Genomic DNA, 57,671 nt, shown 5'->3' with positions numbered 1-57,671 from the left:
CTCGAACCCGCCACCGTCGTCGCGGGGACGGCCGGCTTCACCCTGACGGTCACCACCGGCTTCGGCTCGGGGGCCTACGGGCTCCAGGTCGTGCAGGCTCCGAAATCGCAGGACTTCCCGACGCCGAGGAACTCATGAGCGACGCCGTACCCCTTCTCGTGCCCCTGACGGTCGAGGCCCTCGTGGTCAACGACGACGTACGCCTGGATCGCGATCCCACGTCCTGCAAGGCGTTCATGCGTACACAGATGCAGTACGGTGCCCTCCAGGAGTGCGTGAGCGGCCAGCCGGTCATCGGCGACAACGACCTCTACTTCACCCGGACCGGCCTCACGGAGTCCGGCGTGCCGACGACGGACTTCTACGACGGCGTCTACCTCAAATGGCGCATGCCGGACGCGCTCACCCGGGGCGCGCACGACCCGGTCACCGGCGTCACCACCTATCCGCCCGTACCCAACCGCTGGCTGGTCGTCCGCATGAACGGCGCGGAGACGAACCGCCAGGCGACGGCGTGGATCATCGAGAGCGACTTCGTCTGGAAGACGCCGCCGCCCTCGGGGACGGTCGCCGGCCTGGCCTCGTTCTACGTCGGCGAGCAGCAGAACCTGCCCGAGGCCATCCGCATCGGCCGCAACGTCGAGCTGGGCACCTGGACGGAGAGCGGTGACAGCCTGCACCTGACGGCGGTCGCGCCGGGCAATCCCGCCTTCGCCTTCTACCAGCCCCACAACAACAACGTCTTCTCCTTCGTGGACGTGCTGGCCGACGGGCCGGACGACACGCTGAGCTACCAGGTGCTCGGCTGGTTCTCCGACGCGGGGGACGACCCGCTGGCGGGCGTGGACGCGCAGGACTTCGCCGCGCGGCTCGACGCGCTGGGCTGGACGTTGCAGCCCGGCACGGACCCCACCCTGACCACCCGGACGACCTTCCTGACCGGATCGGTCTGCGGCGTCACCTGGCAGACCGGGCAACTCCCGCCAGGAGGAACGCCCGGCGGGACCACGCCGATCGCCGTCAGCGTGGGCAACACGTCGGTGGAGGCGCTGACCGCCCTGGTGGCCACGCAGGCCCAGGCGCTGGCCGACACCTCGGTCGACGCCGACCTGCTGGAGGCGTTCCAGCTCGGGCTGCTCGACGTGCTCGACGAACCGGACGGCGCCGCGATCCTCGCCGAAAGGCTCCAGGCCGGCTTCTTCCAGCGGTTCAACGGCGGCTACGACTGGACGATCGTCGACGCGCCCGGCAGCACCGAGACCCTCTCACCGGGGGAGAGGGCCCGGGAGTCGGAGTGGCTGGCGAACCTGCGCGCCGACCAGAAAGCGCTCGACGACGCGCTGCGTGAGCTGGCCGCGCTCCAGACCCTGCTCCACACGGCCTGGTGGAAGTACGTCAGCCAGCCCTGGCTCTACACCGGGAAGACCAGCGTCCCGGGACTCCAGGACCAGACGGCTCTGGAATCGCTGATCGACCCCGCCGTGCAGGGGAGCGTCGGACAGCGGACGGCGGCCCAGCTGCGGACGGTGCAGGCGCTGGCCGCCCTCGTGCCGGACGGCGCCACCCCGGAGGCGCTCCAGCAGGCGATCGCCGCATTCTCCGCCCTGCGGGACCTGCCCGCCTCCCGGGTGCTGAAGCGGACGTCCGCCGCCCCCTTCCACCTGCCCAACAACCCGGTGGTGCTGATCAGCGGCGCCGGCGCCGCCGGCATCGTCGGCACCGGCGGCCCCGCGCTGTGCCGTTTCCCCTCGCAGCTCGTCACGGCCTTCGCCTGCGGCGGCACGACCGTCTCGGCGTCGACCCAGGGCCTGACCATCGCGCAGCCCGGCCTGTCCGGGGTGAGCGGCGCCCCCTGGACGGACGACCTGGTGGCCGGCCTCGTGAACGAGTTCTTCCTCACCGACCCGGCCAACGCGACGGCGATCAGCGCGGTCATCCCCGGCAGCACCCCGGCCGAGGTGCTGACCGCCATGGGGGACCCGGCGAGCTACACCGGCGTCTACCCCGAGGGCGGCGTGCTGCCCTGGACCCGGAACCCGTGGCACCCGCTGCTGCTGATGTGGGAGGCCACCTACTACCCGATCGCGTACGGCACCCCGGACGCGCCCAACTGGACCCTCCAGGACGGCGCCTACGTGTGGAACGGCACACCGCAGAGCGTCGAGCAGCCGAGGACGCTGTCCGGCCTCATCCAGCTCAGCTCGACCGCCTCGCTCACCATGGAGTCGCGCATCCAGGCGTTCCTGCGCGACGATCCCTCGCTCGCCCCGCAGGAGGCCGAGGAGTTCGAGGCGCTGCTCGGCTTCGTCCAGACCCAGGACAGCTGGGACCTGCTGTCGCAGTCGCTCGACGGCTTCAACGAGCAGATCCGGCTGGGGATGCCCGGGGTGTTCCTGGGGCCGGGGAGCGCCGCGCCGGCCACGGATCCGCCGCTGCCGGTCCTCATCGGTGGCGCCGACGAGTATCCGCCGTACCTGCCGCTGATCCCGTCGGACGGCGTCCCGGCGAGCCTCTTCCAGCCCTGGCGCGCCGGTCAGTTCGCCTTCGACAACCTGGTGCTGGTCGACGAATGGGGCCAGGCCCTGTGGCCGATCGGGGGGCAGCCGAAGGGTACGGAGATCGTCTACCGCCCGGACGACCTGCTGCCCGTGTACACCTCCGAGCAGGTGCTGTTCACGATCACGGACGGGCAGGCGGAGGCCCCGGCGCCCGCCGACGCTTCGGGGCCGGTCATCACCGGGTTGTCACCGGACCTGATCCAGGCCGGCATGGCGCCCTCCGCGCGGATCCCCGTCACCGTCAGCGGGTCGGGCTTCGGGACCGACAGCGTCGTCCGATGGGGCGGCACCCCGCTCACCGCCACGGTCAACGGCGACGACGAGATCGTCTGCTCGGTGCCCGCCACCTTCGTCATGGAGCCGGGCGCCTTCGACGTCACCGTCGAGTCGGGCGGCGTGACCTCGCCGCAGGCGGTCCTCACCGTCTCGGCCGGCCCTGCGATCGGCACGCTCGACCCGTCGTCGGCCGTGGCCGGGTCGGCCGCCTTCACCCTCACGGCGACAGGGGTCGGCTTCGCGCCGCAGTCCATGCTGGCCTGGAACGGCTCACCCCTGCAGACCGCCTACGTCAGCCCCACCGAACTCACCGCGCAGGTCACCGCCGACCTGATCGCGCAGCAGGGCATGGCGTACGTGACCGAGATCTTCGGCCACCAGTGCGTGAGCGACGACTCGGCCGACTACGTCCAGCTGCCGCCCGCCCTGCTCCAGCCGGCGCGCCTCGACTTCACCCTGTCACCGGCGACGGACGACAGGACGAGGTACGGCGCCGAGGCTGATCCGGTGTGCGGCTGGGTGCTGCCCAACCACCTGGACGCCTCACTGATCGCCTACGACGCGACCGGCACGGCGCTGGGCGAGATGTCCGTCGGCTACGACCCGTCGGACCAGCCGGCGGTCCACTGGGTGGCGCTGCCCGGCAGCCCCTACACCACCCTCCACCAGATCGCCCGCGCCATCCCGCACTTCGGGCCGTTCCTGCTGGCGCTGAAGCGGCAGGAGCCCGCGACGTTCACCGCCTTCCTGGGGGCCGTGGACGAGACCCTGTGGACGACGGCGCCGATGGGGGCCGTGTTCGACCACGATCTCGCCGTACTGATGGGACGGCCCATCGCGATGGTCCGCGCCCGGCTGCGGTTCGAGCTGGACGGCCCGCCCTACGCCGACCCGAGCTGGCAGTACACCTTCGACCCCGCGCCGCCCGCCGTCACCGGCTACGAGTTCCCGATCGAGCTGGGCGACCTCGCCCGCCTCGGCGACGGGCTGATCGGCTACTTCACCGGCGACGACTACACGCACTTCAACGTCGTCCAGCAGGCCGTGCGGACGTCCTCGTCGTACCTCACCCCGATCGGCGTGGACGGCAACTACGTCTACCTGCCCTTCGACAGCACGACGGCGGCGTACGTGTCGATGCTGGTCGACCCGCGGGCCGCCGTCCACGCCACCACGGGCCTGCTGCCGACGGCCCGGGTGGCCCTGCCGCCGCGATTCGTGACCGACGCCCTGGCCGCCATGGACGTGACCTTCCGCGTCAACGGGGGACTGACCGACCAGACGATCTCCGCGGCCGGGGCGACCACCGTCCTCATGCCGGTCCCCAAGGAGAGGACCGGCACCTGGTCGTGGACCGAGAACGACGCCGGCACCTGGACCAGCTACGCGACCGGCCCGAACGACACCACGGCCCGGCTGCCGACCGTCGCGCCGGTGTTGCGCCGCGGGCTCCTGCAACTGTCCGCGGCGCTGGGCGACCAGGAGCACCCACGGCCGCGTCCCGGCCGGTGAACCGACAGCGAGGAGACCTTCATGCCGCCGATCCCCAAGCCCAACGTCTGGATCAACGCCGAGGACGACCCCTCGACGCTGCTGACCTACGCCCTGCAGACGAATCCGGCGCCGCTGGTGGTCAGCGACCCCGACGACCCGCGGCACCAGGCGTCGCTGGAGTTCGTCATCTCGAACCAGACGAGCGAAACGGTGAACGTCGCCGCCATCGTCATCACGTTGTGGCTCGGCTCGGCCGGCACCGACATCACGCCCAGCGTGGACGGGGTCCAGAACATGATCTCCGACACCACGAACTGGATGGTCCTGGGCCCGTTCGTGGGAGAAGTCGCCGCGAACTACCGGCTGGTGCCGGCCGCCGGCGCGACCGTGCCGATGGCTCCGGGCGGGTCGGTCTACCTTCAGCTCTACGAGATGAAGACCGTGCCGGAGGCGGGCACGACCACGATCTCGATCCTGGAGGAGACGGGGGCGCAGCCTCCCTGGAACGACGCCTCCACCGACATCCAGGTCACGACCTTCCCGTACGGGTTCTACTTCAACGGGCTGACCGCCACGACGGAACAGGACGGCTCGCTGGTGCCGGTGTCGCAGGTCGACTACGGCGACACGGTGACCCTCGTCTGGAACTGTTCGGTCGTCGACACGGAGAAGGCGTTCACCGTCCACTACTCCAGCGCGGCGGGCCAGGGGACCGTCGAGGAGCTGCGGAACAGCGCTTGGACCTCGCGCAGGCTGTTCTGCGACACGGTCTTCACGGTCGTCGTCGACGTGGTCGGGCCGACCGGGGCGCCCCTGACGGCGGCGATGTCGACGACGGTCGCCGTACAGGATCCCGATCTCGTCGCCACGTCCCTCACGGCGGGGACCGCGACGATCACCGGTGAGACCACCCTCTCCGGTACGACGACCACCGGCACGCTCCTCGCCGGCGACGTCACGGCGAGCAGCCTCACCTCCACCGGCGCGCTCGACGTCAGCGGGCAGACGGTGCTGGCCGGGGCGGGCATGAGCGCGGCGAACGTCAGCGGGCCGCTCACCGTCAGCGGCCTGGCCACACTGACCGGCGGGCTCGACGCGGCGGGCGGGCAGGTCACCATGCTCGGCCCCGTCGTGACCCTCGCGGCCCCCACCACGACGGCCACCCACGTGAAGGCCGCCACCGACGGTTTCGCCGTCATGCAGATCACCTGGCCGAACGCCAAGCCGTCCTGGGCGCAGGGGCGGATCAACCTGTTGGGGCAGTGGTTCGTCGTGGAGGGCGGTGTCATCGTCGCCCCTCCGGGAGGCGGGAGCACCCTCACCACCCCGAACGTGATGACCGTGCCCATTCCCGCCAACACCGACTGGTGGTACGACGGCGCCGCCGTCACGTTCGGCAGCTCCGAGGGCGCGGAACAGGCCGGCGACAGCTCGATCATCCAGCTGTTCTGGTTCCCGCTCGGAAGCGGCTCGATCGGCGACTCCTACGAGATCGTCCCGGTGGACGAGACGACGGAGGTCCCCGGGCCGCCTCTCGCAGATGTCGGCGCCGTGCTCCGGCAACGCGCGGCACGTGCCCGCAACCTCGTCGACAAACTGTCCCGGGCCTTCGGCCACACCCTGGACGACGGCGTGCGGAACGAGCTGGTCACGCTGTTCTCAGAGGGTTGAGCGCGCCGGAGGCGCCACCTGCACACCGCAAGTTCGTGGCCGTCCTGCGGCAGGCCGGCCACCGACCCGGCGCGGGCGCGGTTGTGATCGCGTTGTTCGCGGTGGCGGTGCTGCGGCCACGGCAACGGCCACGATCCGGAGGGTGCCGCTGCCATCGCCGGTGCAGCGGCTCGCGGGGGCGCGGGGCGTCCGCGCTGTTGAGGGCCGCAGGGCAGGCCCGCTCATGCCGCGCGGCTCGAACGGGACGTACGGCTCGGACGGCTGCTCGCGCGGCGTCTCGCCGACGACGGCTGGACGCTGATCGACGACGCGCCTCTGCCCGTCGTCTGCGTGGCGGCTCCCGAGGCCGAGACGGGGGGCCACGAGAGCAGCGCCGTCCGGCTCGCGGGGCGTCCCGCCATCCGCCTGTGCGTGACCAGCCATCGTACGGGCCTCGCCGACATAGAGGCCGTGGCCGGCGCGCTCGCCGAAGCCCGCAAGAGGACGCCGATCGCCTGATCGAGCTGCCTGGCTCGGCCCAGGATGGCAGTGACGGCGACGGCCAGGTGGAGCGCGCCGTGGGCCGGGGCCGAGGACGGCGGCGGTGATGTCCCTCGCGGCGACGGCCCAGCCCTCGGTGGCGCGGCCCTGCACGAGGGCTGGGCCGAGACCGAAGGCCAGGCTGTGCGCCGTCGTGTCATGCGGTGGCCGTACCGGACCGGCCCCCTCCGTCCAGGAGGGTGTTGATCATTTCCTGGAGGCGGTCGCGTCCGAAGTCGCCGAGTGCGCCGGTCAGGGCTTGGGCGAGCTTGTCGAAGGGGTCGTCCGTCGGCAGCTCCTTGGCCTTGTCGGTCAGCTCCCGCACGCTCCACAGCCCGTCCTTGTGGATGTGGCCGCCGAGGGACCAGCCGTGGTTGACCGCGACGGTTCCGCCTCGTACCGACAGGACCTGGCCGGTGAACGGGCAGGCCGCACCGGCCAGGTAGGCGGCGACAGGCGCGCAGGCGGCCGGGTGCAGCGGGTCGAACCGGCCCGTCGGCGGCTCCTCGTTCATGGCGGGAACGGCGAGAGTGAGGCGGGTACGGGCCATCGAGGGCGAGATGCAGTTGACCCGCACGCCGTACCGGCCGAGTTCGAGGGCGGCAACGATGGTCAGCGCCGCGACCCCGGCGTTGCCCGCCGCGTAAGACGCTTGCGTGGGCAGGGGGTTGAGCAAGCCGGAGCCGGAGGAGGTGTTGATCACGGCGCGGTCGGCGCGGACCCCGGCCTCGTACCGGTCGCGCCAGTGGCGGGCCGCCCAGCGGGTCACTGCGAAGGTGCCCTTGAGCTTGACGGCCAGGACGTCGTCGAAGTCCTTCTCCGGCAGGTCGGTCAGGCCCATGTTCCGTTCGATGGTCGCGTTGTTGACCACGACGTGCAGGTCCCCGAACGACTCGAGGGCCGTCTCCACCATGCGGCGGGCGCCGTCCCAGTCGGCGACGCTGTCGGTGTTGGCCACGGCGGCTCCGCCGCCGGCGGTGATCTCCTCGACGACCTTCGCGGCCACGTCGCCGTCGCCGCCCGTACCGTCGATGGCGACGCCCGGGTCGTTGACGACGACCTTGGCGCCCTCGGCGGCGAAGAACAACGCCTCCTCCCGGCCGATGCCGCGCCCCGCTCCGGTGATGAGGACCACGCGTCCGTCCAGGCTTCCCATGTTGATCATCCTCCATTGAGTGCAGTCACTGTATTGGTTCAGTGTATGCACAACTGCAGTAGATGAAGTAGTATGACTGGCATGGTGGAGAAAGCGGGTCTCCGGGAGCGCAAGAAGCAACGCACCCGGCAGGCGTTGACCGAAGCGGCGATACGCCTGTTCGAGGACAGGGGCTACGACCAGGTGACCGTGGCCGAGATCGCCGACGCCGCGGAGGTGTCCCCCCGCACGTTCTTCCTCCACTTCCAGACCAAGGAGGACGTGCTCCTGGCCAATGCCGACGTGCGCGTCGACCTGGCACTGGAGGTCATCGCCGAGCACCGCGCCGGTGAGCGGCTGCCTGACGTGCTGGTGCGGGCGACGGATCAGATGATCTTCAACGCCTGGGATCACGACCTGCCCAGCGGGCTCGCGGCATTGCGGGCCCGGCTGGCGGCGTCGGAGCCGTCGCTGCAGGCCCGGCTGCTGCAGCGGTACCTCACCGCGCAGGCCGAACTGGCTCCGGCGTTGCAGCGGGCCTTCCCCGACGACCTCGACACGACCATGGCCTCCGCGCTGGTCGGCGCCATGGTGGGCGCGGTCGGCGCGGCCGCGCTGACCGCCCTGCGACGCGGCGACGGACCCGACGAAGTACGGGACGCCATGCGGCAGGCCATGGCCTTGGTGGCGCGATCCGTCACCTGAGCGATGATCACGCTTGATGCGGGCCGCACCGTCTGGGTGACCAGTGGACATCCCTGCTCGCGCAATTGCCGCACGGAGGCATTCGGACCGAGGCCGTATCCCTGACAACCGACGCGCGTGGTCCGGGTCGCCGGTCAGTGATAGGACATGTGATAGACGTACGGGACCGCCCCCTGGTCGAAGCGGACGAAGAACACGTCGACCCGGCCCGGCCCCCAGGACGCGGCGGCTGGGGCGCGCTTCTCGTCGAGGGGCCCGGTGGCGGTGTGGTCCAGCGGTTCGGCAGGACGGTCCCAGCCGTGGCCGCTGGTGTTCCAGCGCCGATCGACCAGGCGCCCTCCGGAGTTGTAGAACACGTGGAGCGACCCGAACCGGTCGGCGACCGCTGCCGGGTCGCAGGTGAGTGAGTCGCCCAGGTCCTCCTCCGCGCCCCGCACCCCGGCGTCCAGCCACTGGTGCATGAGATGGTTGGTGGGGGATCGGTAGAAGACGTCCAGCCGTCCTTCGCCCCATGATGCGGCCGTGGGCCGCCCCTGCACGGTCCCGCCCCAGTCCTCCTCGCCGGACCAGGCGCCGCCGCTCCAGCGGCGGTGCAGGAGGCGGCTGCCTCCGCTCGCGGTGGTGTAGAACACGTGCAACTGGTCCGACGCGGGCCACCCCACGGCGCAGAGCCCGTTGATCGTTCCCCAGCCCAGGTTCTCGGGCGCCGTCCACGACTGCCCGTTCCACCAGCGATGCCAGGGGCCCGTCCCCGGGTGCGCGTAAAGGAAGTCCAGATGTCCCGGGCCCAGCGAGCTGAGGGCCATCGAGCCGATGGCGGAGGAGTCACCGCTTCCGTCGCCCGGTCCCGCCGGCCCCGGCTGGGACTCGAACGCCGCCCCGGTCCAGGCCACCCTGGCGATCTTCTTGAAGTCCGCGAACGAGCTCCATGCCGCGTCGATGCGGTTCGGCCCCCATGAGACGGCGGTCATCGCCGGTATCGGGACACCGTGGCTCATGGCGATCCCGCGCCGTTCCGACCAGCCCGGCAGGTGCGGCATCGGAGCCGGCGCCGGGACGACCGTCGCCGTCGCCCGTACGTCCGTGAAGGCCCCGTGCGGGGCGATGGTCCGCAACATGTACGTGTAGTCGCCCGGGCCGCCCACGTGGTCGGTGAACCGTCCCGGGTCGGCGGCCCCGGGCGAGCTGAACAACCTCACCTCCGGCCCCAGCCGGACCACGAACAGCTCCCTCACGGCCGCCGCGTCGACGCGGTCCCACGTCAGCTCGACGGCCCCGCCGATGTTCCCGACCGCGCGGAAACGGCCGGCGGGCGGCGGTGGCGGCTCCGCCGGAGCGGTCGCCGAGGGCAGGGTACGCGCCTGGAAGCTGTTGGCCGCGATCACTCCTCCCGGGTACACGCACGCCACGATGAACGTCATCTGACGGTCGCTGGGCAGGTTCGTCCAGGTGTACCGGCCACCCCACCCGCCGACCGAGGGATCGGCCGTGAACACGGCGAGGTCGACGTCGATCGTGACCCGCAGGTCGAACGGGTTCGTCCAGATGCGGTAGCCCAGCGGCGTGTCGCCGTTGGGCACCCAGGTGCTGACGACGCTGTTGGCGTTGCTCGACCACGGGCCGAATGTCGGGGCCACCTGAACCATGACCGTGCTCCCTTCTGTCGGACGACGGACCTACGGCAGGTGGGGCATCGGGGCGGGAGCCGCCAGGTCCGGGATGAGGCTGCGGACCTTGTTGCGTGCGCTCTCGGCCGTGCCGTTGGAGCTGTTGGCGATGACGGCGATGAAGCACTCGTCGTCCCCCTCGGGGACGATCACGATCGTCACGTTCACCTGGTCGTTGCCGCCCAGGACGAAGTACTCGTCGCCGGCCGGGTCGCTCCAGACCTCGTATCCGGCCGTGCTCAGCGCGGTCATCGCCTGCGCCCGCGCTGCGGCCCGCGTGTAGCGGCGGCGCATCGTGCCCCAATGCGTGTCCATGGACTCTCCTGCCCGACAGCTGTTGATCTTCTGGAGTCGTTCCAGAACCAGCCTCCGCCGCCGGACGCCGTCCGGCATGAGTAACGCCTACTCATTCGGGCGGCGCCGAGGCCGCGGGCACCCGGCGACAGGCTCACCAGGGTGGACGGGAGCCCACCGTCCCGCGCCGTCCTCAGGCCGCTCGCAGGCCCCACTGCGCGTCGGCGGGCTCTTCGGGATACTGATCTTCATGGCTACCGATCCGGTCCCGCGTGAGGTCAGGTTCGTCAGCAACGAGGTGGAGCTGGCGGGTTCGATGGCGGTTCCCGATCGTGGCGAAGTGGCTCACGGGGTGGTGATGGTCGGCGGGTCCGGGGCGTCGGACAGGGACAACGGCACGTACTTCCCGCCCCTTCGCCGGCACCTGGTGGAGGCCGGTATCGCCGTGCTGTCCTACGACAAACGTGGCGTCGGCTCGTCCACCGGCGACTGGCGGGATGCGACCATGGACGACCTGGCCGGCGACGCCCTCGCTGCGCTGCGTTTCCTCCGCGCGCAACCTGGCATGCGGACCGGCGAGGTGGGGCTGTTCGGGCACAGCGAGGGCGGCTGGGTCGTCCTGCGCGCCGCCGCCCGGGCCGGCGCACCTTGGGTGATCACCAACAGCTGCCCGGGGATGACTCCGGCGGCCCAGGATCGGCACGCGTTGGCCAACGCCCTGCGGCGCGGCGCGGCGACCGCGCGGCCGGCCGATGGCGTGCTGGCCTGGTACGACCGGCTCGTCGACGCAGGCCGGAAGGATCTCGGCTTCGCCGAAGTGGCCCCGCTCTTCGACGAAGAGCACGCGTTCACCGGCTTCTGGGGCGACATGGACGAGCGTCTCTGGGGGTTCCAGAAACGCAAGCAGGACCACGATCCCGTCCCGGACACGCTGCGCCTGCGCTGCCCGCACCTGGCGATCTTCGGCGGCGCCGACGCACTGGTCCCCGGCGCCGACCACCGGCTCCAGACGAACGGTGGCACGAGTACGGCGCCGGGCTATCTCGACACCTTGACCAGGTGGATCAAGGGCTGAAGCAGCGGTCAGGGCCGGCGATGAGGCGACCTTGTCGCCGGCCACTTCCGGCCAGCGTGGTCGCCTCACCGCCGGCATCGACTCTTCGGCCGTGAACCCGGACGAGCGGATCCACCTGGACGCCGAACAAGCCTACGACGCCCAGGACGGCGGCTACAGCGCGATCATGCGAACCCGCCCGGACACGATCGCCGCGGCGCTGACGGACTCACCGGCAGGGCTGTTGGCCTGGATCGCCGACAAGTACCGCGACTGGAGCGACTGCGAGGGCGACCTCAAGGCCCGGTGGGAGGCCGACGACTTGCTCACCCTGAGCCACGAATCCCTGATGGCAGGCTTCCCCCGGAGCCTGGCCGAACGCGCCTTTCCCAACCTGCGACACTTCGCTCGCCCCGACCGCGGCGGACACTTCATGGCCCACGAGGAACCGGACTACCTGGCAGAACAGCTCCGAACCTTCTTCCGGCCCCTGACCTGAACCTGGGTCGGGCAACGACGCCCCATCGCGGCCGGCCCCGTGCCAGGACTGTCCCCAGCGGCTGACGAGCCTGTAGATGCCTTGGATGGCGGTAGCCCCAGCCCGGCCTCTGGCTCACTACCGCCACTCGCTGTTCCGGCTGCCCGCCTGCTCCACGAACCGGGAGAGGACCCACAGGCACAACTGCAAGAACACCATCAGCACAAGGATGAGCAGCGTCGCGGGGAACGCGACGTGCAGCCACGGCGGCGTCCCCACCTGGCTGGACAGCTTCGGCGGTACGTAAAAGCATGACCAGACGTCGTCGCTGGTCGAGATCGACGTGAAGTACGCGGTCACATCAGCGAACGCTGCGTCGAAGAATCGCCCGGCAACCCAGGACAGGTACCCTGCCAGCACGATCACTCCAGAGAGCTTCCTGCGGTAAGGGAGAGCGGCTGCTGTCCAACGCCCACAGCGCGATCCGCAGAGGTTGCCGCAGCACCCCTCGGACGGCTTTGGCAAAGGAACGGAACCCGTCCGGGCCGGTGATCACGAGCATGAGGGCCAGCGTTACGGGCCTGAGGAGGATCTCCGGCCACGAGCGTCCGGCCTCCCATTGGGCGACCGCACCGATGGCGATGATCGCCCACGCCGCGATGACCAGCGGCCAAGAGCGAGCACCACGCCGCCGCAAGTTCCCGACCTTGAGAGCCAGCACGACCGGGGAGACAGCCAGCCAGAGCGCCACCACCCACGCCCCAAGGGCTGACTGCCCCAGCCCTCGCGGGGATTCCGCCCAGGCCAGAAAGTCGGTGAGCGAGAGCGCTACCAGCAGCACCGCTCCCACCACGACGGCGGCAGCCTGAGCGGCCGGCCACATCCACCGTGGCCATCTTGGCCTGCTCGGCGATGCCTCGCTCATCGCCGGCCTACTTGGAGCTGCAGGCGCTCGGTGTCATGGACGGCCTGCCGGAAGCTCTGGCCGACGGCCGCCCGCGCCCCACACCGCCACGAGCGCCCGCAGTCCGTTCTCTGCCCCGGGCTCGTCCTCCAACGGGGCGCTCAGCTGCAGCCGCCACGCCGCCTCCTGCTCGGCCTGGCCCGCCCCGGTGCAGTAGCGGTCTTGACCACGGCCGTTCCCCCGTCGGCGCCACCGCCGCCAACGCCTCAGTCAACATCCGCGCCCCTCCCTCGGCCTCGGCCCCGCGTCCGACTATCGCCGCGAACATGAGGCGCATTACTTGCCGATAGACGAGCCGATCATGAACCCAGGGTCCTGACCGATGGCAGCCGAGCAACCACGCACGTCGCCTCACTCCTCGCCCTCAGCGCGGGCAGCATGGATCCGCGAGCGCCCCGACGCACCCTCTCGCCGATTTCCCACACGGCGCAGCAGCGTGCGATGAGCTACTGCCCCACCGCCTCGGCGGCGGCGTCATCGGCACGGAGGGCCAGTGATCAGCGCGTTCGCGCCGCTGCTCGGCAATGTCATGGCTGCCTCGTCCGATGGGGTGGCTGGGGGACGAGGACGATGCGGTCCTCGGTCTCGTCGGTCCACGCCTGCGCGACCTGGGGGAGGGGTACGGCGCGGGCCCGCACGTCGATCGCGCCGGCGGTCACCGCTGAGGCCAGTTCGGGCAGCTCGGCGAGGATGTCGCGGGCAGGGACCGAGCCGATGCCGCTGCCGACGATCTGCAGGCGGGCCGAGCGCAGTGCCGCGGACGGGATCGGCGCACTCTGGCCGGCGACCGATCCGATCTGGATCCAGGTCAATGGGACGGCGCGGTCGGCGCGGGCGGTGAGCATCGGGATCAAGGCGCCGGCCGCGGGCTCGCCCCACACGTAGTCGATGACCACGTCGACATCGGCCGCGCGGCCGATGTCGTCGAAGGTGATCGTCTCATCGGCTCCGAGGGCGGTCAGCGCTCTCAAGCGGGTGGCGTCACGGCCCGCTGCGATGACGTGGGCGGCGCCGAACAGCTTGGCGATCTGGACCGCCATTCGTCCGGCGTTGCCGGTGGCGCCGAGGACCAGGACACGCTGACCGGCCCGGAAGTCGACGCGCCGGCGCAGCGCGACCCAGGACGACATGGCCGGGTTCATCGCGGCGGCGATCCGCACGGGGTCGACGCCGTCGGGCAGGATCACGCTGCGACGCGGGTCGATGAGGGTGCGGTCGGCGAACGTGCCCAGAGCTGTGTCGTCCAGGACCACGTAGCGGAGGTTGCCCTCCTTGTCGCGTACGACGCCGTCGACGCCTGGGACGAGCGGGTACATGCCCTTGCCGGAGTAGTGCGAGCCGTTCGCCTTGGCCCTGGTCAGATGGTGCAGACCGGCCGCGAGGACCTCGACGACGAGCTCGTCGCGGCGTTCCGCGGGGTCGGAGTGGTCCTGATAGACCGGCGGAGCACCGGCTTCCGGGATGACGGCAGCATGCATGGAGACCTCCAGGAGATGGTTTGCATTTCCAACTATCTTCAGGATGGTTGGAAATGCAAACCATGTCAACCGGGCCGTGCGATCGACGCCGAATCCGTCGACCCCCTGATGCGGGATCGAGCCGAGAGGCGCCCTCGGGCGACGGCGATGCCGGACGTCCACGCCTCGGCATGGTTGGTATCTCCAACCATGCCGGACTAGCATGGCGGCATGACCGTCGCCGACGACGTCATGGACGCCCTCGTCCGGACCACCTTCGAGGTGGCCGGCGTGCTGACCCGCATCGGTGGCGAGCATGATTTGTCGCTCACCCAGCTGCGGGTGCTCGGCATCCTTCGCGACCGCCGCCTCCGCGTCACCGACCTGGCCGCCTACCTCGGTCTGGACAAGTCCACGATGTCCACCCTCATCGCCCGCGCCGAGCGCCGGGGGCTGCTGACGCGCGGCAAGAATCCCGATGACGGCCGGGTCGTCGAGGTGTACATGACCCCGGCCGGGATCGAACTCACCGAGCGCGTGAAGGACGACATCCGGCGGGCCCTGACACCGGCGACCGGTCGGCTGGATCCACAACAGCTCGGTCAGCTCGCCGGCCTGCTCGACGTCGTCTCGGCCCGCCCGTCGCGGGCACACGCCGAACCGGGCCCGACTGCCGCGCGCTGATCACCGAGCGGGGCCACGGCCAGTTCCTGCCGTCTGCGACGTTCGCCCGCCGGCAACGCGCGGGGAGCCGGGCCCAGATCCTGGCGGCAGCGGGGACGCCGCCGGGAAGACCGGCTGGCCGGTGAGCAGGGCCGCGGACTGCCGGCCGCGGTGGTGACCGTCGGGCAGCGGGGCGACAATCCCCGGTCCATCTCGGTGCTGGGCAGAATCGGGGCTGCGCGCGTCTCTGGCGACCGTCCCAGGACCCCGCCGGACCGAGCACTGCGGCGACGATGGTGTCACGTCACACTGTGGGTTCTGCTGGTGGGCATCGGAGCGCCGTACGGCGAGCACGGTAACGAGCGGAGCATGCGCGCATCGGCTGCCGCCGACGGGACCGGGCGCCCGCGCCGGCACCGTGGAGCCGGCGACCCCCAGTTGCGCGCGAGCTCCTACTTCCCTGCCTGGCGGCTGGAACGTGGCCGCCAGGCCGACCAGGCGCTGACCAGCGTGGTGGCCACCAGCCACCTGCTCGGCGTTTTCGACACGGTGAGTGGACAAGCCGGTCGGGCAACTCGGCATGCACGCGCCGCCCGGCGTCGTCGCGGTCACCTCACCCGAGGGCTTCGTCGTGGCCGTCAACGAGGCCGCGCAGGCGTCCGGGGTGTCGGTCGCCACGCCGCAAGCCTCAAAGATCCTTATGAAACACTCTCGGCCGCCGGCCGGGCTTCGGGCCGTAGGACCGGCAGCCCGGCCCGCAGCCGGGTTAGGAACTCGTCGACGTCCAGGCATCGGCCCTCCGCGTCGACGACCTCGGGCACGAACGCCTCGACGATGCTGTCCCCGACGGCGAAGTCGGCATCGTCGTCATCGTCGTAATTGTCCACCCAGCGCCCGTTCGGGGCGTACACGTCCATGGCGTGGTCGTAGTCGATCACCCATGGGGTCTCGACGATCCCGGTCCGCAAAGAGCCGTGGTTGTACCAGCCGTAGACCAGGTGGGTGAAGGCGCCGTCGTGGATGTAGATCTCCGCTTCGCCGCCCTCCAGGGTCTCGGCCTCGGTGCGACCGCCGACGTACAGGCCGGGCCGGTCCCCGTAGAGCGCGATCGGGCCGTTGACCTTCAGGTCGCCGGTGACCACGATCAACTCGACGTCGCCCTTGGCGTCGCCGCCGCGCAGTTCGTTGATGGCGTCCAGGAAATCCCCGTCGAGGTTGAGGTCGCCGTCGCAGAACAGCACCTCGTCGTAGCCGGGCGACGCTCCCGCACCCTCGAACACGGCGGACAACGCGCCGCCCAGGCGGGCATCGGCATCGGCATAGGACAGGGACGCGGGGATGGCGGATATCGGCATGGGGAAGATCGTAGGTCCGTGTACCGACAATCCGGCGCGCGCGACAGGGTTCTGAAACACGGCCTGGACCACATTGAGAGCTTCCTGCACGGTGGCTGACCCGCGCCTTCAAACCCGGCTAGGGCACCGCCTGGCCCAGCGCGGAAAGGAGCGCGCCCAGACGGCCGTCCAGCGACCCGCTGAGCTCCAGCACCGGGGTGTCCTCCCAGGCGCCCAACGGGTCGTCATAGACCAGGTCCAGCAGCGCATCATTCACCCGCGAGCGAAGCCCGCGCATCTCCGCAGCCGGCAACACCCGCTCCGTCTCCGCCGTGACCGGCGTAACGACCAGCAGGTCAAGCCCCGCAAAGGCGGCCTGCCGCAGCGATTCTACGACCACCCGCGGCGCCTCCGATCGCGCCAAGAGCCCCCGGCCAGTGCCGCGATCCAGTCGGCCGGCTTGACTGCGCTCGCCTGCTCGGCCACCGCAGGCTGAGGGCTGGCGCTGAGCGCGGTGGCAGTGACGGTGACAGTCATCAGGGCCGATGGTGCGGCGGCATGCCGGCGGCGATGCTCTCGGCCTGCTTCTTGGGGCGCCCCTTCTCCCACTGGGGGCGCATGCGCAGGATGCCGTCATCCCGGCGAGCTCCCAGCCGCCGGCTGGGTTGAGCCTCTTCCCATCGCGTACGCGAGGCTCCGGCTCGTCGCCGTCGGTGACTCACGTCTTCGCCGCCGGGAGGTCTTCGTATGGGGCGGTTGCGTCGTCATGGGGCTGATGTGGCGGGTGTGGCCCGATTGAGGACACAGTCCTCCTGACCCCATCCGCCCGCGCCGCGATCTAGGTCTCTGCCCCGCCCTCTGTCTCACCAGAGGGCAACTCATCCGCTGTGGGAAGCGGTGACTGTTCATCTTTCCTGTTCAGGAAGATGGGGATGGCTGACTGAGCAATGGCTCGGCGTTGCTCCTGGGAGCGGCAGTTCCGCAGAGCGATGCGGAAAGCCCACGCCGCGAGCATCAAGCGCAGCAGCACTGGCAGAGCTAGGACTATTGCAGCAACGGTGAAGCCAGGATTCAGGGCCCTCTGCCCTGCACGCGTGGGCTACTCATGTGGGCAGCGTACGTCTGGATCGCATCGCCGAGAAGCGGTCCAAGAACACCCGCCCGGCAGCATGATGAGAACGACCAGCACGACCCAGCTCGTGATCAGCCAGATGAGCTCGAACAGCAGCGCCCTGGCCCGTCCGTGGCCGCTCAACGGAAGGCCGGAGGGATCTCACGAGGGCGCCCCCACCCGGCCGGCGTTGATCGTGCCCCCTTGCGTGACCTCGACCACGATCGGCACCCCGTCCGGGACCCGGCCGCGAAGCGCGCCGAGCAGGCCGGAGACCGGCGGCAGGTCGCCCGGCGTCCGTACGCGGATGTGAATCTCGCGGGAGACGACGTCGGCACCGGCGATCGACGAGCCGGGCACCGCGGAGATCCACTCGGTGGCGACCGCCCGCGCCTGTGCGCTCCAGGCGCTCAGCAGGTAACTGACCACGCTGTTGACCGACAGCGGCAGCAGCACCACGACGGCCAGCAGCACCAGCGTGAGCCGAGTGTGGCCGCTGCCACCGGAGCGGGCGACGGACTCGGCTGCGTACCCGGTCGCCGTGAACACCGCGATGCCGCCCAGCACCAGCGCCAGCAGATTGGACAGAAAGAGCACGAGCGCGCCGAGCGTCAGCCAGCCCGCTCCCTGGCCGAGACAGACCCCGGCCACGGCTAGCGGCGGGACCAGGGAGATCGCGATCGCCACGCCCGGCAGCACGGCGGCGACGTCGCGGCGGGCGTGCGCGACGGCTCCGGCCAGCCCGGTGGCGAGCGCGGCCACCAGATCCATCAGCTTGGGGGATGTGCGGGCGGCGATCTGGCTGTTGGCCAGCAGCGCATACGAGGTGGGCAGCAGCAGCGAGAAGACCATCCCGGTGGCGATCACGAGGAGGGCGCCGAAGAACACGAACCCGACCGCGCCCTCCCGGCGGCGCCGTACGATCGCCAGCGCGATGCCCATGATGGGCGTGCCCAGCGGCGCGATGATCATGGCGCCGATCACGGTGGCCGTGGAATCGGTGTGGATGCCGGCCGCGGCGATGATGGCCGACAGGGCGAGCATCGTCCAGAACGCCGATCGTTTCGCGCGCACGTCCCCCGAGGACAGGTCCAGGATTTCGGCCAGTTCCTCCAACGGGCGGCGTTGCGCCGTGGGGAGGAGGCGCTCTTGGAGACGGCTCAGCACGCCGTCACCGGCCGTTTCGACTCCTGCGGGCGGCCAGCGCGCCGATCAGGATCCCGACGACGGTGCACGCCACCAGCGTGACCCACAGCGGGGCGGTCACCACGATCGTGAACAGGCGGATCGTCGCGTCCTGCTGGTTCTGCAGGATGAACGCGACCGCCAGCACCAGCAGCACGAGTGCCAGCCAGACGCGCGGCGGTACAGCCGCGAGACGGCCTTTTGGGCGTTGCTCTGTCACGAATTCCTCCAGATTTGCGGGCGCGTGTTTGTGACCAGGTCTTCGTCAGCGCAACCTTCCACGGAGCCGTGGTTGCCCCACCGGTTGACGCACCAGCGGGTGAGCAGCGCGTACAGGCTCGTGTCATCCCGTGCTGCCCGTCTGCGGGACTTTCGCCTCGGGATCCCACCACGCCTCTTCACCTTGCCGGCTCTCGCAGCTTCGCAGGGGAACCCGTGTCCGCCGGCACGGGATCGGTCTCGGTACGGGTTCGCCTCGGAGGCGCAACCAGTCGCCGGCAACGCCGCCCCACAGCCCGGGCCGCGGCCAGGGCGCTTCGGACGGTGACGGTGTCGAGGCGTCCGGCGGGCGGGCTGTCGGGGGTCCAGGCGATGGCCAGCATGCCGCCCAGCAGGCCAAGGATCATGCCGAGCAGGAAGCCGCCCAGGTTGGAGTAGACGAAGGACGCCAGGGACAGCAGCACCGCGATCAAGCCGAGGAACAGTCGCTGGCCGGGCTGCAACCACACGAGCATGCCCGCGATGATCAGGGTGAGAGCGATCAGGTAGCCGGCACCCACCGTGGCGAACATGACGGCCACGGGCAGCGCGTCGAGCGCGAGCGGGATGGACAGCAGCTCCAGCCCCGCCGCCACGATGAACAGCCCGCCCCAGAACGGCCGGGAACGACGCCACAGCTTCATGATCTTCCATCCTTCGTCTCACGTCGCGCCCCCTGCCGCGCGCAATCCAGGCCCGTCCTGCCTCAGTAGCACTCGTGCTCGCCGCGCGACACCTTCAGGTCGAGGTCGGGCAGGCTGAACGTCGCCGCCGTGACCGCCCTGGCGCCCAGCCTGACGTTACGCAGGGTGACGACTCTCGCTTGGCTGCCGAACGTGCCGGCCGGCCCCCTGCCGGCGGGAACCTCGTCCAGGGTGCCGGCATCCCGGCCCAGTTCCAGGTCCCGGATGGAGGCGGCCGTCTGTCCCGCCACCACATCGATCACCAAGTTGTCGATGTCGACCTCGTCACCGCCCCGGCCGCCGGTCAACTGGAGCGTTATCGTGCCCACGGGCGTCTTCACCAGCGCGCTCGTGCACAGGCCGGTGACCGCGGCCCGCCGAACGCCGGCCACGATGACAGGGAACAATTGGCCCTTCTTGGTCCGGTCCACGTCCGTGGCCAAGGAGAAGCCCTGGCCGCGCAGCTCGCCGGCGAACAGTTTGAAGCTGTTGCCGGAGACCGCGAACGTGGCGCCGATGACCCCCTGGGCTGTGGCACCGACCAGCAACGACGTCATCGCCGCGACAGGAGCGAAGAGTAGACCGAAGCGCTTCCAGCACACGCGGCCCTGCTCGGCCATGAGGCGCTCCCTTCGCACCGGCTTCCGGACGAGCCAGCGATCCGTTACAGACAGTCATACTCCGGTCTATTGCCGAGCATGTGCGACGCCCTCGGTATGCGTCGGCATACACGCCGGACGCCGCGGGTTATGGCGTGAGGCTGGGCAATCTTGCCGAAAGCCAGAACGGCGGTGACCGGCCACAACGGTGAGTTACTCCGGCCAGCCGTGGTTCGGGCAGGCATTCACCTACGAGGCCGCCGTGATGGAAGGCTCCACAGGCCTTATCGGCCATACCGGGCAGGCCAGGCTGCTCTGGTGAACCCGCACGATTGCCCCGCCAGGCCAGGGCACCCCGTCGTGAACGCTCACACCGGGGTGTCCCGGCTCACCCGCCGGTCGAGCGATCTCGGACCGCCGGCGAGACGCCGCCGGGACCCGGCCGCGGTGAAGTAGCCGGCAGGTCCGGCCGGCCCACCGGGGCCGTCGACGAAGCCGACGCGGGGTTGCGGTGCCGGCGAGTGCCTCGGCGAGGGGGCGCCGACCGGCACCCCACAATGACATCGGCAAAACCCGCACGCGAGAGCCCCCTTGACAGACAGGTTGAAGATCAACCTTAGGTCAGGGCGCTGAGGCCGTGGCGGGTTCGGGCGCGGCCGGGCTCGGGGCCGGAGCCGGGCGGCGTACCAGGGCGATCGTCGCCACCGCGGCGGCGAGGGCGATCGCCGCCGCCGTCATGGTCGCGGCGTTGAGGCCGGCCGCGTATGCGGCCGGGACGACGGTCGCGTCGGAGACCTGGCTGATCGCCTGCGCGGCCTGGCCGCCGGTGAGAGCCTCCGTCATGGCGGCGGGATCGCTCACCTCGCCCTCCAGGGAATGTTGCAGCGTCGCACGGAAGACGCTGCCAAGCACCGCGATTCCCAGCGCGTAGCCGAGTTGCCTGAACGCGCTGACAGCACCGGCCGCCATCCCGCTTCGCTCCGGGGAAACGGAGCCCATCGCCGCCGCCGTGACGTTGGGGAGGGCCAGTCCGACGCCGATCCCGGTGATCGCGAACCCGGGGATGACGGCGGTCCAGCCCGATCCCGCGGTCAGCACCGCCTGGCTCAGCGTCCCGATCCCGATGAGCAGCATTCCGGCGCCGACGGCCCACCGGGGTGACACCCGGTGGAGGAAGCGCCCGGTCAGCCAGGAGGTCACGAACGACAGGCCGCTCATCGGCAGGATGACCAACCCGGCCTCGATCGCGCTCAACCCTTGGACGGACTGCAGCCACAGCGAGGTGTAGAGCAGGTAGGCGAAGGCCGCCCCCGACATCACCAGCGAGGCGATCATGATCCCGGCGAACGTCGGGTTGCGGAACAGGCGCAGGTCCAGCAGGGGATGCCGGGCATGGATCTCGACCACGACGAAGGCAATCAGGGCGGCTGTCCCGATCGCGACCATGCCGAGCGTCGTCGCCGAGGTCCATCCGTTCTCTCCCGCCTTTGTCAGCGCGTACGTCACCGCGCCGGCGGCCAGGACGAAGAGCGCCGTACCGGGCAGGTCGATCCGCCGGGCCGCCGGGTCGCGCGACTCGCGAACCACCCTCAGGGTCAGCCCCACGGCCAGTACGCTGACCGGCAGGTTCACCAGGAAGATCCACCGCCAGCCGAACTCGTGCGTCACCAGCCCGCCAAGGAGCGGCCCGACGCCCGCTGCCGCACCGTTCACCGCCCCCCAGACGCCGAACGCCACTCCCCGGTCGCGTCCCTCGTAGGAGGCGTTGACCAAGGCGACGGTCGTCGCGAACATCATCGCCGCGCCGGCGCCCTGCACCGCCCGCGCGCCGACGAGCACCACCGTGTCCGGAGCCAGCCCGCAGACCAGTGACGACAGCGCGAACAGCGCCAGCCCGCTCACGTACACCTTGCGGCGTCCCACCAGATCGGCGAGCGCACCCGCACCCATCAGCAGCGCGGCCAGCACCAGCGCGTAGACGTCCATGACCCACTGCAGCGAGGAGAACGACGACTTCATCCCCATCGCCATGTCCGGCAACGCCACCGTCACGATGTTGACGTCCACCAGCAGCATGAACGCCCCGAGACAGACCGCCGTCAGCGGCCACCACTTGCCCATGTCAGTCCTCCGTAGATCATTGCGGACCGCCAGAGCGGTCAGGCGGCAACGATCGCGGATGAACCGCGAGAGATCCATCCAGGAGGCCATAAATCCATAATTTCGACATCTTTTACTCTTGAATGGTGAATTCCTCCATCGGCGCCGTTGCCGACGCCCTCGATCGCAAGCTCATCCACGCGCTGCAACTCGACGGTCGGGCACCGTTCAGCCGTATCGCCGACGTCTTCGGCGTCTCCGACCAGACGATCGCCCGCCGCTACCGCCGATTGCGCTCGCAGGGGCTGCTGCGCATCGTCGGCGTCCCCCCAGCCAACTACGTCGCCCACGGCCGATGGCTCCTCAGGCTGCGCTGCGCGCCCGGCGCAGCGCAGAGCGTCGCCGCCACCCTCGCGCGGCGTCCTGACACCGCCTGGGTCCAGATCGTCTCCGGCGGCACAGAACTGCTCTGCATCGCGCGTACCCGCAGCCAGGTCGAGAGCGAGCAACTCCTGCTGGACGGGTTGCCGCGCGGTAATCGGGTCGTCGCCGTCGCCGCGCATTCGGTCCTGCACACCTATTACGGCTCGCCCGGCAGGATCCGCAGCCTGGAGGCTCTCAGCCCCGAGGAGGTCCAGCGGCTGAGCCCCGAACCGGCGCCGGAGATCGAAGACATCCAGCGTCTGGATCCTGGCGACCAGCGGCTCCTCGACATCCTGGCCCGTGACGGCCGGGCCGGTCACGCCGAGCTCGCCGCCGCGACCGGCTGGTCGCAGTCGACCGTCGGACGCCGTCTCGACCATCTGCGCGGCATCGGCGTGCTCCACTACTACGCCGAGTTCGATCTCCCATACGTCGGCTTCCACACCGCGGCCCGGTTGTGGGCGACGGTCGCCCCCGCGGAGCTGGTCGCTACCGGGCAGGCGCTCGCCGGACACCCCGAGGTCGTCTTCGCTGCGGCCACCACCGGGCCCACCAACCTGGCCGTCCAGGTCGTTTGCCGTGACTCCCGCGAGCTCTACCGTTACCTCACCGGACGGGTGGCCGCCTTGAAGTCGATCGGCCACGTCGAGACCGCCCCCATCGTCCAGGACGTCAAGCGCGTCGGCGCAGTCCTCGACCCGGCCTTCCTGGATACGCCGCGCCGCTGACGGCTGAGGCGTTCAGTCCCTGGAACGCCTCTTCGAGGGCGCGCCGCGCCACCGCTGCCACAGGACGGGAAGACCGGTGCCGAATATTGGCTGAGTTCCTGAACTGGGCGTGATCAGATGAGTGCTCTCATGCGTGTTCGGCGTTCGGGGGATCGGCTCGGTGGCGGCCGGGGTGTCCGTCGTCTCCGCTGGGGGTGGCGTGTTCGCCCAGTCCGGCGCGGCGGGCCTTGACGATGGCGTCTGATCTGGTGGTCACCTGAAGTTTGGTGAAGATGTTGGAGACATTGTTGCGGACGGTCTTCTCGCTCAGGGCCAGGGCGTCGGCGATGGCGGCGTTGGGTTTGCCGGCGGCCATGAGGTCGAGGATGTCGCGTTCGCGTGGTGACAGGGACGGGAACGGGTGGGCGGGGTTGCGCACGTCGGGCTGGAGGAAGGAGGCGATGCGGGCGGCGGCGGTGGCGCCGAGCAGGGCCCGGCCGGCGGCCACAGCCGTGATGGCCCGGATGATGTCGTCGGGCCCTGAGCCCTTGACGACGTAGCCGCGGGCTCCGGCGCGCAGGGCCGCGAAGATGGAGGTGTCGTCCTCGAGCATGGTGAGCATGAGGATGCCGGTCGAGGGCAGGTCGGCGAGTATGCGGCGGGTGGCGGTGATGCCGTTCGTGCCCGGCATGTGGATGTCCATGAGGACGACGTCCGGTTGCCGGTGGAAGCAGAGCTCGATGGCCTGCTGACCGTCGGCGGCCTCGCCGACGAACTCGAGGAGTGGACTGTCCTCGACCAGTTGGCGCAGGCCTGAGCGGAAGATCGGGTGGTCGTCGGCCACCACGACGCTGATCGGGCGGGTGTCGGTCATGACGTCTCCGCGGGCGTTCGTGCGGGGCTGAGGGGGAGGGTCGCGCGAATCGTGGTGCCGTTCGGGGTGGCGCGTTCGACCAGGCAGGTGCCGCCCAGTTCGGCGGCGCGTTCGCGCATCGAGGTGATGCCGACGCCGGCGCGGTAGCCGTCAGGTATGCCGATGCCGTCGTCGTTGATCTCCAGGTGCAGGGCGGTGCCGGCGCTGATCCGTACGGTGCCGCGGCCGGCGTGCGCGTGGCGGGCGGCGTTGGTCATGGCCTCCAGGGCGATCCGGTAGGCGGCGACCTCGACGGCGGCGGGCAGGACGGGTTCCTCCTGCGGCCCCTCGACCACGAACGGCCCAAGCGTCCTGGCCTGCTCGCGCAGGGCGCCGATCAGTCCCAGCTCGTCCAGGGCGGGCGGGCGCAGGCCGTACACGAGCCTGCGAATCTCGGCGACGGCCTCCTGGACTTGCGCGGTGAGCTCGTTCAGCTGCCCGGCCACGGCGTCGGCGTCGGTGGCCAGCCGGGAACGCGCCCGTTGCAGCCCGAGCACCGTTCCAGCCAGCGCCGGCCCGAGCCCGTCGTGCAGGTCCCGGCGCAGCCGTCGCCGTTCCTCCTCCAGCGCGGACACCAGCCGTTCGCGTGAGCGCAGCAGATCGGCGGTGAGCGACACGGCGTGGCCGGCGGCGGCGATCTGGCCCGCCAGGCCGGACAGCAGCCGCCGCTCACCGGGGGTGAATGCCCCACCGGGGTCACGCCCGGCCACGGCGAGCGTACCGACCGTCTCACCTGCGAACACGAGCGGGAACTCCTCCGGCGGATCGCCGGACGGGTCTCCCGCGCAGGCCCTGACGTTCTGTCCGAGGCGGACTTCCACGTACGGGACGCGCAGCGCGGCCTGCACCGTGCGGGCGACGCTGGGCAGCACCTCCTCGGGGAGGGCGGCGGCCTCCAGTCGGCGGCTGAGCTGGACGAGCGCGCCGGCCGGGTCGTCCCGGTAGCCGTAGACGATCCGGTTGACGGCGCGTTGCAGGACGTCGCGCAGTGGCAGCGCCACCAGCGTCGCGGCGACGACGGCAAGAGCCTCGCTGACGGCCTCGGACGTCAGCAGCCGCACGACGGCCGCGACGCCCAGATACACCGTGAACACGAGCACGGTGAGCAGTCCGTAGGCCATCGTCGCGCTGAGCACCCGGCGGCCGTCGAACAGCCCGTACCGGCGGATCGCGACCCACGCCGTGCCGGCGAGCGCCAGCATGCCCGAGACCTCGGCGGGGGTGGCGTCTATCGACTCTCCTCCGAACGAGATGAGCGCGATGCATCCCCACCAGGCCGCCGCCAGCAGCCAGGCGGCGGGCTGCACCAGGTTCAGCGCGGCCAGCTGGCGCGGATCGGTGGTGCGGGCTCTCCTGCGGTGCACCGACCAGGCCGCGACCGTGGACAGTGGCGCCATGAGCGCGATCACGGCGGACAGCCCGGCCGCCGCCGTCCCCCACTCTCCCGCCAGCCCGGTCGGATTGTCGTGTTCGGGGAAGTCCGACAGCGTCGGCGACAGCAGCAGGCCGAGGAACAGCATGATGGCCTGCGCACAGCACAACCACAGGAACGGACGCCACCGCGGCGACGGTGGCCGCCCATCGGGGAACAGCAACAGCCCGAGCGTCGGTACGAGCCCCAGCGCCGGCACCCAGGGCCATCCGTCCAGCCATCCGGCCCATGCCGCGAAGGGGACGTCCGCTCCGGCGGTGTAGGCGGCCTCGGCCAGGAGGTAGCCGGTGCAGGCGAGCGGGAAGCCGACGCCGCTGGCCACGAGGATCCAGCCGACCGGGTTGCGCGGCTGCGACCGTGCCATGGCCGCCCCCACGACCGGCACCGACACGTACACGACCGCCACCACCGGCAGGACGATCGACCAGGCCCTCACCGGGTAGACGATCGCCGCCGCGGCGCAGGCCATCGTGAGCACGACCGCCGTCCCGCAGGCGGCGGTCGTGGCGGCGTCGACAGGAGCGGTATCCACGATGCCGCGATTATCACCCATCTTCCGCCGCGTCCCTAGGGAGCTCACGCCGCGACCTTCTGCCCGCTGCCGCGGCCCGGCCGAGCCGTACCAGTGCGCGAACCCGACCAGCCCGCCGACACCATGGCCTTCCTCCCATCACCAGACCCACGGCCGCGCCCGCGACCGGGGTCTCCACCGTGGAGCGTCGCGTGGTCCCGGCGACAGAGGCGGCGGTCCCGGCTCATCGGGACCCGGCTGACGAAGGCCGCTCGGGGGCGCGCCGTCACGCCACGCCGTCCTGCCGTGCCCCTCACGCGCGGCCGCCCCACAGCCCCCGGCCTGCTGTTTCCCGTGATTCCCGGACGGCCGGGACGGGCGCCTCTGTCGCCGGGACCATGCCGGAGCCGATGGTGGAGCAACGAGGACGCCCGAGCCTCCTGGGCACGGGCTCCCATCCATCAGCGATCAACGCACCCGGTCACAGGGTGGGACACGGTCTTTCCTCAGGACTTCGGTCCAGGAAGACGGAGTGCTCACCCGTCGGTGGCCACCAGTCCGAAGTCTGCCGGATGAACTCCGGCAGACCCGTCAACTCTCATCAGGAAGAGTCACCATGGCCTCCGCAACAGTCCGCCGCGCCCTCGTCGTCGCCCTGACCGTGGCCGCCGGCCTCCCCCTCACCGGAACCGGGATCGCCCACGCCGCACCCGCCTACTACAAGTTCGTCGCCGAGCACAGCGGCAAGTGCCTGGACGTACTGCACGGGAGCACCCTGCACGCCACCCCGACGCACCAGTGGCAGTGCCTGGACCGAGTGCTCAGCCAGCAGTGGGAGGCACGCAAGTTCGACGACGGGTCGTACGTGTTCGTCGCCAGGCACAGCGGCAAGTGCCTGGACGTCGCCTTCGCGAGCACCGCGGGCGCGGCGGCCGTGCTCCAGGCCACCTGCAGTTACAAGGCCAACCAGCGGTGGCGGCTCAAGAAGAACGCCGACGGCACCATGCGCGTCATCGCCAAGCACAGTGGTCTGTGCCTGGACGTGGCCAACGTGGACCCCGCCAACGGCGCCAGGGTGGTGCAGGCCCGCTGCTGGGGCGGCGAGAACCAGAGCTGGCACATCAACAGGGTCGCCTAGCCGTTCTCGAAACCGACCTCCCCTCGCCGCTGCGGCGCGGGGAGGTCGTCCGGGACGAGGCCCCCGATGCACCGGCACCATCCGGTAACACCCCATGCCCTGACCGGGTCATAACCCCCTAGCCAGGAGAGTCCACATGACAGGGAGAGAAGGAAGCAGCTCGCTGATACCCATAGTGGTCGCCGTCATAGGCCTGATCACGGCCCTCGTGACCTCACCGCTGTGGGGCGAGCCGGTATGCCAGGCGCTCGGGGTCTGCCGGGACGGCGGTGACCACTCCGCCTCGGCAGGCAGCCCCAAGAGTGGCCACAACCCCTCCAAGCAGTCGTCCAAGCCGACCAGAGGCACGGGGGAGTGGAGCTGCCCCGGTGGACTGTTCTGCGCATGGGACGGCGCCCAAGGCGCGGGCACCATGATCGTCCAAAAGGACGCCACCTGCAGCATGCACGACATCGGAAGCGCCGGCTTGGGGGACCGGCTGACCTCGTATCAGAACCGGACCGGCACGAGCGTCGCACTGTACAACTGGACGGGCGCCGAATGGCAACTACTCGTGAACGTGCCCGACGGCGCGAAGGGCGACATGCCACAGTCGGCGGACAACATGACTGACGCAGTGAAGATCTGCGCCTGACCAGCCAGGTCGGAGAGCGGGTGACGAACAGGCCGTGCCCGCCGGTCGGGTACTCCCGGGAACCGGCCTGGCGGCACGGAGGCGTCGGCGACCCGCTGGTACTGGCGGACCGCCGAACCCCCGCCGTCGGACCCGCCGGCCTTCACAAGAAGCCGCCGCTCATCCCACCTGACCGGCTGACCAGCGGCTCGGCGGCCGCGCCGGCGTGCCAGGCGGGAGTCTCCGGAGGCTCTCAGCCGATCAGGTTGTAGGCGGCGGCCACACTCAGATAGGCGAGCGCGGCGAGGACCACGACGGTGCAGTGAACCCGCCCGGCCAGGGTCCACCAGCCCTTGACCCAGGCCAGCCCGGCGGTGACCAGCGTCACGGCGGCCCCGGCCGCGGCCAGGACGGGCAGCGTGGTGATGGTCGTGAACAACGGGCTGCCGCCCAGGAAGAACTCGGCCTGGTTGGCGTCGAAGTCGGCGAACATCGCCACGAGGGATCCGGCGGAGGCCGTGACGAGCACCGCCGTGATCCACGCGGGCAGCCCGGCCAGGCGTGGCCTGCGAACCGGCCGCCGGCGCGCCGTCCGCCCGGCTCCGGCGGCAGCCCCGAAGGCACCTGCGGATGCGGCGCCGTCACCGGACCCGCCGCGCCTGCGACGGCGCCGCGCGAGGCGTACGGCATGCGCGAGGGGTCCGCCCACAGCCGACAGCAGCAGCACGGTCAGGCTCACGCCGAGCACGCCGAGATGCAACGTGGGCGACTGGTACCAGGCCAGGCGCTCCAGCGGCCCGGCCGGGTTCTCCGTGGCCAGCAGGCCGTCGGGGCGGAACCGGATGGTGCGGTAGCCGTTCTTCTCGCGGAACAGGGCGGGGGCGATCTGCGTCCACTGGCGGCTCTCGGTGGGGCCGAGCGCGACCGCGCCGGTGGTGGTCAGGAGGCCGTCGCCGCCCGCGCTGACCGTCACGGTGCTGGTGAGCGAGCTGAGCTTACCCAGGTCGGTCATGTCGGCGGCCAGGGCCGTACGGTAGGTGCCGGTGTACTGGGCGACGTCGGGCAGCGGGCCCGGCGTGGCGTCCGCCGGGGCGGGGGCCGGGGCGAAGCGGTCGGCGAAGGCGTTGACCAGGGACCAGGCGGAGTCGGGGCCACCCTTGCCGATGCCGTTGTAGGAGGCGTAGACGCCGATGCCCCGGTCGGGGATCAGCGCCATGATCGCGAAGTAGCCGGGAATGTTGCCCCGGTGCACCACCAGGCGCCGGCCGTTCCTGGTGTACTCCTGGAAGCCGTACCCCATGCCGGCGGTGCCCTCGGCGTTGCCGAAGTGGCGGCTCTGCATGAGCCGCACGCTGTCCGGCCTGAGTATCCCCCTGCCGCCGGTCAGCTGGGCCAGCATGAACGCGGCCATGTCGGTGGCGGTGGAGCGGAAGCCGGCTCCGTGCGGCGGCATGTGCCCGTATTTGGCCCCTTCGGCCCGGACCTGGTGGCCGTCCTGGAGACGGTAACCGGGGGCCAGTGCCTGGGCGACGGGACCGGGCTCCGGCTGGGTCATGCTGGAGCGCGCCATGCCGAGCGGGCGGAAGATGTTCTCCTGCACGTACTGGTGGAAGGGCAGGCCCGAGCGCACCTCGACCAGGTAGCCGGCCAGGCCCATCCCGTAGTTGGAGTAGACGGCCCTCGCGCCGGGCGGCCGGATCCGGGGCGGCTGGTGGTCGGCGAGGTGGGCGCCGAGCGGGTGCACATCACGGGCGGTGGCCGCGCCGGTGCCGAAGTCACCGCCGGCGAACCCGGCGGTGTGGGTCAGCAGGTTCGCCATGGTGACCGGCCGGCCCGGGTAGGCATCGTCGATCTTGAACGTGGTGAGGTACTGGTTGACGTCGGCGTTCAGGTCGATCCGGCCCCGTTCGACGAGCTGCATGACGGCGGTGGCGGTGATCAGCTTGGCCACCGACGCGGGGGCGAAGACGGTCCGCTCGGGGTCCACGGGACGGCCGGTCTCCACCTCGGCGACGCCGTACCCCTGGGCGAAGACCTGACGGCCGCCCGCCACGACGGCGATCGCCGCCCCCGGGATGTGGTGCTCCTTGAGCTGGCGGGGCACGTAGGCGTCGGCGAACTCCCGTACCGACCGTGCCGGATCGGCCGCCGTCGCGGCGGCGGGGGCGCTCACCGCGAGCAGCGGCGCGGCGACCGCCAGCGAGCAGATGAGGGCACGCCGGCGGGATGATTTGCGTTCGAGCAGCATGAGCTGCTCTCCTTTCTGTAGGAACACGTACGCGTCAAAGGCACGCCGTCACGGCGTGGTCGTGCGGTTCCGCCGTCCGGGGGTGAGTTGCCGCTCGCCCCCGGACCTGTGTCACAGGCTCGTCAGTCGACGCTGAGCAGGATCCTCTCCATCGCCGCGACCTTCTCCGTCAGCTCGCCCAGCCTGGCCTGCACCTCACCCTGCCGCTGCACGGCCTGCTCGGCCAGTTCGCGATATCTGGCCATCTCGGCCGTCAGCACGTCGGTGCGGTGCCGTTCGAACCGGAAGTAGAACGCCATGCAGGCCGTGATCGCGCCGAACAGGATCAGCACGACCACGATGGGGATCACGATGGAACCGATGTCGATCACTGCGGGGTCTCCTGCACCTGATGGGGTCCTTCCTCGTCGTCCGCGCGCAGAGCCGCGAGGACGGTGTCGATCGTCAGGGTGAGCTCGAAGGGCAGCAGCTCGATGTACTTCATCGCCTTGCCGTCGGCCGACAGCTCCAGTCGCCCTTCGACCAGCCCCGCCTTCTCCAGCCGCTCCAGATGCATGTAGAGCAGCGCACGGGACACCTTGATCCGGCGGGCCAGCTCGCTGACATGGATCCGGCCGCCGGCGAGCTCGGCGAGGATCTGCAACCTGAGTGGATGCCCGACCGCGCCGAGCAGGCGGAGCAACTCTTCGCTGGTCGGCATGTCGTCCTTGGAGAGGGTCTGTCTTGCACCTGTTAGTTCAGTCTTACAGGTGCAAGTGTACGCGTCAAACCGGCGGTGTGCCGCTCGGCCCGGAGGGCATCTGGTCGCCCACGGGGACATGGTGGCGGACGTTCGCGATGTGCCTGATCGGTCAGAAGAGAGTGCGTCTTCCTGGCGCGGTGTGCCGGTTGACCTCGTCCGTGATCTGTGGGGCGACGTGGCGGTCATCCTCTGTTTCGCCGGACCGTTCGACGACTCCACGATCACGGACTCGCGGAACTCGGGATCAGCCATGAGCTCGCGCTTTTCGGCGATCCGCGAGGAGGCGTCCTCGGATGAGGCGGTCGGCATGAGGATCCAGCCGCCCCTGCCAAGCCGGGAGTGCGCGCCCCCGCCCAGGCCTACCACTCGACCACGATCAGCAGCGGTGTGTGATCGTCTGGGCGGGGTCGCGTGCCACGGTCCCGGGCGGCGGTTACGCAGAGGGCACTTGCTTCGATGCCTGGTGCCGCATCGGGCCGGCACGGACCCGAGCGCCGGGCCTACTCCTTCGGCTCCCAGGCGCGGAGCAGGTCAAGCAGCCCTGCGTCGCCGTCAACGTGCAAGGAGGCGGCCGGGATACGGTCGTACAAGTAGAGGACCAGCTCACCGGCCGTGCCATGGACGGAGGCGCCGGCTGCGTCCGAGTCCTCGCCGGTCGCGGCAGTGGGCGTGGGGATGCGGGTAGAGCGTGCGCCGTCGCCGTCGACCGAGAGGCGCCAGGAGCGGCCCTCGGCGGCGTGGAAGTCGAAGGCCGTGGGCTTGTGCGGCCAGGCGCTGGGCGTCGCGACGCAGGTGAACAGGAACTCCTCGACGCCGTCGAGGGCGACCTCGGCCGGCACCGGCTGCGGGGCGCCTGCGGCGAGTTGAGCGTCGTACGTGTGCACCGCGCTCTCCTGAACCCGGTGCCGGGCGACTCCGCCGGAGCTCCGTGGCGTCTGCAGGGCACTCCACCACGCCCAGCAGCCGGCGTCCGGTCCCGCCTCCCGCAGTACGCCCAGCAGAAGTTGCGTCGACTCCGTCAGCCAGGCCAGCAGGGCCTCGCGCTCCCGCGGCACTTCCAGGGCGGCGCGCGCAGCGGCGGCCTCGGCCGGGGGAGCGTCGGCAGGCCCCGCGCCGACGATGGCGGCCCAGAAACGGTCTCCACCACCCAGGTGCCTCACCAGATCGAACAGCGTCCACCCGGGACAGGTCGGCACCTGTGCGTCGAGACTGGGCGCGGCGGCGACCGTGGCGCGGAAGGCGGTCGACCGTTCATCGATCAGTCGCAGCAGGTCAGGGAACTCCAAGTTCTTTTCCACGCCGGATGTCTATCACCGTCGATCCCGGGACCGGTAGGCGGAGCGGTTCGGTCAATGCGCACGAGATCGCGTCGGCGTGTTCGTCGTCCTCTGCCCACAGGCCGACACGGGCGAAGCCGAGCCCCGCCGGAACGGCGATCTACCTGTCGCTCCTGTTCGCTCTCACCGAGGACCGCATCACCGCCGCCTTCCACCAGGCAGAGAACACCCCGGCGTTCCGATCAGCCCTGCACGACCCCGCGGTGACCGCGGACCCCAGCGCACGGCATCTGATCGCCGGACTGCACGATGGATCCGGCGTCGACCTCAACAACACCTCCTACCTCGACCATCTCGACGCCCGCCTGGCCCGGCCCGTGCTGGACGGCATGGCCGGCGCGATGGACACCGTCTTCATCGTGGTCGGCTGCGTCATGGCCGCAGGGCTGGTGCTCGCCCTGTTCCTCAAGGACAGGACTCGTGACTGACCTGGAGATCTGGTCGCACGTGATGTGTCCCTGGTGCTGCATCGGCAAGTGGCGGCCGAGGAGGACCTTGTGCGGGGTCAGGTCCACGGGCTCTTGGTCAGGACGGTCGACGTGCTGCGAGGCCGGTCGCCCGGCGGGGGAGTGGAGGCCGGCGGGTGCACCTTGGCGGTCGGCCAGAAGGCGTCCAGCTTGCCCTGCCCGGCGATCTCCTCATCCTTCTTCGTCGCCTTCTTCTTGGCCGGGGGCTTCTTCTTGGGCGGGGTCACCTTCTCCTTGACGACGACGCTGGGGGTCGAGGCGGCTCTTGCCCGCGGCGTGATGACGGGGGAGTCGGTGGAGGTGGTGGTGGTGATCTGCTTCGTCGGCTTGCCGAAGAAGTTCTTCTCCTTTCCGACGACCCTGGTGCCGGATCCCTCGGTGATGTAGACCTTCTTCCCGGCGGCCTGCAGCCTCTCAGCGGCGGCGCGGAGCTTGGGATGCACCCAATCGGGGGCCGCGCCAGGAAAGACGTAACGCAGGTGACAGGGCTGGGCCGGCAGCGAGAGCTTCTTGACGTAGTCGTTGAGCTGTTCGTCGAAGCCTTGCGTCAAGTCCTTGCTGGGGGTCTGATCGGTGCCGTAGCCCTTGTACTCGCAGAAGCAGAGTGCGGGCTCCGGCTCTCCCGGGGTGAAGACCAGCTCGATGCTGTCCACCGATCTCCCCTTGGTGGAATCCGGGATGGTGATCGGTAGTTCGACGTCCCTGAGCAGATAACTGCTGCGTGCCGCCAGCGTCTTGTTGATCTGGAAGATGTAGCCGCGCAGCTCCGCCCATTCGACGGTGGCCGTGCCGTCGGCGATCGCTTTCAGCAGGTTGTCGATGTTCTTCCGCATCCACACCAGTCTGCCGCCGTCGTCGAAGCCGTCCCGGCCGAGGACGGACAGCGCCACGTCCAGCCAGGCGCTCGTCTCGGCGGCCTGCTGCTTCGAGGACACGGTGTCCATGCCCTTCTTCTTCGACCCCGGCAGCACGTACGCGTCCGCCTTCGGGCGGACGGCGAGGAGGTAGTCACGGACCGTCGCGGTGAGTTCGTCGACCGTCTGGTCAGGGCCCTCGACGGCCATCGTCTGCCGTTTGAGCAGAATCTTCGCCATCAGGGTCAGCTGCTTGGGCGAGAACTTCTTCATCACCTGCATGCCGGCCAGCGTGACGAGCTCGTGCATCTGCTGGGCGTAGTCGTACGTCGACGACCCCTCTTCCGTGCCCTCCATGATGCTCTGTGCGAGGGCCAGGGCGCTGGTGCCCAGATCGTCCTTCGACGCCTTCTGCTTCTTGGTGGGCTTCGGCGGGTCCACGTCGAGGTTCGTGGTCGTCAGCGAGATGGGCGGGGTCAGGAACGACAACGACTGCTTGGGCTTGGTGATCGTGCTGGGTTCGCGGTCCGTCGTCCGGACCGGCGTGATCGTGAGCGGCGTCCTGTCGCCGCCGGTCGCGCCCGTGCCGGTGTCGGAGTCCGTGTCGATGGTGACGGGTACGCGGTTGGGCTGGAAGTCGCCCGTGTTCTGGTTCGCCTTCTTCTTCGGCCCGGACACCGACTTGGCTTTTCTCTTCATGGTCGTGATCCGTCCTGGTCAGCGGGCGCGGTAGAGGAGGGCGAGTCGCAGACCCGCGAGGGCGGAGCGGTCACCGGTGAAGGTGAGCACCAGGGGAGCGGTGGCCGGGAGCCCGGGAGTGGGCAGGAGGCGGCCGTCGACCAGCGGGTTGCCGTGCACGGCGAACTGGGCGGCGCCGGACGCACCCGGGTCGTACACCGGGTAGATGCCCGTGATCTGCGGGTTGTACAGGTCCGGCAGCAGGGCGGGGGACAGGGGAAGGGTGAGAGTGTCCGTGAATGACTCCCACTGTTCGGGGAACTCCGCTGCGACGTCGATGAACCGCGCCGCGTCGTACGGCTGCAGCAGCCCCTTCACCCCGGCCGCGAACGTCTCGCCACCGTGGTCCGCCTCGTACCGCAGCGTGATTTTGGCGTCGAACAGACCGGCGGGGTGGTCGGCGGAACGCAGGCCGGGCAGTGTGAGACGCCAGGCGGAGACCGCGCCCGTGCCCTCGAACGGCAGGTAGCGGTCCTCGTCGTAACGCAGCTCGAACAGACCGTTGTTCTCCCAGCCCTCGGGCGGCTGCGACAACGCGATCTGCCGGCCCGCCCGCCAGTCGGTGCGCACGCTGCTCGGCGGCGTGCCGGTCGGGGTGAGCAGGTACTGCACGCCCTTCGGGTCGGGGGTCAGCAGGGTGTGGTGCGTGACCTGGCCGAGCGTGGCGTTGAGCGGCAACGTCGCCCCGTCCGCGCCGACGAACGTGATGGCCATGGTGCGGATCTGGCGGCGGTAGTGGCCGGGGAAGTCGCGGTCGAAGAAGCCCTCGGTGAGCGCGAACTCGCAACTGCCCGTCGTGCGCAGCGTGAGCAGCGCCACCGGATCCAGCTCCAGCAGCGAGATCTGCCGGGTGATCTCCAGTCGCCGCCCGTCCCCTGCCGCGTACGCCTGACCCAGCCGGTCCAGGTCGTGCGCGAGCAGCTGCCCGGCGAGCAGGCCCTTGCGCCTGCTGTCCCAGTGCGCGGGAGTGATCACGCCGCCGGTGGCGCCACGCTCGTACTGGTAGGCACGTTCGGCGGCACGGGCCAGGTCGGCCGCCATCCCGTAGGTCTGGAAGTACAGACCGGCGAGCCGGCCCGACATCCACTGGTACAGGTCGGCGCCGGTGAACTTCTCCCGCAGGAACGCCGTCACCGCCTCCTGGTCGGAGATCTGCTGGTGCAGGATGTCCAGTTCCCGCCGCGCGATGGCCAGCCGCGCCTCAGCGCTGGTGACCTGGTGCTCGATCTGCGCGCTCTCGTTGGTGGCGATGGCGAGCTGCAGCTGGTTGTCCTGCATGGCCCGCTCCTGCTCCGCGCGTACGCCGAGCAGCTCGCCCAGGACCGACAGCCCCTCGCCCAGCGACTCGGCGATCCCGGCGACGCTGTCCAGGGCGTCGCCGATCTCGTCGCCGCCGGCCATCGTGCCCAGGATGAACGGGCCGACCAGCACCTGCGGCGCGCCGTGCGCGACGGAGGCGCCGATCCGCAGCCCGCTGGAGGTGAAGTGGGCGGTGGACGCGGCGGCCATCATGGAGAGCTGGGCGACCTGCAGCGGCGTGACACCCGCGTCGATCACCTGCTGGAAGTGGATCATGCGCGCCCGCGCCCCGGCCAGCCCGGTCCGCAGGCCGGCGAGCGTCTCCTCGGCGTCGACGATCTGCGCTGCCTTGACGGCGCGGGTGAGCTCCAGAATGCCTGTCTCCTGGGTGGACTGCAGCATGCTGAGCGCCTCGGCGTCCTGGCGCTCCAGCACGTCCTGCAGGTTCGCCCCGAACTGGCAGACCCGGTCGGTGAGCTCCTGCGCCCTGCGGTACAGGTAGGCGAACCGGTGTTGCGGCACCTCGGCGGCCGGCGTGACGCTCACGCCGTCGAGCTCGCCCGCGTACGCGCCCGCGACCAGCGTCATCGGGTCGATGGGCGGCTCGAACAGCGGCAGCGGCCGGCTGATGCCCATGATGTCCAGCGACGCCCTGATCTTGGTCAGCCGGTCGGTGACCAGATCCCAGTAGCCGAGCAGCATGGTGTTGACCGGCGCGAAGAAGTACGGGTGCCCGATGCTGGCATGCACCCTGGCCAGCTCCCCGAACAGTTCGTCCGAGGCCGAGACCTTCTCCAGCTCGGCGAAGCCCATGGCCGCGTCCAGGGGCATCGGCCGCAGCTCCTGCGGACGCCGCCCGAGCAGGTCGTGGGCGAAGATGTACAACATCCGCGCCTCGTCCACGCTCTCCGGGGTGAAGCGCCGGTAGAGCTGGTCGCCCCAGTCGAGCAGGTTGTCGATGTACCCGGTGACCACCGCCCGCCGGTAGGCCACCGGCCGCAGCGCCGCGATCGTGTGCGGGTCGAACGGATCATCGCGGTACGCCTCCCGCAGGCTGTCCACGTCGCCTGTCACGTCGTACACGCGGGGCAGCTCCATGGCGAGCGCGAGCTCCTCACCCGGTGGCAGCGTGGCCAGCGCGGCGAGGTCCCTGCGTTGCCCGTCGGTGAGCGCCGCGCCGCCACGGAAGACCGGCACGAGCGAGTCGAGCAACGCGATCGCGCCGGCGAGCGCCGGATCCCCGTACGCCCGCAACGCGTCGGCCAGCGCGGCCGGGTCCGCGCCGAGGAAGGGCAGGAACCGCCACGGCTGACCGGGCTGCGTGGGGTCGAAGACGTACTCGTACCAGGTCCGCGCCTCGTCGAACCGCTGGGCGGCGTTGAGCGCCTGCGCGATCAGCAGCGGGGCGTGGAAGAAGATCTCCCAGTAGTAGATGCCGTTCGCGCTGGTGAAGTCCAGGTGAGACCGGCCGGGCAGCCAGGCCTTCTTGACCCGTCCCTCGCGGACCTTGATCGTGACGGCGTCGGAGCCGCCGGTGTCGAAGGCGGGCAGCTCGTCGGTCTCCTGGGTGTAGGTGTCCAGCAGCGCGGGCACGCCGCCGGCCAGCAGGCGCTGGTTCAGCTTGTACGCGGTGCTGGTGGTGAGCCTGATGATGTCGTGCGGCACCTCGGTGTACTCGTACGGGCGCGGCAGGTTGCCGCCCTTGGCGTACACGGCGTACTGGTCGCCGACGAAGAGGTACACGTCGGCGCTGGTCTCCAGGGCGCCGGTGATCCCGGCGGGCAGTTCGCCCCAGTTGCCCGCCAGGGGCCGCCACTTCCAGTCGCCGACCCTGGCGTACTCGCCGCCGCTGATCGCCCAGCCGCGGAAGACGGCCTCGACGGTATGGGTGATCGTCTGCGGGTATCCCTGGTCGACCACCTCTGGGATGCTGTACCCCGGGCCGAGGGTGTAGCGGGCGAGCCTGGTGCCGCTGGTGATGAACAGGTACGTGTCGTCGACGACCCACGCCGCGTCCACCGAGGTCCAGCCCGGCCCGTCGGACGAGGCACCCTGCTGACCCGGAGGATCGTGCGGAACCGGCAGGTCGATCCTCCCTGGCCTGCGCCCGCCGCGTGACTCGCCGCGTGACTCGCCTCGCGTCGGTTCGGGCGCGGCCGTGGCGGCCGGCTCGGCGTCGGGATCCGGCTCGACTCCAGGCCACGACGGGTCCGACGGCCGCAGCGGCTCGGTGAGACCCCAGTGCCGGGAGATGTACTTGCTCCTCTCCGCGGTGTTCGACCCCGACGCCATCTTGGTGAACCGGCCGCGCCTGCTGTTGTTGAAGAAGTAACGCGTGCCGTCGGGCAGCGTGACGGCGGCGTCCACGCGCACCCAGTTGGGCAGCCCGGTGGCCCCCTTGATCGGCGCCAGCGCGGCCGGCTCTCCCGCGGCCGGCATGATCGGCCGGCACAGGAAGCTGCCGCCCTTGTGGTCCACGCTGAACCAGGAGCCCTCGCCCATGCCGAAGCCGGCCGGCCGGTTGAACCAGATCACCGAAGCCGGGTCGATCCCGCCCGGCTCGTCGAAGATGGTCGTCACGTCGCCCGTGGGCGGCTGCACGGCGATCCCGGACACGGGCACGCTGTACAGCTCGGGAGTGAGCGCGTACGACGTGCCCATGCTGCCGCCGCCCGCCAGCGTGGCCACGTACGAGGCGATGATGGCCTGGTGGTCGCCGCCACCGGGCAGCGGGCCGGGCCGCACCGCGAGGGTGACGCCGAGTATCGGGATGTTCGTCGACGACCCGGTGGCCAGCAGCTGCGCGGGCACCCACTCCTGGTTGAGGTTGACGTAGGAGTAATAGATCTTGACCGCGTGCCGTACCGGTGCGCTCACCTGCTGGCCGGTGCCCGACTCGACGACCGCGATGGTCGTGGTGCCGGTCCGCTCGGGTGGCAGGTCCTCGACGGTGGCCCAGAACACGAAGGTCCGGTCGAAGGCTCGTACGGGCTGGACGCGGTCGGCGTCGATGCGCAGGTCCACCTTCTGCCAGGGCCGCCAGGTGGCCGACAGCTTGTCGCCGTCGCGGAAGGTGGCCGTACGGCAGTAGTAGCGCCGCGGATCGCTGCGGGTACGCCCGAACAGGACCAGGTCGCGCGCCCCCGCGTGGGCGGCGTCCACGTACCCGCCGGCGATCTCCAGCCGGGACACCTCGGTGTACTCGTCCAGGTAACGCTTGTACGCGCGCTGCGCGGTGGCGGAGGTGACGCCGCTCTGCAGCAGGTCGCTCTCCAGGTCGGCGAAGCCGGGCGTCTTGGTGTCACGCAGCTCGGGACGCAGGTAGTTCTCCGGGTACAGGTAGACCCGCCTGTTGGCCTCCCACACCCGGTAGTTCTTCATCCATGACCACCAGCGGCGCAGCCGCGCCCGTGTCTCCGGGGCGGTGAGGCCGGGCGCCTGCTCCAGGTCCAGCAGGCAGCGGTGCAGGTAGAGCTGCACGGCCGCGATCGCCTCGCGGATCCGCGAGGTGACGCCCTTGCCGCCCATGTCGACGTCGATGAGCTGCCGGTCGAACAGGTCGGTGGAGTCGGCCAGACCGGGGTCGGCCGCGAGCACGACCGACAGCAGCGCGTCGCGCCGCAGGACGCTGTCGCGTTCGCCGGTCAGGCCGGGCAGCGTGGACGGCGGCACGCCGGCCCTGCGCGCGAGCGCGAACAGCTCGCGCGCCGCCAGCACGAAGCCCATGTTCGACTCCGACGGCAGGGTGCGTTGGGCCCACATCAGCTCGGCCACGTCCCAGCCGAACAGGGCCGCCATCGTCTTGTACGGCTCCTCGTCCGCGGCCGTCAGGGCCTCGGCCGGCGCCGCGCCGAGCGCGGCGAACCGGATGATCGTGAACAGGTCGGCGAGCCGGTGGTCGGCGCCGTCGCCGAAGCCCTCGGTGATCGTGCGCACCAGGCCCGCGTCACTGACGTACGTGTCGCCGCGCACCAGGTACAGCCGTCCGGCCAGGGTGAACGCGGCGTCCACGCCGGACTCGAAGGTGGTCGGCACGGCGCCCCAGTCGTCCTTGATCGTCCGCGGGAACCCGGGGTCGGCCAGGTCCAGGACGCCTGCCGGGTCCGGGCCGCCGTCCGTCGGGCCGTCGGGTTCGATCGTGTAGCGGACGTACTGGTCGCCGCGGAAGGCGTACACCGCCTCCTCGATGGCCACCACGGCGTCCACGGTGCGGTCGAACGCGTTGCGTACCCGGCCCCACACCGGTGGCGGCGTGCCGGGGGCGTCGGCCCGCAGGTAGTTCGAACCCGCGAACAGGTGGATGCCGTGGCCGGCGAATCCCGCGTCCACCCCGTCCAGGAACGCCTCGGGCAGCGGCGAGGGCAGGGCGAGGTCGTCGGCGAGCCGGGCGAAGATCGCCCGTGGGTAGCCCTCGTCGGGCCGGATGTACTCGTTGCCCGTGTAGCGGCTGTAGCGCCCGCCGGACAGCAGGTAGGTGCGCTCGCCGACGATCAGGGCGGCGTCGAGCGGGCCGCCCAGCGGACGGGTCCGTCCGGCGAGATCCTCGTAGTCGGCCTGGTAACCGGCCTCGTCGCCCGCGGCGAAGGCGGTCTCGAGCACCGCCTCCTGCCCGGCCGAGACCACGTGGCAGCGGCCGCCCATGAACAGGTAGAGGCTGCGCCGCCCGGTGACGGCGGCGTCCACGCTGGTCAGGGCGTCCTCGAAGGACTCGGCCAGCCCCGGAAACTCTTTCCGGAAATTTCGGGACATGGGCTTGGGGTAGCCGGGGTCGGCGTAGGCGTACTCCTCCGTGGAGTATCGCGCGTACCGGTCGCCGCTGATCAGGTACGTGCGCCCCGCCCAGGTGAACGCCGCGTCCACCCGCCAGAACGACTCGCCGGCCGGTTTGGTGAGCGGGCCGAAGGCGCCGTCGGCGTAACGACGGTACTGCTCGCCGAAGCAGAAGTAGGTCGCCCCGTCGCCGCCGACGTACGCGCCGGTCAGCGTGCCCTCGAAGCCCCGCCAGAGCCGGCCGATCGGCCGCGGCGCCGACCCGTCGGGCAGCGTGTACGTCAGCCCGGACAGCAGCACCAGCGAGTCGCCCACCGGCAGCACCGCCCGGGGCACCTCGTCGGCGTTCCAGTACGACGCGTCGGTGACCTGCGGATACCCGGGATCGGGCGCGGTGTAGTCGCGGCCCGAGTAGACCACGTACCGCATGAACCCGTTCTCGTCGGGCCGCTCGAACAGGTAGGTCGCATCCTGCCACACGTACGCGATCGAGACGCTGGTCAGACCGCCCCACGTCGCGGCGATGCGGTGTGGCCGTCCGCCGTCCACCGTGTACTGGTCGCCGCTGAACAGGTAGGTACGCCGGTCGCGCCCGGTGAACCCGGCCTCCACCGCGCCGAGCCCGCGCGGCCTGCCCCACGCCTCGGCGATCGGGTACTCGCGATCGACGAGCGTGTCGTAGCAGGCGTCGCCCTTGAACACGTACGTGACGCCGTCGGTGCCGCGCAGGACCGCGTCCAGGCCGGTGCGGAACCGCTCGGGCAGCTCGCGCAGCAGCCTGGGCCTGGCCGGGCCGCTCACCGCGCCCAGCCCTTCCACCGACCCCTGCCGCCGCCAGCCGTTCGGCCTCTCGACGATCAGCTGACCGTCCTCCACGAAGGCACATGACACCCCGGGCACGTCGTAGGTCCGGTGCAGCGCGTCGGACACCACATGACAGGTGTGCTCGCGGAACAGGTAGACGTTCCCCCGATCGGCGAAGGCCGCGTCCACCGCGTCCAGCTCCACCGTCAGCCTGCCCAGCCGCGGCTCCTCCTTCAGGTCGGAGAGCGCGCGCGGATAGCCGAGGTCGGGGGTGGTGCCGGTGTAGCGGATGAACTGGTCACCCGAGAACAGATAGGTGTGCTCGTCCACCTGCAGCGCCGCGTCCACCCGCCCGGTACGCGCCAGATTGTTGCGCGTGCGCCCCCAGAAGGCGGCCACCGGCGCGGGGTAGCTGTCGTCGGTCCTGCTGTAGTCACCGCTCGAGTACCGTACGTACTGCTCGCCCGAGAACACATAGGTGCGCCCGTCGCGTCCGGTGAACGCCGCGTCCACCGAGGCGAACGGCACGCTGTCCCACTGCTCGGACAGCTTCCGCGGCGCCGACCACCAGCGCCGCCGCGCGTCGAACTCGACGTACCGGTCGCCGCGGAACAGGTGAGTCCGCCCGTCGGCCGAGGTGAAGACCGCGTCGACCTCCGGACCGAACGCGTCAGGCAGGTTCCACCAGTTGCCGGGCAGCGGCTGCGGATAGCCCTCGTCAGGCTTGGTGTAGTCCGCGGTCGAGTAACGCACGAACCGGCCGCCGCCGAACAGGTACGTCTCGCCGTCCAGCACGAAAGCGGCGTCGACGCTGGTCAGGCCGCCCCAGTCGGCGGCGATCCCGCGTGGGTGGCCGAGGTCCACGCGCGAGTAGTCCGTGCCGGAGTAACGCAGGTACGTCCCGCCGCTGAACAGGTACGTCCGCCCGTCCAGGCCGACGAACGCCGCGTCGACCCGGCCACTGGGGAACGCGGCAGGCATGTTCCCCCACCGCTGCGTGGTCGGCACGATCCGCGCGTCGCCGGTCAGCGCGACGGTACGGCCGTCCTTGAACAGGTGGACGACGCGGCCCGCGTCGGCGAAGGCCGCCTCGATGTCGCTCTCGAACTCGGCGGGCACACCGGGGAACTGCGTCTCGATCTTCACCGGGTAGCCGTCGTCGGCCTGCGCGCCCTCGTTCTCCAGTGACGCCGTGTGCAGGGCGACGCGGTCGCCGCGGAAGACGTACACGCCGGTGGGGTCGGCGTACGCGGCGTCCACCAGCCCGTCGAAGCCCTGCCCGTCGAACCCCGGCGCGCCGGGCTCCTCCCCGTCGTCGGCACGGGCCCCGCGCCAGAATCCCGCCTCGTCGCCGAAGGCGTGGAACGCGCCGTCCCGGCCGAAGAACCCGGGCTCGCCGAACTCCGCCGCGGGACGCGGGAACCCCTCGTCCACCACGCTGAAGTTCCCGGTGGAGTAACGCACGTACTGATCTCCGCAGAACAGGTAGGTCCGCCCGTCGTCGTCCACCAGCGCGGCGGTGATCTTCCCGCCGCCGGCGAACTCGTCGCGGAAGCGTCCCCAGACCTGCTCGTGGGCCACCCATCGCGTGCTGCCTGGCTCGCGCACGTACGCCCGCGCGCCGCTCACCAGCCAGTCGGCCCCCGCCGGGTGCCTGAACGCGGCCTCCACCCGGGCCAGCCCCGGCACGAGCGTGGCCAGGGGCGCGGTGCTCGCGAGCTTTCCCTCGTGGAAGCGCCAGTATCGCTCGCCGCGGAAGACGTACACGTCTCCGTCCGCGCTCTCCAGCACCGCGTCGATGCCGTCGGCCTGGTCGGGCAGCGCCAGCGGCTCGGGGTAACGCCCGGCCAGCCGCAGGTCGCCGAAGGCGAGCGCGACCCGGCGCTCGTCCAGGCCGAGTTTGGCGGCCAGCCTGGCGAACGCCCTGATGCGCCGGTACGCCGTCGTCGGCGGCTCCAGCAGGTCGGTCAGCTCGGCGCCGACCCCGGCGCAGATCGCGGTGACGACCGTGGCGGGCACGCCCAGCGTGTCCTGCGCGACCGCCAGCAGCGCCGCCGACTGCGCCTCCTCCTGCGTGACGAGCACCGCCTCGATCTCCGCGACGGCCTCCTGGGTCGCCACGGCGACCGCGTTCAGCAGGCCGAAGACCTGCGCGCTGTAGTCCGCGACGCCCGGCAGGTAGAACTCGACCACGCTGTTGGGCTCGGCGAAGAACGACAGGCGATCCTCGGGCACAGCCAGCTCTTCGTCCAGGTCCCCGCCCTGGATCAGCGCGTCCAGGACGACCTGCGCCCCGGCCTCCTCCAGCCCGAGCGCGTTCAGCGACGCACCGTCGAGCCGGTAGGGCCGCTGCTCCTCCGCGATGGCCCGCAGCCGCTCCTCGACGACCGGATCGTCCCACTCGCCCGCGTCGATGATCCGCCGCCCGACGGCCGACTCGGCGATCTCGACGAAGGCCTCCGGCGGGAAGAGGCAGACCCGCGCCCACAGCTCGGCGACCTGCTCCTGCATGATCGCCAGAACGTCCGCCTTGTACGGCTCGAACTCGGCGGACAGCGCGAAGTCCTCCGCCACCAGCTCGGTCACCGCCTCCTTGTCGCGGTAGTTCCCTTCGCCGTCGATGAACCCGTTGTACTTCAGGTTCGCCAGCAGCCCGTCAGGGGCCGCACCCAGATCGATCTTCAGCGGCTCCTTCAGATAGGCCTGGCCGCCGGCCCTGATCAGCTCGATGACGTCGGCCGCGACGTCATCGAGGTCGGCGTTCAGCTCGCCGATGGCGGCGTCCAGCACCACGCCCTCGGCGTCGATGTAGCCGTTGTAGACGAGGTTGTCGTACAGCTCGGCGCGCTGGGCGATCGACAGCCCGGTCAGCTCCTCCAGGTGCGACGGATAACACATGTCGCCCAGCTCGCCGAACAGCTCGGCCACCTTGTCATGGTGCGGGGAGAAGTCCGTGGCCAGCTCCGACGGGACCTCGACCAGCTCGCCGTCCGCCGTGAGGTTGCCACGGAGCACCAGGTTGGTGAAGATCTTGACGGCCAGCCGGTCACCCAGCCCCAGCCCGGCGAAGTCGGCCGGCGTGATCTGCGCCATCCCGATCAGGGCCGCGTACGCGTCGGCGGGCCCGTCCCAGATCGCCCGGGACGCGCGCTCGCTGAACCGGTCCGACACGAACATCCGCGGCCCCGGCGCCACCAGCGCCAGCGCCTCGCCGAGCGCGGCGGCGAACTCCTCCTCGCCCTCGACGGGCTCGCCCGGCACGGCCTCCTGCGCAGGACCCCCTGCGAACTCGGCCAGGTCCTGAGCCGACAGTCCGCCGTCACGCATCCACCGCACCACCAGCGGCAACGCCTGCGCCAGCCATAACCCCGCCCCCGCCTCGGGCATGGCCAAGATCCGCCTGCAGTCGCCCCGCGTGCGTGGCGTCGCGAACGGCATGGTGAACGGCACCGCGAACGGCACGGTGATCGATCCGTCCAGCAGCCGCAGCAGGTCGAACAGCTCGTCCGCGGTGAGTCCGAGCACCGTCATCAGCCGCGCCGCCCGGTGCAGCGCCGACGGCCCGGCCTCGCCGGTGACCACCTCGCCGAAGCGCGCACGCAGCCGTTCCAGCTCCGCGGCCCCGATCCCGAGTGCCTCCGCTACCGTGACCCCGGCGAACGTACGGACCTCCAGCTCGGCCGGCATCGGCGCGGCCAGGCTCACCGTGACGTCCATGGGCAGCCCGAGTGAGCGGCTGACGTGCACGGCCGCTGCCAGCACGCCCAGCGCCGCCGCGTCCAGCCGGTTCTTGCAGCAGCCGCTCAGCACGAGGTCCAGGTCCTCGAACGACAGCCCCGCCCGCCGCGCCAGACGGACGAACCGGTTGAACCGGTCCAGCCAGCCGAGCAGCTCGGCGCCGCCTGGCAGGCTCAGCCGCCCGTCGGCCACGGTGACGGCCGCGCCGCCCTGCCTGACGAACGCCGCGCCGAGTACCCCGGTCAGCTCGACCTCCGACAGCCCCGCCGTCCGGCGCAGCCGCGCCGGGTCCGCCAGCACGCCGAGCTGCTCGGCCTTCCCCGCCGCGTCCTTTCCCACCTGGAAGGACGCCCGCAGCTCGGCCTCCACCGGCCGCGAGGTCGTGACCACGCGGACCACCTCGGGCGACAGGCCGAGGAACCGCTCAGCCAGCTCCTTCGCCTGCGCGCCCAACAGCCGCGGAATCTCGTCCCGCCCGACGTCGTGCCTCTTCAGGAACGTTCCAAGCTCTTCGTAGGCGAGGTCGAACGGCTTGTCGAACGGGAAGGGCATCGTCTTCATGCGCTCGTACGGGTCCGGGCCCGCCAGCCGTTCGAGTATCTCGACCACGATGTCGAGGTACGGGAGCTCGGTGGTCGTGTGCTCGGCGTCCAGCGGGATCTCCCGGATGTCGGGCCGCCGCTCGTGCAGCCGAGCCCCGTCGGCGTCGACCTCCTCGTCCAGCAGCCGCAGCAGATCGGCCAGGTACGCCGCCGGCGAATTCACCGTCCGCGCCTCGTCCCCCGGCCGGAAGTCCAGTTCACCGAACAGCAGCTGGTAGTTGGGCAGGCTGTCGCCGACTCGCATGTGAATACCCTCCGAATCGCGGGCGCGCAGGGCAGGCCGGCGGCGCCGCGTACAGGTGAAGTCGTCCCGGAGATGGAGAATGGGTTTCGACAGCGGGAAAGACCGTTGTGCGGTGAATCCGTCGTCGTCCCGGTAGCCGCCCCCCTTGGCGCGACCGTCAACAGCCAGGCCCCCGACAGCACTGGCTCAAAGCGCCGCCCGGCCTCGTCACGGCAACGCACCGGACTGGGACAGGCAGTAGCAACAATGCATCGACTTCAAAGTCAGGTCAATGCGTGACAGCGCCGCAGATTCCGCGAATTTCATCGCGCGCTTGTCAGCCGCTGCGGGCTCGTTCTCGGACGGGGCCCGCGACCCCGGCCCGACTGACGCGGGCCGCGCCTCAGCACATCGACGGGATGCGGGTGAACGGGTTCACCACCGGGGACGGCGGCTGCGGCTGGGCGGGCGCCTGGTGGTCTGCTGCGGCGGATCGGGCGTGGGCTCCGGTGGTTTCCCCGTGCTTCCGGCGGGTGTCGAGTGGGGCACTGAGCCGTCGTGGGTTGGGCAGAAGGGTGTCCGAGCCCGTCAACGATCACTTCAGGAACCGGAGTCGTCATATGCCCACGCAGTCCGCACCGCAGGAGCCGGCGGAGATCGCGCCCAAGCTCGTCGAGGTCACCGACCAGGTCCTGTTCGGCGACATCTGGGAACGTCCCGGGCCCTCGCCGCGCGACCGCAGCATGGTCACCGTCGGCGTGCTGGCCGCCCTGTACCGGAGCGAGCAGCTCGGCCACCACCTCGACGTGGCCCTGGACAACGGGCTCACCGTCGAGGAGCTGTCCGAGACGATCACCCACCTGGCCTTCTACACGGGCTGGCCCAACGCCATGACCGCCATCACCCTGCTGCAGAAGATCGCCGACGAGCGCGGCGGCGGCTGACCGGCCTTCCGGGACGCCCCCGCCACAGGCTCGCCGCCCACCGTGACGGGCCCGGCCGGGACGGCTGATCCCGGCCGGGCGTCCGTTCGTCAGAGGGCGCGGCGCGGGCCCGCCTGGGCGCGGATGGCGGTGGTCGCGGCGATCAGTTCCTGCTCGTCCTTGATGGTGCGGTTCTCCTCGTACGTGACTCCGGGTGGCGGGGCGTCGTGGCCGAGCGGGTCGGCGTCCCAGAAGTTGCCCCGGTAGACGACGTTCTCCAGCGGCGGGCCCACGTGCAGGACCGCCGTGTTGTCGGCGCGCGCGACGACGTTCTCCTCCACCCGCACCCAGGAGGCGCCGTAGTCGGTGTAGAGCCCGAAGTTGTACGGCGTGCGGGTGTCCTCGATGACGTTGCCCAGCACCAGCGCCCCGTCGTCATGGGAACCGCCCTGCGGCCCCGACACGTACACGCCGCCGCCGTCGGCCAGCACCCGCATGGTGTCGACGGTCCGGTTGCGTACGATCCGGGTGCCCTCGCCGGGCCCGGCGGTGATCCCGCAGTGCGGCACGTCCCTGACCTCGTTGTGCGCGACGACGCATCCGGACGTCCCCATCACCGCGATCCCCGGCGATCCCGGATATTCGAGCCCGACGCCGCGTACCAGGTTGTCCTCGATCACCGTGCCCCGGCTGCCCGTCACCACGACGGCCCCCGCCGAGAGCATGTCGAAGTCGCAGCCGCGCACGACGTGCCCCTCGCCGCCGGACACCCCCAGCCCGGACGCCCCCAGCCTGGTGAACCGGCACCCGTCGATCACCACGTCCGAGCAGTCCTCGAACGCGACGCAGGCGGGAATCGTCACGGAAGCCGTGGGATACGTCACGGACGCACCCTCGCCCAGCTCCGCCACGCCGACGCCGCCGCCCTCGTAGAAGCCGCTGCCGTGATAGTGCACGAAGCCCTCGGGACGGCTCGGGCGCAACCAGGTCGCCTCGGCGAACGTCAGACCGCGGAAGGTCACCCGCCGCGCGCCGGACCCGCGTACCAGGGTCTCCAGCGCCGGGGCGACCACCCGCGTACGGGCCGGGTCCTCGCCGGGGCGGGGCAGGTAGCGCAGCACGTGGTGGCCCGGCCGTGAGCGGTCGAGCACGAACGTGCCCGGCTCGCGCAGGAAGCTCGGGTCGTTCTCGATCCTGGTGGGCAGGCCGGGCCCGGCGGAGGTGGTGCCCTCCCAGGTGGAGTTGTACAGCTCGGAGGCCCATCCGAAGGCGGGCGTCGCCATGGTGATCACGGTCCGGTCGCCGTCTCGGGCGACGTCCGCGACGGGCAGGCGGCCCTCGGTCCACGGGTACACGCCGCGGTGGACGAACTCCACGTCGCGCGGGCTGGTCCAGGCCAGCGGCGCGGCGCTGTCGGTGACGTAGCCCGTGGCGGTCGCGGCCGGGGACGAACCGGGCAGCCCCTCGATCCCGGCGCGGGCGGCGCGGCGGCCGTCCACGTAGAGCTGGCGGGTCTCCAGGTCGCCGACGTCGGCCAGCCAGACGCCGTCGCGCACCTGCCAGCCGGTGATCGTCCGGCCGCCGCTCAGCACGGCGTCCTCCTGGCCGGGGGTGCCGTGGCCGTACGCCTGGTAGACGGTGCCCGAGTCGGCCTCGGTGAGCTCCAGCGGCTCGCCCAGCACGTGGACGCCGCCCCTGAGGTGGATGACGGACTCCCCGCCGGACGCCCTGGCGGCCTCGCGGGCGCGTCCGGGGGTGGCGAAGGGGCGTTCGAGGGAGCCGGGCCAGGAGTCGTCCCCGCCGGGTGCGACATGGAAGTGGAACACAGGTATCCCCTTTGCTGTTTATGGCGTACACGGAGTAATACACCATAAACGAGGGAGGTGCCAATGGCGCGAGGTGTGGCGGGGGACCCGGACCACGGGGTCGAGCTGCTGTGGCGGGACGCGGAACGGGAGCCGCGGCCCGGCCTCAGCCTGGGCCGGATCGTGCGGGCCGCGGTCGAGCTGGCCGACGCCGAGGGCCTGGAAGGGTTGTCGATGCGCAAGGTCGCCGACCGGCTGGGCTTCACGACCATGTCCCTCTACCGCCATGTACCCGGCCGCGCCCAGCTCGTGGACCTGATGCGCGACGAAGTGCTGGGCGAAGCCCTCGTCGCCGCCCGGGACGCAGCCCCGGACGCCGCCCCGGACGCCGATGGCGGCTGGCGGGGGCGGCTGGAGGAGGCGGCCCGGCGGGCGTGGGAGCTCCGCATGCGCCACCCTTGGCTGGCCGAGGTGCGCGGCTCCCGCCACCTGCCGGGCCCGAACGCGGTCGCCCACTACGACCGCATGCTCGGCGCGCTGACCGGCACCGCGCTGCGGCCGTCCGAGGTGGTCGCGGTGGTCGGCCTGCTCGGCCGGTTCGTGGACGCCGAGGCGCTGGTCCTGGCCGAGACCCGGCGCGAGGAACGCCGCAGCGGCGTGTCCGAGCAGGAGTGGTGGGGCGCCCGCGACTCCCTGTACGAACGCCTCGACCGCTATCCCGCCCTCTCGCGCCTGTGGGAGACGGGCGGCTGGGACGACCCGGAGGACTCCTTCACGTTCGGCCTGCGCCGCCTCCTGGACGGCGTCGAGGTGCTGATCCGAGAGCGTGACGAAAACCGTGACGAAAGATGCCCCGAGTGTGGCACCCCACTGGAAACCGCCCCCTCGGGCCGCCCTCGCGTCTACTGCGCGCGGGCCTGCCAGCAACGCGCCTACCGCAAGCGCAGGTCGGCCGACTGACCCAACCCGGTGTTCAGGGCGATCATGAACACAGCCACCGACGCGGAAACCCCGTGGCTCTTCCCCGGACGCAGGGTCCTGGTGCCTCAAGCCCTGGTTTCCGCGTTCAGGTCACCCGATCATCGACTCCTACCGGTCTCGCAGCTTCATACCTCGCTAGGCGGCGGGGATCGTCACAGCTGCGTGCCGGGCCACCGCGGCGGCGCCCGCGCCGGCCAGGACGAAGATGGCTGCCAGACCGGCCCAGCCCGCGGTGCCGTGTTCGACGGCGGTGGTGGCGAGGATCGGGGAGACCATGGCGGCGATCGCGTAGCCGGTCTGACTGAGGCCCTGGTAGGCGCCGGCGCTGCGCTGGTCGGCCAGTTCGAAGGCCATGCCCCAGCCGCCCGCCTCGCCCAGGATCTCACCCATGGTGTGGGCGAACGCGGCCAGGACGAACAGGACGCAGGCGACGAACACGTTTCCGTGGCCGGCCAGGGCGTACAGACCGCATGCCGTCGCGAGCAGCCATGACGCGCGCCTGACCGTGCGCCCGGCCTTGCGCACGTCGTCGGTGCCGCGCGAGGCGCGCACCTGGAGGGCGGCCACGACCACGGTGTTGAGGACGAGCAGCACGGAGACGATGGCGGTGGGCGCGTCGGTGGTGGCCACCCAGAGCGGCATGCCGACGGTCAGCAGGCCGAACTGCGTGGCCACCACGGTGTTGCACACCACGCTCGCGATGTACGTACGGTCCCTGAGCGGCGAAGGCCCGGCGGACGCGGTGCGCTCCCTGACGGCGGTCATCCTGGCGGCGAGCTCCGGCACCTGACGCCCGAGCCCGGCCAGCGGCACGGTGGCCGCAAGCAGCAGGACGCCGGCGGCGACCACCGCCACACGGTACGCCGACGCGGTGCTCATCAGGAGCGCCGCCGCGGCGGCCACAGTGCCCAGGCCGATGAAGACGTTCGTGACCACGCGCATCCGGGCCCGAACCGCGACCCGCTCCGGCCCGGTGTACCACCGCGCCAGCATCGCCTGTTTCGACGAGGACCCCACCGAACGCGTGATCACGGCCAGGCAGGCGATCAGGGTGAACACGACGGCGTCGGAGACGAACGTGTAGGCGAGCAGCGCAACCCCGTTGAGCCCCGTCGCCACCGCCTGGACGCGGTGCGCGCCCACCCGGTCAGCCAGCCACCCTCCCGCGTACGAGGCCAGCACCCCGGTGCCGCCCGCGATGCCCAGCCCGAGCCCCACTGTGGTCGCGCTGAGCCCGATGACGAGCGTGAAGTACAGCGTGCTGACGGTGTAGAAGACGCCGCTGGAGAGCGCGAACGCCATCGTGCTGAGGGTCAGCGAGCGGGCGACGCGGTCATGGGGGAAGAACGTCTGGATCACGGGGGTCTTTATCCCGCGATAGGGCCTTTGTCGCCAATTGATGTAGCGTATGGCTTCATGGCGGGGCTGATCGAGTACGAGCTCGCGGGGATGGACGTGGCCGACGTCCGCTTCGCCATCTCGCCGCTCAACGAGCTCACGCTGTCGTTGCGCACGTTCCGCGACCCTGGGCGCTATCCCGTGCACCTGCCCTGGCTGCGCCGCACGGAGCAGGCCCGATCCGCACTGGACGTGCCCCTGCTGCAAGCGCTCACCAACGACGACATGTGGACACCGGACTACCTGTCACCCCGCCCCCACGCCCCGCTCACCCGCATCGACGACGAACTCGCCACAGTCGCCCGCGTCCCGGTGGACCGGGTGCTCGACGACCTGCGCGCCATCCACCCCCGGCTGCCCGAGCCGCTGCGCGGCGACCCGTCCGCCCGCATCCTGGACGCGCTGCGCGACTACTGGCGCACCTGCTTCGCCCCCTGGTGGCCCCGGATGCGCGCGGTCCTGCAGGCCGACGTGGTCCACCGCGGCCAGGTCATCTCGGCCCACGGCCTGGCCGCGATGTTCGCCGACCTCAGCGAGCGCGTTCAGTTGCAGGACGGCGTCCTACGCATGCGGCTGATCAGCGACGCCCGCTACCGGCGCTCCACCAGCGGCGAGGGCCTCACCCTGGTCCCGACCCTCTTCGGCCGGGCCGCCACCGTTCCCATCTCCCCGTCCGAGCCCCCTTTGATCACGTACGGCACTCGGGGCGTCGGCACGCTCTGGCAGCCGGAGGCCCGTCCCTCCCCGGCGGTGCTCACCGACCTTCTGGGCGCCTCCCGGGCCGGGCTGCTCACCATGCTCGAGACCCCCGCCTCATCGACCGAGCTCGCCGGCCGCCTGGGCGTCACTCCTTCGGCCGTGAACCAGCACCTGCGCACCCTCCGCGCCGCCGGCCTCCTCGCCAGCGCACGCCACGGCCGCTCGGTCCTCTATCTGCGCTCGGAACTCGGCGACGCCCTCGTCACCGGATCAGGACCCCGGGCCGTCGGCGATGACCGCGGCTCGGAGGACGCCGCCCGCCCCGGCCCTTATTGAGCCGCGTGGCCGTGCCGGACCTGACAGTGGTGTGACAGCCTCTGTTCGGCCCGTGTTAGGGCCGGGTCCGTACAACCGATCGCATGCAGGCAACCATCGAAGTCAGCGGGCTGCGCAAACGGTTCGGCCCGACCCTGGCGCTGGACGGCATGTCGTTCACCGTGCTGCCCGGCCAGGTCACCGGGTTCGTCGGCCCCAACGGGGCGGGCAAGTCCACCACGATGCGGGTGATCCTCGGCCTGGACGCGGCCGATGAGGGCCACGCGCTGATCGGCGGACGGCCGTACACCAGCCTGCGCAACCCGCTCACCCACGTCGGCGCGCTGCTGGACGCCGGGGCGCTGCAGCCGAGCCGCACCGCGCGCAACCACCTGCTGTGGCTGGCCCACTCCCAGGGCCTGGACGGCAGGCGGGTCGAGGAGGTGCTCCAGCAGGTGGGGATGCAGTCCGCCGCCCGGCGCAGGGCGGGCGGCTTCTCGCTGGGCATGCGCCAGCGGCTCGGCATCGCGGCCGCGCTGCTCGGGGACCCGCCGGTGCTCATGCTGGACGAGCCGGTCAACGGCCTGGATCCCGAGGGCATCGTGTGGATGCGCGGCTTCCTGCGGTCGCTGGCCGGTGAGGGGCGGGCCGTGCTGGTGTCCAGCCATCTGATGAGCGAACTGGAGGACACCGCCGACCATCTCGTGGTGGTGGGCAAGGGCCGCGTCATCGCCGACACCAGCGTGGCCGATCTCATCACGACCGCCTCCCGCGGCCGGGTCACCCTGCGTACGACGGCGCGCGCGGCGGCGATGTCGGTGCTGGGCCAGGCCGGCGCCACGATGGCCGTGACCGATCGCGACACGATCGCCGTCTCAGGGCTGCCGCCGGAGCACATCGTGGCGGTACTCAACGCGGGCGGGGTGCGGTTCTCCGAGGTGGCGGCGCACCGGGTGACGCTGGAGCAGGCATACATGGACCTCACCGCCGATGCGGTCGAATACCGGGGGACGGCTCGATGAGCACTCGCTCTCAACGCCCCGCCGGGCGCGGGGGCTTCGGGCGTCTGCTGCGCTCCGAGTGGATCAAATTCAGGACGGTACGCGGCTGGGTTGTCGCCATGACCGCGGCGGCGCTGGTCACCGTGCTGCTCGGGCTGCTGTCGGCCGCCAGCAGCCACGCCTCCTGCAACTCCGGTCCGGTCGAGGTCGCCTGCCCGCCGCCGCTGGTGGGTCCGGGCGGCGAAGCGGTGGACGACAAGTTCTACTTCGTGCACCGGCCGCTGGCCGGGGACGGCAGCATCACCGTCCGCCTCACCTCCATGACCGGCCAGATCCGTAAGCCCGACGTCAGCCCGGGGCAGCGCAACGTGGTTCCCGGCCTGGTGCCGTGGGCGAAGGCCGGCGTCATGATCAAGGAGAGCACCGAGCAGGGCTCCGCCTACGCGGCGGTGATGATGACCGGCGCGCACGGCGTGCGGATGCAGCACAACTTCACCCACGACACGGCCGGCCGGCCGGGCGGCGTCTCCCGGGAATCGCCGCGCCGGCTGCGGCTGACCCGCGCCGGCGACACCGTCACCGGGTACGAGTCCGCCGACGGCACGAACTGGACCCAGATCGGCACCGCAACCCTGGCCGGACTACCGCAGACCGTACAGGTCGGGCTGTTCGCAACCTCCCCAGGGGATCTGACGGTCACGCAGGGGGATCTCGGCGGGTCCGTCGCGGCGGCCCGCTTCACCGAAGCCACCGGCGAGTTCGACCAGGTCGAGCTGCAGGGCAACACGCCCGGCTCGTGGCGCAACGACGACATCGGCGTCACCATCGCGCCCGACGGGGCCGAGCACCACCCGGGCCGCGCCGGCCGGTCCGGCGGCACCTTCTCCGTCACCGGCGTCGGCGACATCGCGCCGACCATCGAGGGCGCGACCCCCGAACGTCCCCTCAGCAGCGCGCTGACCGGCCTGATTCTCGTGATCGTGGTGGCGGTCATGTTCATCACCGCCGAGTACCGGCACGGCCTGATCCGGACGACCCTGCTGGCCGGCCCGCGCCGCGGCCGGACGCTGGCGGCCAAGGCGCTGGCGCTCGGCCTGGTCACCTTCGCCGCCGCCCTGCCTGCCACCGCGATCACGTTCACGGTCGGCGGGCGGATCCTGCGCGACAACGGCAACGCCGTTCTCCCGGTGTCCCCGCTCACCCAGGTGCGCATCGTGGTCGGCATGGCGGCGCTGTTCGCGCTGGCCGCCGTGCTCGCCCTCGCCCTCGGCGCGCTGCTGCGGCGCAGCGTCGCGGCGGTCATCACCGCCATCGCGGTGATCGTGGTCCCGCACGTCCTCGCCACCACCTCGGTCCTGCCCGACAGCGCGGCGCAATGGCTGCTGCGCCTCACCCCGGCGGCCGGCTTCGCCATCCAGCAGAGCGTCCCGCAGTACGCGCACGTGCTCGGCCACTACGCGCCCATCGCCGGGTTCCACCCGCTGCCGCCGTGGGCCGGCCTGGCCGTGCTGGCCGGCTATACCGCGCTCGCCCTCGGCTCGGCCGTCCTTCGACTCCGCGGGAGGGACGCATGAGAGAGCACCTGCATGCGGAGTGGACGAAACTCCGTACCCAGGCCGGCACCGGCTGGCTGCTGCTCGCGATCGTGGTGCTGACCGTCGCCGTCAGCGTCGCGGCCTGCGCCGTCGTGTCCTGTGCCGCGGAAGGTTGCGGCTACGACCCCGCCAAGATCGGCCTGTTCGGGGTCCAGGTGAGCCAGGCGGTCGTCGCCATCCTGGCCGTGCCGGCGATCACCGGCGAATACGGCACCGGCATGATCAGCCTCACCCTGACCGCCATGCCGCGCCGGACCGGCGTCCTGGCCGCGAAGGCGATCGTTCTGACCGGCTTGACCCTGATCGCCGGGAGCGTCGCCGTGCTCGCCTCCGCGCTGGCCGCGCGGCCTGTTCTGCTCGACAACGGATTCCCCGCCGACATGCTCCTCCTCACCAGCGGTCCCATGCTGCGCGCCGCCGTCGGCTCGGTCCTCTACCTGGCGCTGATCGCCCTGTTCAGCCTGGGGGTCGCCACCGCCGTACGGGACTCCGCCACCGCCATCGGGGTCGTGCTCGGCCTGCTCTATCTCTTCCCCGCCCTCATCCTCATGATCGCCGACGATGACTGGCAGCGGCTTCTCTGGCAGATCTCCCCGATGAACGCCGGGCTCGCCGTCCAGGCCACCACCAATCTCGCCGGCCTCCCCCTCAGCCCATGGGCCGGCCTGAGCGTACTCGCCGCATGGGCCACCGCGGCGCTCCTGGGCGGCGGGCTGCTCCTACGGATGCGCGACGCATAGCCGTCAGTCGGATCACCGCCGGCACCGCAGCACTCGCCGGTGCGTTGCCGGCGAAGGTCGGTGACCAGTAGGTTCGCGCCACCAAGGTTCGAGGAGAAGGGATTGCTGAAGTGCTCACGCTGGCGGCGGTCGCCGAAGACCCGCTCGTCCTGACGCGTCGCCTGAACCTGAAGGACGGTTCGGAGGTCGTCTTCCGACCGCTGATGCACACTGACGCGGAGCGTCTTGCAACCTTCCTGGAGGGGCTGTCGGCCGAATCGCGGCGACTGAGCACCTTCGACGGGTACGACCTCGAGGCTGCCCGGCAGCTGTGTGACGCGATCGCGCGCTACGACAAGCTCAGGCTGGTGCTTGAGGACGTGCCGTCCGGCAGGATCGTCGGACTCGTCGAATTCAGTCTGGAGCTCCACCCGTCGGACATCGCCCGCTACCAGGAGGCCGGCATCCCCCTGGCGGCGACGGACTGCCGCTTCGGGCCCACTCTGGCCGACGACCACCAGGGGAGAGGGGTGGGAACGCAGATCTTCCCGCTCATCGCGGACATCGCACGGCATTTCGGCAGGACGAGAATCATTTTGTTCGGCGGCGTTCTCGTCGACAACCCACGCGCCGTTCGCTACTACGAGAAGCACGGCTTCCAGCTGGTCGGCTCCTTCACCGGAAGTGACGGCGCACAGTCGTTCGACATGATCCTGGACCTGCGCCCGCCGCGACATGACGAAGGGCCCACTGCTCAGTCGTACTCATCGTGACGCCTCGAAGGCGTGCAACAGGAAGGCCAGCACGTCGGCGAGCAGGGCATGTTCCTGCTCTCGGGTCGAGCCGGCGCCGTGACCGCCGTGCTCCTCGACACGCAGCAGCACCGGCCGGCCGGAGGCGCTGGCCGCCTGCAGGCGGGCGGCCAGCTTCGCCGGCTGCCACGGCGGCACCCGCGCGTCGCGACGTCCGGTGGTCAGCAGCACCGCCGGGTACGGGACGCCGTCCTCGACCCGCAGGTAGGCATCGGCGATCAGCAGACCGCGCAGGCCCTCCTCGGTGGTGACGCTGCCGAACTCCGGCACGTGGATCGGCCCGTTCTCGCTGAACTCGGTCCGTGTGGCGTTGACCGTCGGCACCTGCATCACCATGGCGGCCCACAGTTCCGGCCGGCGCACCAGCGCGCCGCCAGTGGGGATGCCGCCGGCGCTGACGCCCTCGCCCGCCAGCCGTCCCTGCCGGGTGTAGCCCAGGGCGATGAGGTGCTCGGCGCAGTCGATGAAGTCCGTGATGGTGGCCTCCTTGCGCAGGCCACGCCCGGCCTCGTGCCACTCCCGGCCAAAGGCGCCGCCACCGCGCAGGTGCGCCACGGCGTAGACGCCGCCACGCTCGTACCAGGCGAGCATCTCCGGACGGAACTCCGGCAGCTCGGACATGCCATGGGAGCCGTAGCCGGTGAGCAGGACCGGGTTGTCGCCGTCCAGCACCACGTCCTTGTGGTGGATGACGGTGAGCGGGATCGGTGTGCCGTCCCTCGCGGGCACGTGCAGGGTGCGGGCGTGCACGTCGCCGAAGTCGACCGGTGAGCGGGGCGCCAGGCCGGTGTCCTGGAGGGTTTCGCCGTCGTAGCGGTAGAGCCGCGGCGCGTCTGTCCAACCGGTCGCCAGCAGCAGGGCCTCGGGCCGTTCCGGGTGGGTGGTCAACTCCCAGACGGCGCCCTCCACCGGCATTGGGAGGTCGGCGGGCTCGCCGCCGGACAGGGGCGCTTGCCGTACCCGATGGACGCCACCGTCGAGATCGCGCACCAGCAGCCGGTCGCCGACGACGCGCACCGCCTCCACCACGCGCTCACCCGCGGGCACGACCACCCGGGCTCGGGACAGATCCGGTACGGCAAACGGAACGGCGAGCACGTGGGAGCGGGGCGCGTCCCGATGGGAGACCAGATAGAGGGTGTCGTGGCTGGTGGCGAAGGCGGTCACACCGTCCGCCACGTCCGCTGCCTTCCGCCACGGGCAGGTGGCCGGATCGGCGAGCCCGGCTCGTGGCGCCACGTACAGCGAGCAGTCGCTCAACTGCTCGCTGGTCCAGGGGCCGAGTGCGCCGCGGGAGACGATCGCCAGCATCCACTCACCGCGCGGCGGCACCACAAGGAAGGGCCGATCCTGCGGGGTCAGCTCGACGTGGGGGTTGAGCCCGCGCGCCAGCACGACCTCGTCCCGCGCCGGGTCGGTGCCCAGCCGATGCAGGAAGGATCGGCTGTCCAGACGGCGCTCCTCGGGCGGAGCGCCCGCCGGAGGAGCCGCGAAGCGGTGGTAGACGAACGACCGGCCGTCCTCCAGCCAGCTCAGGAAGGCGAAGCGCGTCGTGGGCGGGATCGTCTCCAGGACGGCGCCGGAGCCGACGTCAATGACCTGGATCGTGCTTTCCTCCGACCCGGACGGGAAGACGGCGCAGGCGACGTGGCGGCCGTC

General features: G+C 71.0%; 44 protein-coding genes and 1 pseudogene (2 of these 45 only partly in view). 21 read left to right on the top strand and 24 right to left on the bottom strand.

The window, feature by feature from the left end:
* From ACNF49_RS39820 to ACNF49_RS39800, 5 genes are all read left to right on the top strand, one after another.
* Positions 1 to 138 carry the 3' portion of a choice-of-anchor Z repeating domain-containing protein gene (locus ACNF49_RS39820; RefSeq protein WP_482940932.1) on the top strand. 1,596 nt of this gene lie to the left of the window's left edge, so only the last 138 of its 1,734 coding nucleotides appear in the window; its start codon lies beyond the left edge, outside the window; its stop codon occupies positions 136 to 138.
* Positions 135 to 4,346 (top strand): choice-of-anchor Z repeating domain-containing protein, encoded by a 4,212-nt coding sequence (locus ACNF49_RS39815; protein ID WP_482940931.1) that lies wholly within the window; start codon positions 135 to 137, stop codon positions 4,344 to 4,346. Before ACNF49_RS39820 ends, ACNF49_RS39815 begins: the two co-directional genes overlap by 4 nt.
* A gap of 21 nt (positions 4,347 to 4,367) precedes the next feature.
* Complete coding sequence (locus ACNF49_RS39810; protein ID WP_482940930.1) at positions 4,368 to 5,999, top strand: hypothetical protein; 1,632 nt, start codon at positions 4,368 to 4,370, stop codon at positions 5,997 to 5,999.
* Between the two features lie 142 nt (positions 6,000 to 6,141).
* A complete protein-coding gene (locus ACNF49_RS39805; protein ID WP_482940929.1) occupies positions 6,142 to 6,300 on the top strand; it encodes a hypothetical protein in 159 nt (52 codons plus the stop codon).
* A gap of 29 nt (positions 6,301 to 6,329) precedes the next feature.
* The gene (locus ACNF49_RS39800; RefSeq protein WP_482940928.1) at positions 6,330 to 6,497 is read left to right on the top strand and encodes a hypothetical protein; all 168 of its coding nucleotides are present in this window, start codon (positions 6,330 to 6,332) and stop codon (positions 6,495 to 6,497) included.
* 178 nt (positions 6,498 to 6,675) lie between these two features.
* Here the strand turns inward: ACNF49_RS39800 and ACNF49_RS39795 are convergent, their stop codons facing one another.
* Positions 6,676 to 7,674, bottom strand: a complete 999-nt coding sequence (locus ACNF49_RS39795) for an SDR family NAD(P)-dependent oxidoreductase (RefSeq protein ID WP_482940927.1) — start codon at positions 7,672 to 7,674, stop codon at positions 6,676 to 6,678.
* An 81-nt stretch (positions 7,675 to 7,755) separates the two neighbouring features.
* Here ACNF49_RS39795 and ACNF49_RS39790 point away from each other — a divergent pair, with 81 nt between their 5' ends.
* A complete protein-coding gene (locus tag ACNF49_RS39790) occupies positions 7,756 to 8,358 on the top strand; it encodes a TetR/AcrR family transcriptional regulator (protein ID WP_482940926.1) in 603 nt (200 codons plus the stop codon).
* A 134-nt stretch (positions 8,359 to 8,492) separates the two neighbouring features.
* Here the strand turns inward: ACNF49_RS39790 and ACNF49_RS39785 are convergent, their stop codons facing one another.
* A complete protein-coding gene (locus ACNF49_RS39785; protein WP_482940925.1) occupies positions 8,493 to 10,004 on the bottom strand; it encodes a DUF8189 domain-containing protein in 1,512 nt (503 codons plus the stop codon).
* Positions 10,005 to 10,034: 30 nt separating this feature from the next.
* A complete protein-coding gene (locus ACNF49_RS39780) occupies positions 10,035 to 10,340 on the bottom strand; it encodes a hypothetical protein (RefSeq protein ID WP_482940924.1) in 306 nt (101 codons plus the stop codon).
* Between the two features lie 229 nt (positions 10,341 to 10,569).
* Here ACNF49_RS39780 and ACNF49_RS39775 point away from each other — a divergent pair, with 229 nt between their 5' ends.
* Positions 10,570 to 11,394, top strand: coding sequence for an alpha/beta hydrolase (locus ACNF49_RS39775; RefSeq protein ID WP_482940923.1), 825 nt, complete (start codon positions 10,570 to 10,572; stop codon positions 11,392 to 11,394).
* A gap of 91 nt (positions 11,395 to 11,485) precedes the next feature.
* On the top strand, positions 11,486 to 11,872 hold the full coding sequence (locus ACNF49_RS39770) for a hypothetical protein (protein ID WP_482940922.1): 387 nt from the start codon (positions 11,486 to 11,488) through the stop codon (positions 11,870 to 11,872).
* Positions 11,873 to 11,989: 117 nt separating this feature from the next.
* On the opposite strand, the gene ACNF49_RS39765 is transcribed toward ACNF49_RS39770, so the two are convergent.
* The 3 genes from ACNF49_RS39765 to ACNF49_RS39755 all read right to left on the bottom strand — a co-directional run bounded on the left by ACNF49_RS39765 (position 11,990) and on the right by ACNF49_RS39755 (position 14,293).
* On the bottom strand, positions 11,990 to 12,211 hold the full coding sequence (locus tag ACNF49_RS39765) for a hypothetical protein (protein ID WP_482940921.1): 222 nt from the start codon (positions 12,209 to 12,211) through the stop codon (positions 11,990 to 11,992).
* 1 nt (position 12,212) lies between these two features.
* Positions 12,213 to 12,692 carry a hypothetical protein gene (locus tag ACNF49_RS39760; protein WP_482940920.1) on the bottom strand — a complete coding sequence of 160 codons (480 nt, stop codon included), beginning with the start codon at positions 12,690 to 12,692 and terminating at the stop codon, positions 12,213 to 12,215.
* A gap of 650 nt (positions 12,693 to 13,342) precedes the next feature.
* A complete protein-coding gene (locus ACNF49_RS39755) occupies positions 13,343 to 14,293 on the bottom strand; it encodes a quinone oxidoreductase family protein (protein WP_482940919.1) in 951 nt (316 codons plus the stop codon).
* A gap of 210 nt (positions 14,294 to 14,503) precedes the next feature.
* Here ACNF49_RS39755 and ACNF49_RS39750 point away from each other — a divergent pair, with 210 nt between their 5' ends.
* Both ACNF49_RS39750 and ACNF49_RS39745 read left to right on the top strand, forming a co-directional pair.
* Positions 14,504 to 14,956, top strand: a complete 453-nt coding sequence (locus tag ACNF49_RS39750) for a MarR family winged helix-turn-helix transcriptional regulator (protein WP_482940918.1) — start codon at positions 14,504 to 14,506, stop codon at positions 14,954 to 14,956.
* Between the two features lie 312 nt (positions 14,957 to 15,268).
* Positions 15,269 to 15,475, top strand: a pseudogene (locus ACNF49_RS39745) (transposase); the annotation flags it as partial.
* A 158-nt stretch (positions 15,476 to 15,633) separates the two neighbouring features.
* On the opposite strand, the gene ACNF49_RS39740 reads toward ACNF49_RS39745, so the two are convergent.
* From ACNF49_RS39740 to ACNF49_RS39710, 7 genes are all read right to left on the bottom strand, one after another.
* The gene (locus ACNF49_RS39740; protein ID WP_482940917.1) at positions 15,634 to 16,290 is read right to left on the bottom strand and encodes a hypothetical protein; all 657 of its coding nucleotides are present in this window, start codon (positions 16,288 to 16,290) and stop codon (positions 15,634 to 15,636) included.
* A 118-nt stretch (positions 16,291 to 16,408) separates the two neighbouring features.
* On the bottom strand, positions 16,409 to 16,669 hold the full coding sequence (locus ACNF49_RS39735; protein ID WP_482940916.1) for a hypothetical protein: 261 nt from the start codon (positions 16,667 to 16,669) through the stop codon (positions 16,409 to 16,411).
* 873 nt (positions 16,670 to 17,542) lie between these two features.
* Entirely contained in the window at positions 17,543 to 18,454 is a 912-nt protein-coding gene (locus ACNF49_RS39730) for a DUF389 domain-containing protein (protein WP_357971438.1), read from the bottom strand.
* A gap of 97 nt (positions 18,455 to 18,551) precedes the next feature.
* Positions 18,552 to 18,785 (bottom strand): LapA family protein, encoded by a 234-nt coding sequence (locus ACNF49_RS39725; protein WP_357971437.1) that lies wholly within the window; start codon positions 18,783 to 18,785, stop codon positions 18,552 to 18,554.
* Positions 18,786 to 18,963: 178 nt separating this feature from the next.
* Positions 18,964 to 19,467 (bottom strand): DUF6114 domain-containing protein, encoded by a 504-nt coding sequence (locus ACNF49_RS39720; protein WP_357971436.1) that lies wholly within the window; start codon positions 19,465 to 19,467, stop codon positions 18,964 to 18,966.
* 62 nt (positions 19,468 to 19,529) lie between these two features.
* On the bottom strand, positions 19,530 to 20,126 hold the full coding sequence (locus ACNF49_RS39715; RefSeq protein WP_482940914.1) for a DUF6230 family protein: 597 nt from the start codon (positions 20,124 to 20,126) through the stop codon (positions 19,530 to 19,532).
* 600 nt (positions 20,127 to 20,726) lie between these two features.
* Entirely contained in the window at positions 20,727 to 22,226 is a 1,500-nt protein-coding gene (locus tag ACNF49_RS39710) for an MFS transporter (protein ID WP_357971433.1), read from the bottom strand.
* A 125-nt stretch (positions 22,227 to 22,351) separates the two neighbouring features.
* Between ACNF49_RS39710 and ACNF49_RS39705 the strand changes: the two genes are divergently transcribed.
* On the top strand, positions 22,352 to 23,356 hold the full coding sequence (locus ACNF49_RS39705) for an Lrp/AsnC family transcriptional regulator (protein ID WP_498703303.1): 1,005 nt from the start codon (positions 22,352 to 22,354) through the stop codon (positions 23,354 to 23,356).
* Between the two features lie 127 nt (positions 23,357 to 23,483).
* Here ACNF49_RS39705 and ACNF49_RS39700 read toward each other — a convergent pair whose 3' ends face one another.
* On the bottom strand, positions 23,484 to 24,209 hold the full coding sequence (locus ACNF49_RS39700; RefSeq protein ID WP_482940912.1) for a response regulator: 726 nt from the start codon (positions 24,207 to 24,209) through the stop codon (positions 23,484 to 23,486).
* On the bottom strand, positions 24,206 to 26,212 hold the full coding sequence (locus ACNF49_RS39695) for a sensor histidine kinase (protein ID WP_357971430.1): 2,007 nt from the start codon (positions 26,210 to 26,212) through the stop codon (positions 24,206 to 24,208). Before ACNF49_RS39695 ends, ACNF49_RS39700 begins: the two co-directional genes overlap by 4 nt.
* A gap of 595 nt (positions 26,213 to 26,807) precedes the next feature.
* Between ACNF49_RS39695 and ACNF49_RS39690 the strand changes: the two genes are divergently transcribed.
* Both ACNF49_RS39690 and ACNF49_RS39685 read left to right on the top strand, forming a co-directional pair.
* Positions 26,808 to 27,329, top strand: coding sequence for an RICIN domain-containing protein (locus tag ACNF49_RS39690; RefSeq protein ID WP_357971429.1), 522 nt, complete (start codon positions 26,808 to 26,810; stop codon positions 27,327 to 27,329).
* Positions 27,330 to 27,465: 136 nt separating this feature from the next.
* On the top strand, positions 27,466 to 27,963 hold the full coding sequence (locus tag ACNF49_RS39685) for a peptidase inhibitor family I36 protein (RefSeq protein ID WP_482940911.1): 498 nt from the start codon (positions 27,466 to 27,468) through the stop codon (positions 27,961 to 27,963).
* 232 nt (positions 27,964 to 28,195) lie between these two features.
* Here ACNF49_RS39685 and ACNF49_RS39680 read toward each other — a convergent pair whose 3' ends face one another.
* The 4 genes from ACNF49_RS39680 to ACNF49_RS39665 form a co-directional block, all read right to left on the bottom strand.
* Complete coding sequence (locus ACNF49_RS39680; protein WP_482940910.1) at positions 28,196 to 30,190, bottom strand: serine hydrolase domain-containing protein; 1,995 nt, start codon at positions 30,188 to 30,190, stop codon at positions 28,196 to 28,198.
* A gap of 122 nt (positions 30,191 to 30,312) precedes the next feature.
* On the bottom strand, positions 30,313 to 30,561 hold the full coding sequence (locus ACNF49_RS39675) for a hypothetical protein (protein ID WP_352326865.1): 249 nt from the start codon (positions 30,559 to 30,561) through the stop codon (positions 30,313 to 30,315).
* Positions 30,558 to 30,890, bottom strand: coding sequence for an ArsR/SmtB family transcription factor (locus ACNF49_RS39670; RefSeq protein ID WP_357971426.1), 333 nt, complete (start codon positions 30,888 to 30,890; stop codon positions 30,558 to 30,560). The genes ACNF49_RS39675 and ACNF49_RS39670 overlap by 4 nt, the downstream gene beginning before the upstream one ends.
* Before the next feature lie 542 nt (positions 30,891 to 31,432).
* A complete protein-coding gene (locus ACNF49_RS39665) occupies positions 31,433 to 32,230 on the bottom strand; it encodes a maleylpyruvate isomerase family mycothiol-dependent enzyme (RefSeq protein WP_482940909.1) in 798 nt (265 codons plus the stop codon).
* Between the two features lie 5 nt (positions 32,231 to 32,235).
* Here ACNF49_RS39665 and ACNF49_RS39660 point away from each other — a divergent pair, with 5 nt between their 5' ends.
* A complete protein-coding gene (locus ACNF49_RS39660) occupies positions 32,236 to 32,697 on the top strand; it encodes a hypothetical protein (RefSeq protein WP_498703302.1) in 462 nt (153 codons plus the stop codon).
* A gap of 77 nt (positions 32,698 to 32,774) precedes the next feature.
* Here the strand turns inward: ACNF49_RS39660 and ACNF49_RS39655 are convergent, their stop codons facing one another.
* Both ACNF49_RS39655 and ACNF49_RS39650 read right to left on the bottom strand, forming a co-directional pair.
* The gene (locus ACNF49_RS39655) at positions 32,775 to 34,289 is read right to left on the bottom strand and encodes a hypothetical protein (RefSeq protein ID WP_482940907.1); all 1,515 of its coding nucleotides are present in this window, start codon (positions 34,287 to 34,289) and stop codon (positions 32,775 to 32,777) included.
* Positions 34,290 to 34,307: 18 nt separating this feature from the next.
* Positions 34,308 to 45,815, bottom strand: a complete 11,508-nt coding sequence (locus tag ACNF49_RS39650) for a Tc toxin subunit A-related protein (protein WP_498703871.1) — start codon at positions 45,813 to 45,815, stop codon at positions 34,308 to 34,310.
* 569 nt (positions 45,816 to 46,384) lie between these two features.
* On the opposite strand from ACNF49_RS39650, the gene ACNF49_RS39645 reads away from it, so the two are divergent.
* The gene (locus ACNF49_RS39645) at positions 46,385 to 46,708 is read left to right on the top strand and encodes a carboxymuconolactone decarboxylase family protein (RefSeq protein WP_482940905.1); all 324 of its coding nucleotides are present in this window, start codon (positions 46,385 to 46,387) and stop codon (positions 46,706 to 46,708) included.
* An 89-nt stretch (positions 46,709 to 46,797) separates the two neighbouring features.
* On the opposite strand, the gene ACNF49_RS39640 is transcribed toward ACNF49_RS39645, so the two are convergent.
* The gene (locus tag ACNF49_RS39640) at positions 46,798 to 48,513 is read right to left on the bottom strand and encodes a right-handed parallel beta-helix repeat-containing protein (protein ID WP_482940904.1); all 1,716 of its coding nucleotides are present in this window, start codon (positions 48,511 to 48,513) and stop codon (positions 46,798 to 46,800) included.
* Positions 48,514 to 48,576: 63 nt separating this feature from the next.
* On the opposite strand from ACNF49_RS39640, the gene ACNF49_RS39635 reads away from it, so the two are divergent.
* Positions 48,577 to 49,452 (top strand): TetR/AcrR family transcriptional regulator, encoded by an 876-nt coding sequence (locus ACNF49_RS39635; RefSeq protein ID WP_482940903.1) that lies wholly within the window; start codon positions 48,577 to 48,579, stop codon positions 49,450 to 49,452.
* Between the two features lie 156 nt (positions 49,453 to 49,608).
* Here the strand turns inward: ACNF49_RS39635 and ACNF49_RS39630 are convergent, their stop codons facing one another.
* Entirely contained in the window at positions 49,609 to 50,832 is a 1,224-nt protein-coding gene (locus ACNF49_RS39630; RefSeq protein ID WP_482940902.1) for an MFS transporter, read from the bottom strand.
* A gap of 57 nt (positions 50,833 to 50,889) precedes the next feature.
* Between ACNF49_RS39630 and ACNF49_RS39625 the strand changes: the two genes are divergently transcribed.
* From ACNF49_RS39625 to ACNF49_RS39605, 5 genes are all read left to right on the top strand, one after another.
* On the top strand, positions 50,890 to 51,906 hold the full coding sequence (locus tag ACNF49_RS39625; RefSeq protein WP_482940901.1) for an ArsR/SmtB family transcription factor: 1,017 nt from the start codon (positions 50,890 to 50,892) through the stop codon (positions 51,904 to 51,906).
* A gap of 83 nt (positions 51,907 to 51,989) precedes the next feature.
* Positions 51,990 to 52,907, top strand: coding sequence for an ATP-binding cassette domain-containing protein (locus ACNF49_RS39620; RefSeq protein WP_482940900.1), 918 nt, complete (start codon positions 51,990 to 51,992; stop codon positions 52,905 to 52,907).
* Positions 52,904 to 54,460 carry a DUF1349 domain-containing protein gene (locus ACNF49_RS39615; protein ID WP_482940899.1) on the top strand — a complete coding sequence of 519 codons (1,557 nt, stop codon included), beginning with the start codon at positions 52,904 to 52,906 and terminating at the stop codon, positions 54,458 to 54,460. Before ACNF49_RS39620 ends, ACNF49_RS39615 begins: the two co-directional genes overlap by 4 nt.
* The gene (locus ACNF49_RS39610) at positions 54,457 to 55,221 is read left to right on the top strand and encodes an ABC transporter permease (RefSeq protein WP_482940898.1); all 765 of its coding nucleotides are present in this window, start codon (positions 54,457 to 54,459) and stop codon (positions 55,219 to 55,221) included. The genes ACNF49_RS39615 and ACNF49_RS39610 overlap by 4 nt, the downstream gene beginning before the upstream one ends.
* A 110-nt stretch (positions 55,222 to 55,331) precedes the next feature.
* A complete protein-coding gene (locus ACNF49_RS39605) occupies positions 55,332 to 55,973 on the top strand; it encodes a GNAT family N-acetyltransferase (protein ID WP_482940897.1) in 642 nt (213 codons plus the stop codon).
* Here the strand turns inward: ACNF49_RS39605 and ACNF49_RS39600 are convergent.
* A protein-coding gene (locus ACNF49_RS39600; protein ID WP_482940896.1) for a prolyl oligopeptidase family serine peptidase crosses the window boundary here: on the bottom strand, positions 55,965 to 57,671 show its 3' portion. 399 nt of this gene lie beyond the right edge of the window; the window shows 1,707 of its 2,106 coding nt (coding positions 400-2,106); its start codon lies beyond the right edge, outside the window; the stop codon is at positions 55,965 to 55,967. The two genes, ACNF49_RS39605 and ACNF49_RS39600, sit on opposite strands and share 9 nt — an antisense overlap.

The sequence above is a fragment of the Actinomadura sp. ATCC 39365 genome, assembly GCF_054392275.1.
This window is presented reverse-complemented; position numbering and strand designations above follow the sequence as displayed.

Excerpts from the sequence above, each read along its gene's own strand:
- ACNF49_RS39660 (WP_498703302.1), top strand. The coding sequence starts at position 32,236 with ATGTCTATCACCGTCGATCCCGGGACCGGTAGGCGGAGCGGTTCGGTC.
- ACNF49_RS39700 (WP_482940912.1), bottom strand. The coding sequence starts at position 24,209 with ATGACCGACACCCGCCCGATCAGCGTCGTGGTGGCCGACGACCACCCG.
- ACNF49_RS39815 (WP_482940931.1), top strand. The coding sequence starts at position 135 with ATGAGCGACGCCGTACCCCTTCTCGTGCCCCTGACGGTCGAGGCCCTC.
- ACNF49_RS39670 (WP_357971426.1), bottom strand. The coding sequence starts at position 30,890 with ATGCCGACCAGCGAAGAGTTGCTCCGCCTGCTCGGCGCGGTCGGGCAT.
- ACNF49_RS39625 (WP_482940901.1), top strand. The coding sequence starts at position 50,890 with ATGGCGGGGCTGATCGAGTACGAGCTCGCGGGGATGGACGTGGCCGAC.
- ACNF49_RS39685 (WP_482940911.1), top strand. The coding sequence starts at position 27,466 with ATGACAGGGAGAGAAGGAAGCAGCTCGCTGATACCCATAGTGGTCGCC.
- ACNF49_RS39790 (WP_482940926.1), top strand. The coding sequence starts at position 7,756 with ATGGTGGAGAAAGCGGGTCTCCGGGAGCGCAAGAAGCAACGCACCCGG.
- ACNF49_RS39740 (WP_482940917.1), bottom strand. The coding sequence starts at position 16,290 with ATGCCGATATCCGCCATCCCCGCGTCCCTGTCCTATGCCGATGCCGAT.
- ACNF49_RS39610 (WP_482940898.1), top strand. The coding sequence starts at position 54,457 with ATGAGAGAGCACCTGCATGCGGAGTGGACGAAACTCCGTACCCAGGCC.
- ACNF49_RS39635 (WP_482940903.1), top strand. The coding sequence starts at position 48,577 with ATGGCGCGAGGTGTGGCGGGGGACCCGGACCACGGGGTCGAGCTGCTG.
- ACNF49_RS39655 (WP_482940907.1), bottom strand. The coding sequence starts at position 34,289 with ATGAAGAGAAAAGCCAAGTCGGTGTCCGGGCCGAAGAAGAAGGCGAAC.
- ACNF49_RS39755 (WP_482940919.1), bottom strand. The coding sequence starts at position 14,293 with ATGCATGCTGCCGTCATCCCGGAAGCCGGTGCTCCGCCGGTCTATCAG.
- ACNF49_RS39780 (WP_482940924.1), bottom strand. The coding sequence starts at position 10,340 with ATGGACACGCATTGGGGCACGATGCGCCGCCGCTACACGCGGGCCGCA.
- ACNF49_RS39680 (WP_482940910.1), bottom strand. The coding sequence starts at position 30,190 with ATGCTGCTCGAACGCAAATCATCCCGCCGGCGTGCCCTCATCTGCTCG.
- ACNF49_RS39720 (WP_357971436.1), bottom strand. The coding sequence starts at position 19,467 with ATGAAGCTGTGGCGTCGTTCCCGGCCGTTCTGGGGCGGGCTGTTCATC.
- ACNF49_RS39810 (WP_482940930.1), top strand. The coding sequence starts at position 4,368 with ATGCCGCCGATCCCCAAGCCCAACGTCTGGATCAACGCCGAGGACGAC.
- ACNF49_RS39715 (WP_482940914.1), bottom strand. The coding sequence starts at position 20,126 with ATGGCCGAGCAGGGCCGCGTGTGCTGGAAGCGCTTCGGTCTACTCTTC.
- ACNF49_RS39775 (WP_482940923.1), top strand. The coding sequence starts at position 10,570 with ATGGCTACCGATCCGGTCCCGCGTGAGGTCAGGTTCGTCAGCAACGAG.
- ACNF49_RS39750 (WP_482940918.1), top strand. The coding sequence starts at position 14,504 with ATGACCGTCGCCGACGACGTCATGGACGCCCTCGTCCGGACCACCTTC.
- ACNF49_RS39645 (WP_482940905.1), top strand. The coding sequence starts at position 46,385 with ATGCCCACGCAGTCCGCACCGCAGGAGCCGGCGGAGATCGCGCCCAAG.
- ACNF49_RS39795 (WP_482940927.1), bottom strand. The coding sequence starts at position 7,674 with ATGGGAAGCCTGGACGGACGCGTGGTCCTCATCACCGGAGCGGGGCGC.
- ACNF49_RS39785 (WP_482940925.1), bottom strand. The coding sequence starts at position 10,004 with ATGGTTCAGGTGGCCCCGACATTCGGCCCGTGGTCGAGCAACGCCAAC.
- ACNF49_RS39690 (WP_357971429.1), top strand. The coding sequence starts at position 26,808 with ATGGCCTCCGCAACAGTCCGCCGCGCCCTCGTCGTCGCCCTGACCGTG.
- ACNF49_RS39615 (WP_482940899.1), top strand. The coding sequence starts at position 52,904 with ATGAGCACTCGCTCTCAACGCCCCGCCGGGCGCGGGGGCTTCGGGCGT.
- ACNF49_RS39620 (WP_482940900.1), top strand. The coding sequence starts at position 51,990 with ATGCAGGCAACCATCGAAGTCAGCGGGCTGCGCAAACGGTTCGGCCCG.
- ACNF49_RS39710 (WP_357971433.1), bottom strand. The coding sequence starts at position 22,226 with ATGGGCAAGTGGTGGCCGCTGACGGCGGTCTGTCTCGGGGCGTTCATG.